This window comes from Kitasatospora sp. NPDC017646 (assembly GCF_044329365.1).
Taxonomy (GTDB): domain Bacteria; phylum Actinomycetota; class Actinomycetes; order Streptomycetales; family Streptomycetaceae; genus Kitasatospora.
Map to the genome: position 1 here is coordinate 1 of NZ_JBIRJC010000009.1, position 57070 is coordinate 57070.

The 57070-nt window shown below is 72.8% G+C and carries 50 protein-coding genes, 2 rRNA genes, 1 pseudogene and 2 riboswitches (1 of these 55 cut by a window edge); of the genes and pseudogenes, 32 read left to right on the forward strand and 21 right to left on the reverse strand.

The annotated features are described in order from the left end of the window. From ACH4J0_RS16145 to ACH4J0_RS16205, 13 genes are all read left to right on the forward strand, one after another. Nucleotides 1-93: ribosomal RNA gene (locus ACH4J0_RS16145) — 23S ribosomal RNA — on the forward strand; the annotation flags it as partial. 71 nt (nucleotides 94-164) lie between these two features. Continuing rightward, nucleotides 165-281 (forward strand): 5S ribosomal RNA (rrf, locus tag ACH4J0_RS16150). 99 nt (nucleotides 282-380) lie between these two features. Next, nucleotides 381-1001, forward strand: coding sequence for a CDP-alcohol phosphatidyltransferase family protein (locus ACH4J0_RS16155; protein WP_396240471.1), 621 nt, complete (start codon nucleotides 381-383; stop codon nucleotides 999-1001). A gap of 124 nt (nucleotides 1002-1125) precedes the next feature. After that, nucleotides 1126-3621, forward strand: a complete 2496-nt coding sequence (locus tag ACH4J0_RS16160; RefSeq protein ID WP_396240473.1) for a sugar phosphate nucleotidyltransferase — start codon at nucleotides 1126-1128, stop codon at nucleotides 3619-3621. A 174-nt stretch (nucleotides 3622-3795) separates the two neighbouring features. Continuing rightward, complete coding sequence (locus ACH4J0_RS16165) at nucleotides 3796-4878, forward strand: DUF881 domain-containing protein (protein ID WP_396240475.1); 1083 nt, start codon at nucleotides 3796-3798, stop codon at nucleotides 4876-4878. Continuing rightward, nucleotides 4875-5207: a small basic family protein gene (locus ACH4J0_RS16170; protein ID WP_030062488.1), complete on the forward strand. Its 333-nt coding sequence runs from the start codon at nucleotides 4875-4877 to the stop codon at nucleotides 5205-5207. The genes ACH4J0_RS16165 and ACH4J0_RS16170 overlap by 4 nt, the downstream gene beginning before the upstream one ends. Continuing rightward, the gene (locus ACH4J0_RS16175; protein WP_396240477.1) at nucleotides 5191-6297 is read left to right on the forward strand and encodes a DUF881 domain-containing protein; all 1107 of its coding nucleotides are present in this window, start codon (nucleotides 5191-5193) and stop codon (nucleotides 6295-6297) included. Before ACH4J0_RS16170 ends, ACH4J0_RS16175 begins: the two co-directional genes overlap by 17 nt. 226 nt (nucleotides 6298-6523) lie before the next feature. Then, nucleotides 6524-7402 (forward strand): FHA domain-containing protein, encoded by an 879-nt coding sequence (locus ACH4J0_RS16180; RefSeq protein WP_396240479.1) that lies wholly within the window; start codon nucleotides 6524-6526, stop codon nucleotides 7400-7402. A gap of 173 nt (nucleotides 7403-7575) precedes the next feature. Then, nucleotides 7576-8268: a MerR family transcriptional regulator gene (locus tag ACH4J0_RS16185; RefSeq protein WP_396240938.1), complete on the forward strand. Its 693-nt coding sequence runs from the start codon at nucleotides 7576-7578 to the stop codon at nucleotides 8266-8268. Between the two features lie 101 nt (nucleotides 8269-8369). After that, nucleotides 8370-8846: a bifunctional nuclease family protein gene (locus tag ACH4J0_RS16190; protein WP_030062493.1), complete on the forward strand. Its 477-nt coding sequence runs from the start codon at nucleotides 8370-8372 to the stop codon at nucleotides 8844-8846. 223 nt (nucleotides 8847-9069) lie between these two features. Beyond that, a complete protein-coding gene (locus ACH4J0_RS16195) occupies nucleotides 9070-9714 on the forward strand; it encodes a MerR family transcriptional regulator (protein WP_396240482.1) in 645 nt (214 codons plus the stop codon). Between the two features lie 99 nt (nucleotides 9715-9813). Next, nucleotides 9814-10536, forward strand: coding sequence for a vancomycin high temperature exclusion protein (locus tag ACH4J0_RS16200; protein ID WP_396240484.1), 723 nt, complete (start codon nucleotides 9814-9816; stop codon nucleotides 10534-10536). Nucleotides 10537-10598: 62 nt separating this feature from the next. Continuing rightward, a complete protein-coding gene (locus ACH4J0_RS16205) occupies nucleotides 10599-11984 on the forward strand; it encodes a DNA polymerase IV (RefSeq protein WP_396240486.1) in 1386 nt (461 codons plus the stop codon). A 161-nt stretch (nucleotides 11985-12145) separates the two neighbouring features. On the opposite strand, the gene ACH4J0_RS16210 is transcribed toward ACH4J0_RS16205, so the two are convergent. Together ACH4J0_RS16210 and ACH4J0_RS16215 are read right to left on the reverse strand one after the other, a co-directional pair. Beyond that, a complete protein-coding gene (locus tag ACH4J0_RS16210; protein WP_396240488.1) occupies nucleotides 12146-13633 on the reverse strand; it encodes an MFS transporter in 1488 nt (495 codons plus the stop codon). 196 nt (nucleotides 13634-13829) lie between these two features. Continuing rightward, on the reverse strand, nucleotides 13830-14861 hold the full coding sequence (locus ACH4J0_RS16215; RefSeq protein ID WP_396240490.1) for a PRC and DUF2382 domain-containing protein: 1032 nt from the start codon (nucleotides 14859-14861) through the stop codon (nucleotides 13830-13832). A gap of 223 nt (nucleotides 14862-15084) precedes the next feature. After that, nucleotides 15085-15188, forward strand: a riboswitch (glycine riboswitch). Between the two features lie 237 nt (nucleotides 15189-15425). Here ACH4J0_RS16215 and gcvP point away from each other — a divergent pair. Beyond that, nucleotides 15426-18326 (forward strand): aminomethyl-transferring glycine dehydrogenase, encoded by a 2901-nt coding sequence (gene gcvP, locus ACH4J0_RS16220; RefSeq protein ID WP_396240492.1) that lies wholly within the window; start codon nucleotides 15426-15428, stop codon nucleotides 18324-18326. Between the two features lie 183 nt (nucleotides 18327-18509). Here gcvP and ACH4J0_RS16225 read toward each other — a convergent pair whose 3' ends face one another. After that, on the reverse strand, nucleotides 18510-18701 hold the full coding sequence (locus tag ACH4J0_RS16225) for a DUF5999 family protein (RefSeq protein ID WP_030288352.1): 192 nt from the start codon (nucleotides 18699-18701) through the stop codon (nucleotides 18510-18512). Nucleotides 18702-19201: 500 nt separating this feature from the next. Next, nucleotides 19202-19780, reverse strand: coding sequence for a hypothetical protein (locus tag ACH4J0_RS16230; protein ID WP_396240495.1), 579 nt, complete (start codon nucleotides 19778-19780; stop codon nucleotides 19202-19204). A 376-nt stretch (nucleotides 19781-20156) separates the two neighbouring features. On the opposite strand from ACH4J0_RS16230, the gene ACH4J0_RS16235 reads away from it, so the two are divergent. Together ACH4J0_RS16235 and ACH4J0_RS16240 are read left to right on the forward strand one after the other, a co-directional pair. Further along, a complete protein-coding gene (locus ACH4J0_RS16235; protein ID WP_396240497.1) occupies nucleotides 20157-21662 on the forward strand; it encodes a glutamate--cysteine ligase in 1506 nt (501 codons plus the stop codon). Between the two features lie 76 nt (nucleotides 21663-21738). Beyond that, nucleotides 21739-22527: a CPBP family intramembrane glutamic endopeptidase gene (locus tag ACH4J0_RS16240; RefSeq protein ID WP_396240499.1), complete on the forward strand. Its 789-nt coding sequence runs from the start codon at nucleotides 21739-21741 to the stop codon at nucleotides 22525-22527. Here the strand turns inward: ACH4J0_RS16240 and ACH4J0_RS16245 are convergent. From ACH4J0_RS16245 to ACH4J0_RS16270, 6 genes are all read right to left on the reverse strand, one after another. Further along, entirely contained in the window at nucleotides 22505-23041 is a 537-nt protein-coding gene (locus ACH4J0_RS16245; RefSeq protein ID WP_396240501.1) for an HAD domain-containing protein, read from the reverse strand. The two genes, ACH4J0_RS16240 and ACH4J0_RS16245, sit on opposite strands and share 23 nt — an antisense overlap. Before the next feature lie 99 nt (nucleotides 23042-23140). Further along, on the reverse strand, nucleotides 23141-24415 hold the full coding sequence (locus tag ACH4J0_RS16250; protein ID WP_396240503.1) for an MFS transporter: 1275 nt from the start codon (nucleotides 24413-24415) through the stop codon (nucleotides 23141-23143). A 69-nt stretch (nucleotides 24416-24484) separates the two neighbouring features. Next, a complete protein-coding gene (locus tag ACH4J0_RS16255) occupies nucleotides 24485-25186 on the reverse strand; it encodes a dienelactone hydrolase family protein (protein WP_396240505.1) in 702 nt (233 codons plus the stop codon). Nucleotides 25187-25241: 55 nt separating this feature from the next. Then, a complete protein-coding gene (locus tag ACH4J0_RS16260; protein ID WP_396240507.1) occupies nucleotides 25242-26654 on the reverse strand; it encodes a sugar porter family MFS transporter in 1413 nt (470 codons plus the stop codon). 114 nt (nucleotides 26655-26768) lie between these two features. Next, on the reverse strand, nucleotides 26769-27473 hold the full coding sequence (locus ACH4J0_RS16265; protein WP_396240509.1) for an FMN-binding negative transcriptional regulator: 705 nt from the start codon (nucleotides 27471-27473) through the stop codon (nucleotides 26769-26771). A 13-nt stretch (nucleotides 27474-27486) separates the two neighbouring features. Beyond that, a complete protein-coding gene (locus ACH4J0_RS16270; RefSeq protein ID WP_396240511.1) occupies nucleotides 27487-28161 on the reverse strand; it encodes a pyridoxamine 5'-phosphate oxidase family protein in 675 nt (224 codons plus the stop codon). Between the two features lie 34 nt (nucleotides 28162-28195). Between ACH4J0_RS16270 and ACH4J0_RS16275 the strand changes: the two genes are divergently transcribed. Together ACH4J0_RS16275 and ACH4J0_RS16280 are read left to right on the forward strand one after the other, a co-directional pair. Further along, nucleotides 28196-29530, forward strand: a complete 1335-nt coding sequence (locus ACH4J0_RS16275; protein WP_396240514.1) for an aminotransferase class I/II-fold pyridoxal phosphate-dependent enzyme — start codon at nucleotides 28196-28198, stop codon at nucleotides 29528-29530. A 199-nt stretch (nucleotides 29531-29729) separates the two neighbouring features. Continuing rightward, nucleotides 29730-30932 (forward strand): GDSL-type esterase/lipase family protein, encoded by a 1203-nt coding sequence (locus ACH4J0_RS16280; protein ID WP_396240516.1) that lies wholly within the window; start codon nucleotides 29730-29732, stop codon nucleotides 30930-30932. A gap of 126 nt (nucleotides 30933-31058) precedes the next feature. Here the strand turns inward: ACH4J0_RS16280 and ACH4J0_RS16285 are convergent, their stop codons facing one another. Then, nucleotides 31059-32417: an NAD(P)/FAD-dependent oxidoreductase gene (locus ACH4J0_RS16285; RefSeq protein WP_396240518.1), complete on the reverse strand. Its 1359-nt coding sequence runs from the start codon at nucleotides 32415-32417 to the stop codon at nucleotides 31059-31061. A gap of 248 nt (nucleotides 32418-32665) precedes the next feature. Here ACH4J0_RS16285 and ACH4J0_RS16290 point away from each other — a divergent pair, with 248 nt between their 5' ends. The 3 genes from ACH4J0_RS16290 to ACH4J0_RS16300 all read left to right on the forward strand — a co-directional run bounded on the left by ACH4J0_RS16290 (nucleotide 32666) and on the right by ACH4J0_RS16300 (nucleotide 34420). Next, nucleotides 32666-33421 (forward strand): HipA family kinase, encoded by a 756-nt coding sequence (locus tag ACH4J0_RS16290; RefSeq protein ID WP_396240520.1) that lies wholly within the window; start codon nucleotides 32666-32668, stop codon nucleotides 33419-33421. Next, complete coding sequence (locus ACH4J0_RS16295; protein WP_396240522.1) at nucleotides 33418-33834, forward strand: DUF3037 domain-containing protein; 417 nt, start codon at nucleotides 33418-33420, stop codon at nucleotides 33832-33834. The genes ACH4J0_RS16290 and ACH4J0_RS16295 overlap by 4 nt, the downstream gene beginning before the upstream one ends. A 127-nt stretch (nucleotides 33835-33961) precedes the next feature. Beyond that, complete coding sequence (locus ACH4J0_RS16300) at nucleotides 33962-34420, forward strand: MarR family winged helix-turn-helix transcriptional regulator (RefSeq protein WP_396240524.1); 459 nt, start codon at nucleotides 33962-33964, stop codon at nucleotides 34418-34420. A gap of 20 nt (nucleotides 34421-34440) precedes the next feature. Here ACH4J0_RS16300 and ACH4J0_RS16305 read toward each other — a convergent pair whose 3' ends face one another. Beyond that, nucleotides 34441-35796 carry a HelD family protein gene (locus tag ACH4J0_RS16305; protein WP_396240526.1) on the reverse strand — a complete coding sequence of 452 codons (1356 nt, stop codon included), beginning with the start codon at nucleotides 35794-35796 and terminating at the stop codon, nucleotides 34441-34443. 71 nt (nucleotides 35797-35867) lie between these two features. Between ACH4J0_RS16305 and ACH4J0_RS16310 the strand changes: the two genes are divergently transcribed. Together ACH4J0_RS16310 and purB are read left to right on the forward strand one after the other, a co-directional pair. Beyond that, a complete protein-coding gene (locus ACH4J0_RS16310; protein ID WP_396240528.1) occupies nucleotides 35868-36569 on the forward strand; it encodes a hypothetical protein in 702 nt (233 codons plus the stop codon). A gap of 115 nt (nucleotides 36570-36684) precedes the next feature. Further along, entirely contained in the window at nucleotides 36685-38115 is a 1431-nt protein-coding gene (gene purB, locus ACH4J0_RS16315) for an adenylosuccinate lyase (RefSeq protein ID WP_396240530.1), read from the forward strand. A gap of 23 nt (nucleotides 38116-38138) precedes the next feature. On the opposite strand, the gene ACH4J0_RS16320 is transcribed toward purB, so the two are convergent. Next, a complete protein-coding gene (locus ACH4J0_RS16320) occupies nucleotides 38139-39677 on the reverse strand; it encodes an MFS transporter (RefSeq protein ID WP_396240532.1) in 1539 nt (512 codons plus the stop codon). 312 nt (nucleotides 39678-39989) lie between these two features. Beyond that, nucleotides 39990-40172: riboswitch (cyclic di-AMP (ydaO/yuaA leader) on the forward strand. A gap of 220 nt (nucleotides 40173-40392) precedes the next feature. Here ACH4J0_RS16320 and ACH4J0_RS16325 point away from each other — a divergent pair. Continuing rightward, nucleotides 40393-40758: pseudogene (locus ACH4J0_RS16325) on the forward strand (M23 family metallopeptidase); the annotation flags it as partial. A gap of 384 nt (nucleotides 40759-41142) precedes the next feature. Here the strand turns inward: ACH4J0_RS16325 and ACH4J0_RS16330 are convergent. From ACH4J0_RS16330 to ACH4J0_RS16345, 4 genes are all read right to left on the reverse strand, one after another. Then, nucleotides 41143-41880 carry a DUF2470 domain-containing protein gene (locus tag ACH4J0_RS16330; RefSeq protein WP_396240534.1) on the reverse strand — a complete coding sequence of 246 codons (738 nt, stop codon included), beginning with the start codon at nucleotides 41878-41880 and terminating at the stop codon, nucleotides 41143-41145. A 113-nt stretch (nucleotides 41881-41993) separates the two neighbouring features. Then, nucleotides 41994-42413, reverse strand: a complete 420-nt coding sequence (locus ACH4J0_RS16335) for a RidA family protein (RefSeq protein WP_396240537.1) — start codon at nucleotides 42411-42413, stop codon at nucleotides 41994-41996. A 29-nt stretch (nucleotides 42414-42442) separates the two neighbouring features. Next, entirely contained in the window at nucleotides 42443-43192 is a 750-nt protein-coding gene (locus ACH4J0_RS16340) for an IclR family transcriptional regulator (RefSeq protein ID WP_396240540.1), read from the reverse strand. Nucleotides 43193-43229: 37 nt separating this feature from the next. Further along, nucleotides 43230-44366, reverse strand: coding sequence for a sugar kinase (locus ACH4J0_RS16345; RefSeq protein ID WP_396240542.1), 1137 nt, complete (start codon nucleotides 44364-44366; stop codon nucleotides 43230-43232). A gap of 122 nt (nucleotides 44367-44488) precedes the next feature. Here ACH4J0_RS16345 and ACH4J0_RS16350 point away from each other — a divergent pair, with 122 nt between their 5' ends. The 5 genes from ACH4J0_RS16350 to ACH4J0_RS16370 all read left to right on the forward strand — a co-directional run bounded on the left by ACH4J0_RS16350 (nucleotide 44489) and on the right by ACH4J0_RS16370 (nucleotide 51145). Next, nucleotides 44489-45823 (forward strand): alanine racemase, encoded by a 1335-nt coding sequence (locus ACH4J0_RS16350; protein ID WP_396240544.1) that lies wholly within the window; start codon nucleotides 44489-44491, stop codon nucleotides 45821-45823. After that, entirely contained in the window at nucleotides 45823-47475 is a 1653-nt protein-coding gene (locus tag ACH4J0_RS16355; RefSeq protein ID WP_396240546.1) for an amidohydrolase family protein, read from the forward strand. The genes ACH4J0_RS16350 and ACH4J0_RS16355 overlap by 1 nt, the downstream gene beginning before the upstream one ends. Further along, a complete protein-coding gene (locus ACH4J0_RS16360; protein ID WP_396240548.1) occupies nucleotides 47472-48095 on the forward strand; it encodes a bifunctional 4-hydroxy-2-oxoglutarate aldolase/2-dehydro-3-deoxy-phosphogluconate aldolase in 624 nt (207 codons plus the stop codon). The genes ACH4J0_RS16355 and ACH4J0_RS16360 overlap by 4 nt, the downstream gene beginning before the upstream one ends. Nucleotides 48096-48301: 206 nt before the next feature. After that, entirely contained in the window at nucleotides 48302-49912 is a 1611-nt protein-coding gene (locus ACH4J0_RS16365) for an alpha-amylase family glycosyl hydrolase (protein WP_396240550.1), read from the forward strand. 180 nt (nucleotides 49913-50092) lie between these two features. Further along, nucleotides 50093-51145 carry a hypothetical protein gene (locus tag ACH4J0_RS16370; protein ID WP_396240552.1) on the forward strand — a complete coding sequence of 351 codons (1053 nt, stop codon included), beginning with the start codon at nucleotides 50093-50095 and terminating at the stop codon, nucleotides 51143-51145. Between the two features lie 169 nt (nucleotides 51146-51314). Here ACH4J0_RS16370 and ACH4J0_RS16375 read toward each other — a convergent pair whose 3' ends face one another. After that, entirely contained in the window at nucleotides 51315-52067 is a 753-nt protein-coding gene (locus tag ACH4J0_RS16375; RefSeq protein ID WP_396240554.1) for a (2Fe-2S)-binding protein, read from the reverse strand. 159 nt (nucleotides 52068-52226) lie between these two features. Then, nucleotides 52227-52787 carry a hypothetical protein gene (locus tag ACH4J0_RS16380; RefSeq protein WP_396240556.1) on the reverse strand — a complete coding sequence of 187 codons (561 nt, stop codon included), beginning with the start codon at nucleotides 52785-52787 and terminating at the stop codon, nucleotides 52227-52229. Nucleotides 52788-52937: 150 nt separating this feature from the next. Here ACH4J0_RS16380 and ACH4J0_RS16385 point away from each other — a divergent pair, with 150 nt between their 5' ends. Together ACH4J0_RS16385 and ACH4J0_RS16390 are read left to right on the forward strand one after the other, a co-directional pair. Beyond that, on the forward strand, nucleotides 52938-54128 hold the full coding sequence (locus tag ACH4J0_RS16385; protein WP_396240558.1) for a sensor histidine kinase: 1191 nt from the start codon (nucleotides 52938-52940) through the stop codon (nucleotides 54126-54128). A gap of 135 nt (nucleotides 54129-54263) precedes the next feature. After that, a complete protein-coding gene (locus tag ACH4J0_RS16390; RefSeq protein WP_396240560.1) occupies nucleotides 54264-54527 on the forward strand; it encodes a hypothetical protein in 264 nt (87 codons plus the stop codon). Here ACH4J0_RS16390 and ACH4J0_RS16395 read toward each other — a convergent pair. Beyond that, a complete protein-coding gene (locus ACH4J0_RS16395) occupies nucleotides 54524-55372 on the reverse strand; it encodes a fibronectin type III domain-containing protein (protein WP_396240562.1) in 849 nt (282 codons plus the stop codon). The genes ACH4J0_RS16390 and ACH4J0_RS16395 overlap by 4 nt on opposite strands. Before the next feature lie 89 nt (nucleotides 55373-55461). Between ACH4J0_RS16395 and ACH4J0_RS16400 the strand changes: the two genes are divergently transcribed. Then, nucleotides 55462-56133 (forward strand): response regulator, encoded by a 672-nt coding sequence (locus ACH4J0_RS16400; protein WP_396240564.1) that lies wholly within the window; start codon nucleotides 55462-55464, stop codon nucleotides 56131-56133. A gap of 403 nt (nucleotides 56134-56536) precedes the next feature. On the opposite strand, the gene ACH4J0_RS16405 is transcribed toward ACH4J0_RS16400, so the two are convergent. Then, nucleotides 56537-57070, reverse strand: partial view of a peptide-N4-asparagine amidase gene (locus ACH4J0_RS16405; protein ID WP_396240566.1) — the final stretch only. 1131 nt of this gene lie beyond the right edge of the window; 534 of the gene's 1665 nt are visible here — the last part of the coding sequence; its start codon lies off the right edge, out of view — the gene reads right to left on this strand; it ends in the stop codon at nucleotides 56537-56539.

The following is a 57070-nucleotide window of genomic DNA, read 5'->3' on the forward strand; positions in this document are numbered from 1 at the left end:
GGCTCCCAGTAGACGACTGGGTTGATAGGCCGGATATGGAAGCCCTGTGAGGGGTGGAGTTGACCGGTACTAATAGGCCGAGGGCTTGTCCTCAGTTGCTCGCGTCCACTGTGTTGTTCTGAAACAACGACCGCCCTGTCGGCGGGTCGACAGTTTCATAGTGTTTCGGTGGTCATAGCGTGAGGGAAACGCCCGGTTACATTCCGAACCCGGAAGCTAAGCCTCACAGCGCCGATGGTACTGCAGGGGGGACCCTGTGGGAGAGTAGGACGCCGCCGAACAATTCTTCGAGAGAAGCCCCCGCCGGGTGAACCGGACGGGGGCTTCTCTGTTGTAAGGTCAACAGGCATTGTCGTGACACAGGACAGGAGGGCCCCCGGGTGGAGGTCCAGGAGACGCGGGTCCAGACCGATCGCGTCCTCACCATCCCCAACCTGCTGAGCATGGGCCGGCTGGTCGGCGTTCCGCTCTTTCTCTGGCTCATCCTGTGGCCCGCATTCGGCGGGCCCAAGAACGACGGTTGGGCGCTGCTGATCCTCGCGCTCAGCGGGGTCAGTGACTACCTCGACGGAAAGCTTGCCAGGCGGTGGGGGCAGATCAGTCGGGTGGGGCAGCTGCTGGACCCTCTGGCCGACCGGCTCTATGTGCTGTCCACGCTGGTCGGATTGACGTGGCGTGAGTTCCTGCCATGGTGGGTGACGGCGATTCTGCTGGCCCGGGAAGTCTTTATCGCGTCACTGCTGCCCATGCTGAACCGGCACGGTTACGGGCCGTTGCAGACGAGCTTTCTTGGGAAGGCCGCGACTTTCAACCTGATGTACGCGTTTCCGCTTCTGCTGCTCGGCGGTATCGACAGCTGGATCGCGCGGCCGGCCGAGGTGGTGAGCTGGGCCTTCATCTGGTGGGGGACCACGCTGTACTGGTGGTCGGCGATTCTTTACGCGGTTCAGGCGCGGCAGATCATCAAGGGTGCCGCTGCGGGCTCGGCGTCCACAACCTGAGACGTGATCTGAGAGAAGTCCCACGCCGTCCCGGTGCGTCGGACGAGACCTTCCGGGTAGAGAACCCTCTGGAACGGTTTGATGGACCTGTTGGTCCACCACCGCGAAGGAGGACGCACCCGTAATGAAAGCCGTAGTCATGGCAGGGGGCGAGGGTACCCGACTCCGCCCGATGACCTCCAGCATGCCGAAGCCGCTGCTTCCGGTCGCCAATATGCCGATCATGGAGCACGTGCTTCGGCTGTTGAAGCGGCACGGCCTCTCGGACACCGTCGTCACCGTCCAGTTCCTGGCGTCTCTCGTCAAGAACTACTTCGGTGACGGTGAGGAACTGGGCATGCATCTCACCTATGCCCATGAAGAGACGCCACTCGGCACTGCGGGGAGTGTCAAGAACGCCGAAGACGCGCTCAAGGACGATTCCTTTCTGGTGATCTCCGGTGACGCGCTGACCGATTTCGATCTCTCTGAACTGATCGAGTTTCACCGTAGTAAGAACGCACTGGTCACGGTCTGTCTCACCAGGGTGCCGAACCCGCTGGAGTTCGGTATCACGATCACGGACGAGGAGGGGCGCGTCGAGCGTTTCCTGGAGAAGCCGACCTGGGGGCAGGTCTTCTCCGACACCGTGAACACGGGCATCTACGTGATGGAGCCCGAGGTCTTCGACTACGTCGCGGCGGGTGAGTCCGTCGACTGGTCGAGCGACGTCTTCCCCCAGCTCCTGAAGGAGGGCAAGCGGGTCTACGGATACGTCGCCGAGGGCTACTGGGAGGACGTGGGCACCCACGAGAGCTATGGCAAGGCCCAGGCGGACGTCCTGGAGGGCAAGGTCGACGTCGAGCTGGAGGGCTTCGAGATCTCGCCGGGCGTCTGGGTGGCCGAGGGCGCGGAGGTGGACCCGGAGGCCGTGCTCCGCGGGCCGCTGTACATCGGGGACTACGCCAAGGTCGAGGCCGGCGTCGAGATCCGTGAGCACACCGTGCTCGGCAGCAACGTGGTGGTCAAGCGCGGTGCGTTCCTGCACAAGGCGGTGGTGCACGACAACGTCTACATCGGCCCGCAGAGCAATCTGCGGGGCTGTGTGGTGGGCAAGAACACCGATGTGATGCGGGCCGCGCGGATCGAGGACGGCGCGGTGATCGGGGACGAGTGCCTGGTCGGCGAGGAGTCGATCATCGGCGCCAACGTCCGGGTCTACCCGTTCAAGACCATCGAGGCCGGCGCCGTGGTCAACACCTCGGTGATCTGGGAGTCGCGCGGCCAGGAACACCTCTTCGGTGTCCGGGGCGTCTCCGGCATCCTGAACGTCGAGATCACCCCGGAGCTGGCCGTCCGGCTGGCCGGTGCCTACGCCACGACGCTGAAGAAGGGCGCGACCGTCACCATTGCGCGTGACCACTCGCGTGGTGCGCGTGCGCTCAAACGGGCGATGATCTCGGCGCTGCAGACCTCCGCGATTGACGTCCGCGACCTGGAGAACGTGCCGATGCCGGTGGCCCGGCAGCACACCGCACGGGGGAGTGCCGGAGGGATCTTCCTGCGGACCACGCCGGGGGTGCCGGACTCGCTGGACGTCCTCTTCTTCGACGAGCGCGGGGCGGACCTGTCCCAGGCCGGGCAGCGCAAGCTCGACCGGGTCTACGCGCGCCAGGAGTACCGGAGGGCCTTCCCGGGTGAGATCGGGGACCTGACCTTCCCGTCCAGCGTGTTCGACTCCTACGCGGGCAACCTGCTTCGGACGGTCGACATCACCGGGGTCCGGGAGGCCGGGCTGAAGGTGGTGGTGGACACCGCCCACGGCAGTGCCGGGCTGGTCCTGCCCAGCATCCTCGGCCGGCTCGGGGTGGAAGCGCTCACCGTCTCCACCGGCCTGGACGAGGCGCGGCCGACCGAGGACGCGGAGACCCGGCGGGCCGGGCTGGCCAGGCTCGGCGAGCTGGTGGCCTCCTCGCGGGCGGCCTTCGGCGTCCGGTTCGACCCGGTCGGCGAGCGGGTCGCGTTCGTGGACGAGCTCGGCCGGGTGATCGACGACGACCGGGCGCTGCTGGTGCTGCTGGACCTGGTCGCGGCCGAGCGCCGCAGCGGTCAGGTGGCACTGCCGGTGACCACGACCCGGATCGCCGAGCAGGTCGCCGCCTACCACGGCACGCAGGTCATCTGGACCACGACGACGCCGGACGACCTCGCGAAGGCGGCCTCCGCCGAGGGCACGGTGTTCGGCGGGGACGGACGTGGCGGGTTCGTGGTGCCCGAGTTCAGCGGCGTGCTGGACGGTGCCGCGGCCTTCGTGCGACTGGTCGGCCTGGTGGCCCGGACCCAGCTCACGCTGAGCCAGATCGACGCGCGGATCCCGCAGGCGCACATCCGGCGCCGGGACATCGCGACGCCGTGGGCGGCGAAGGGCATGGTGATGCGCTCGGTGGTGGAGGCGGCCGGAAGCCGACGGCTGGACACCACGGACGGCGTGCGGGTGGTCGAGGCGGACGGGCGCTGGACGCTGGTCCTGCCGGACCCGGCCGAGGCGGTCACCCACCTGTGGGCCGAGGGCCCGGACGACGAGGCGACCGAGGCGCTGCTGGACGAGTGGGCGGCCGTGGTCGAGGGCGCGGGGCGGTGACGGCCTGAGCGGAGCAGCCCTCTGAACGGCGGGGCGTGCGGTGTGGTCCGCGCGCCCCGTTGTCCTTTTTCACATCATTCGGAACGGTCCATCACTTTCCGTCGATGTGTGCGGCGTGTGTGCAGTTCAGGGGCCGTGCACGGGCCCCTCGGCCGTCATGGGACGATGGTCCGCATGCCAGCGACGCCGACGCCGAGTGCCCCGAACGGACGGTACAACCGTCCGGACGCCTCGATGTCCCTGCTGACCAATGTGATGGACCACAGCCTGGACGAGGGCTACGCTGAGGCGGCCGCGGCCCGGGGCGGTGACCACGACAGCCGGATACCCCGGACCCTGAGGGGTCTGCTGACGCTGGGCGCCGGACTGGCGCTGGTCGGAGCGGTGGTGACGGTCGGCGCGGTGAACGCGCACAAGGCGGAGCCGACGCTGGCCAAGGAGCGGGACGCGCTGATCCACCGGATCAACGACAGCAACGGCTCGGCGGACCACCTCCAGAAGGAGGTCCAGGACCTGCGGCGCAAGGTCGACGACACCCAGCAGGCGCTCGCCTCCGGGGACGGCGGGGCGGCCGGTCTGACCGACCAGGTGGGGCTGGGAGAGGTCACCGGGCCCGGGGTGAAGCTGGTCCTGGAGGACGCCGTCGGCACCGGGAGCGGGGGCAACGTCGACCCGCGGGCCGGACAGGGCTTCTCGAACAGCGGCCGACTGCGCGACCGCGACCTTCAGCTGGTGGTGAACGGGCTGTGGGGCTCCGGCGCGGAGGCCGTCTCGATCAACGGGCAGCGGCTGACCGCGCTGTCGGCGATCCGCGCGGCGGGCGAGGCGGTGCTGGTGGACAACCGGCCGCTGGTGCCGCCGTACAACATCCAGGCGATCGGGGACGGGCCGAAGCTCCTCACCGCCTTCGAGAACGACATGGCCGGGCAGTACCTGCGGTTGCTGGTGGAGAAGTACGGCATCAGGTCGACGCTCTCCGCGCAGAAGAGCCTGACGCTGCCGGCGGCTGTGGGCGTGACGCTGCGGACCGCCCAGCCGGTCACCCCGGAGCCCTCGCCCATGGCGACGTCCTCGGCCACCTCGTCGGCCGCCTCCACGACCGGCCCGAGCGGGAGCCCGTCGGGTGGCCCGGGAACCTCGGAGAGTCCCGGAGCGTCCGTTTCACCGTCCGCGACCAGCGGCGGACCGACCGCGAAGCGGCGCCCGACCGGCGGATCCGCCAAGACCACCACAGGGACAGGAGCAGCTAGACCGTGATTGCCGTACTGGGTCTCGTGATCGGGGTGGTCGTCGGCCTCTTCGTCCAACCCGAGGTGCCCGACGCCGTCGTGCCCTACCTGCCGATCGCGGTGGTGGCGGCCCTGGACGCGGTGTTCGGCGGCGTCCGGGCGATGCTGGACGGGATCTTCAACGACAAGGTCTTCATCGTCTCGTTCCTGTCGAACGTGGTGGTCGCGGCGCTGATCGTCTTCCTGGGTGACCAGCTCGGCGTCGGCTCGCAGTTGTCCACGGGTGTGGTCGTCGTCCTCGGCATCCGCATCTTCTCCAACGCGGCCGCGATCCGGCGCCATGTCTTCCGGGCCTGAGCCGCGCCGCGAGGAGGCGGCGAAGGAGGAAGGGAAGAAGGCGGCGGTGCCGGTGGTCGATGAGACCGCGGCGAAGCCGGCCGAGGCGTCCGTTCCGGAGGAGTCGGAACAGCCGGAGCAGCCGGAGCAGCCGGGGGCGGCCGAGTCGGTCGAGGAGGCTGCTGGAGCCGCGGTTGAAGCCGAGGTCGAGGCGGAGCCGGAGGAGCCTGACGCTGAGGCTGAGCTTGAGGTCGCCTCGGAGGAGCCGGAGCCGCCGGTATCGCTCGTGAAGGCGGCTGAGCTCGAGCAGGAGCCGGCCGAGGCCGTGGAACCGCCGGAGCCCGCCGAGCCGGAGGCCGCCGAGGAGCGGCCCGGCGTGGACCGGAACGCCGGTCGGCGGCGGCTGCAGGCGGCACTGTGGCCGCCGCGGCTGTCGCGCGGGCAACTGGTGGTGGCCCTGCTGCTGTTCTCGCTCGGCCTGGCGCTGGCAATCCAGGTGCGTTCGACCAACGACCACCACAACCAGCTGCGCGGAGCCCGGCAGGAGGACCTGGTCCGGATCCTCGACGAACTGGACAGTCGTCAGCAGCGTCTCCAGCAGGAGAAGGCGGAGCTCGAGCAGTCCCTGGGCAAGTTGGAGAACAGCTCCAACCAGGCCAAGGAGGCCCAGGAGCAGACCAGGAAGAAGATGACGGAACTGGGCGTGCTGGCCGGTACGGTCAAAGCCACAGGCCCGGGCATCGTACTCACGGTCGACGATCCCCAAGGGCTGGTGAAGGCAGATATGCTGCTGGACACCTTGCAGGAACTTCGAGCGGCGGGGGCGGAGGCGATTCAGATCAACGATGTGCGCGTGGTGGTCAACACCTACTTCACCGACCTGTCGGGCGGTGGGGTGCAGATCGACGGGAAGAAGGTCTCGCCACCGTACCGGTTCACCGTCGTGGGGAACCCGCAGGATCTGACGCCCGCGCTGAACATCCCGGGAGGCGTCGTCCGTACCCTTGAGAGCCACCAGGCGCGGGCGACGATCACCGAGCAGCAGAAGGTGGTCGTCGACGCCCTCGTGGACTTGAAGTCGCCGCAGTACGCCAAGCCGGCTTCGAAGTGACGGGGCGCTCGGCGAACGGCCCGTCAAGGGCGGGCGGCACCCGGTGCGGGGCGCCGTCGTCGCGTGGGAGAGACTGGTTCGCACCAGTACGCTCCGTAGCACCAACCGCAGCAACAACCGTCGGAGTACCACTCCAGCGGGCCCGGGCAGCAACCGGGCCCGCAGCCTGTCCGAGGTTCTCACCCTGCCCCGCGGGCGGGTCTGTCACACGCAAGGGGATTCGCCCGTGAGTTTCTTCTCGAAGTTGTTCGGTCGCAACAAGGGCCGTGACGCCGCCGCCGTCGAGGCGCCGACCGCGCGGCACCGCCGGGCGGAGGACGAGCCCGCGGTGCCGGGCATGCGTACCGCTCCCGAGGCCGGGACCTACGCCGGACAGCAGCTGTACCGGGACGGCGCCGCCCAGTACGCCGGGAATCCGGCGGGCTACGGCGCGTCGGTTGACCCCTCCGGCGACCCGCGCATAGGTTTCCCGTCAGGACCCTCAAGCTCTGGTGGAGGGTTCGCACCGGACCCGTACGCCGGGCACAACCCGTCGGGTGTGCCGCGCCAGGAGGCTGTGAACATGGCTGGCCCCACTCCGTGCCCCAGGTGCGGCAACCAGAACCCGGCCGCGGCCCGCTTCTGTTCCAACTGCGGCACCGCGCTGCGAGGCGGCCTGCTGCCCGAGGGGGCGGCGGAGACCACGTCGACCATCTCGATCTCCGGCCTGGAGTCCTACGACCCCTCCGCCACGACGGGCACCGGTACCACTCCGGCCCTGTCGGCCGAGGTCCTGTCGGCGATCGACGCGCTGCCGCCGGGTTCGGCCCTGCTGATCGTCCAGCGCGGCCCGAACTCGGGCAGCCGGTTCCTGCTGGACTCGGACGTCACCACGGCGGGTCGTCACCCGCAGGGTGACATCTTCCTGGACGACGTCACTGTCTCCCGGCGCCACGTGGAGTTCCGCCGCACCACGGCCGGCTTCAGCGTCGCCGACGTGGGCAGCCTGAACGGCACCTACGTCAACCGGGAGCGGATCGATGAGGTGCCGCTGAACAACGGCGACGAGGTGCAGATCGGGAAGTACCGGCTGGTGTTCTTCGCCGGCCACAACCGGGGGTACTGAAACCAACATCGGCGGGAGCCCGAGTGAATACGAATACCCCTTCCTCTTCTCTCGGGGCGGCCAACCCTGCGTCATCCTCCGGTCCGCAGGCGGACCGGGGCGGGCGCGGGGTGGTCGCGGGTCCCAGACAGCCGGACCGGCCCGCCGGGCGGCGGCGCGGCGGTGACGAACTGCTGAGCATCGGCGCGGTGCTGGCCTTCCTGCGGGACGACTTCCCCGAAGTGACCATCTCCAAGATCCGTTTCCTGGAGGCGGAGGGGCTGGTCGAGCCGCAGCGCACCCCCTCGGGGTACCGCAAGTTCAGCCCGTCCGACGTCGAGCGGCTGGCGTACGTGCTGCGGATGCAGCGGGACCACTACCTGCCGCTGCGGGTGATCCGCGAACACCTGGACGCGATCGAGCGCGGAGAGGCCCCGCCCGCGCTGCCGCCCGCGGCCGACACCCGGCCCGGCCCGCTGGAGGAGGCCGACCGCGAAATGGTGGCCTCGGCCGACATCGCCTCCGGGGTCCGCCTGGGGCGGGCCGAGCTGCTGGCCGCGGCCGAGGCCGGTGAACAGGAGCTGGCCGAGTGGGAGTCGTACGGGCTGGTCGCGCCGGGCCCGGACGGCGGGTACGACGGGGAGGCGCTCCAGGTGGCCCGGCTGGTCGCCGAGCTCGGCCGGTACGGACTGGAACCGCGGCACCTGAGGGCCATGAAGGCGGCGGCGGACCGCGAGATCGCGCTGGTGGAGCAGGTGGTGGCGCCGCTGCGGCGGCACCGGAACCCGCAGACCCGGGCGCACGCGGAGGCCACCGCGCGGGAGCTGGCGACGCTGTCCGTACGGCTGCACGCCGCCATGGTCCAGGCCGGGCTGCGCACCCGTTGAAGGGCCCCCGGAGCGTCCGCGGCGCGACCGGTGCACCGCGCTGACCAGCGGCGTCGGCCCTGCGCTTTCATATCCGGGGTCGGAGCCATAGGGTTGCCTGTGTGAATGAGCTCGACGTCGTGGGTGTCCGAGTGGAGATGCCTTCCAACCAGCCGATCGTGCTGTTGCGGGAGGTCGGGGGAGATCGATACCTGCCGATCTGGATCGGCCCCGGCGAGGCGACCGCGATCGCCTTCGCCCAGCAGGGCATGACTCCGGTGCGCCCGCTGACGCACGACCTGTTCAAGGACGTCCTGGAAGCGCTCGGCCAGCAGCTCACCGAGGTCCGGATCACCGACCTGCGGGAGGGTGTGTTCTACGCCGAGCTGGTGTTCGCCGGCGGGGTCGAGGTGAGTGCCCGGCCGTCCGACGCGATAGCGCTGGCCCTGCGCACCGGCACGCCGATCTACGGGAGCGAGGAGGTGCTCGCCGAGGCGGGCATCGCGATCCCGGACGAGCAGGAGGACGAGGTCGAGAAGTTCCGCGAGTTCCTCGACCAGGTGTCGCCCGAGGACTTCGGCGGTGGCGGTCCGCAGTAGTGCGGACGGTTCGGTCAGCCTTTTAGCGCGCCGTTTTGCCAAAAACCGTCCATCTACCCACACTGGGGGCACGAAAAACCACTCTCCTGAGTGACGTGGTTTGTCTGACCCGGCGTGGCGATCGTTGACGGGTCATAGGGGACTGCCTACCGTCAGGAGTGGCTGTCCGGGTGGCCGATGCCCGCAGTCGGGTTGCCCGCAGCACGAGCGGACGGAGGTAGGCATGAGCAGCACCGGCGATGAGGCGGCCGTGGGAGGCCTGTGCGCCGTGCACATGCCGCGCACCGCTCGCACCGTATCGGACCTGCCCAGGATGAGCAGGTTCCCGGCCGTCCAGCCGGGCCAGCCCGCGATCGAGCGGCTGGCCCCGACGTCCGAACTGCTCGGTTTCCGCGGCCCGACGGCCTGTGCGGCGGCCGGCATCACCTACCGCCAGTTGGACTACTGGGCCCGCACCGGGCTCTTGGAACCCAGCGTCCGGACCGCGTACCCGGCGACCAGTCAGCGGCTCTACAGCTTCCGCGACGTCCTGCTGCTCAAGATCGTGAAGCGGCTGCTCGACGCGGGCGTCTCGCTGCAGAACATCCGGGTGGCCGTAGCCCATCTGCAGTCCGCCGAGCAGGCCGACCTGACCGGGCTGACGCTGATGTGTGACGGTGCGACGGTGTACGAGTGCACCACGCCGCAGCAGGTGGTCGATCTGCTGAAGGGTGGTCAGGGGGTGTTCGGCATCGCGGTGGGAGCGGTCTGGCAGGAGCTGGAGCTGACCCTCGGGCGGCTGCACGCGGAGCGGACCGACACCGGCGAGACGCTGGTGGGGAACGATCCGGCGGACGAGCTGGCGCAGCGGCGCAACCGGGCGGTCTGACCGAGCGGTCGTTTCGACGGGGCCGTGGCCCGGAACGGGGAACCGTTCCGGGCCACGGCCCCGTCGTGTTGCCTGGTGAAGCGATCAAGGGAGGGGCACGTGGAGGCTGGCACCGGGATATCGGAGTTGCTGCGGCGCCGGGCCGGGGGGCTGCGGGCGCGACTGCGGGAGCGCCGGACGCAGCGCAGGGTGTTCCAGGTGACGACGCTGCTGTGCTCGTTGGCGCTGGCGCCGAGTGCCTGGCTGTGGCTCGAGGCGGGGGACCGGGTGGGCACGGTGGAGAGCGCGCCGTCGGCGCCGGTGGCGGTGGTCTTCGGCGCCGGGCTGGACCAGGGCAGGCCGTCGCCGTACCTGGAGCACCGGCTGGTGGCGGCGCTGGACCTCTACCGGGAGGGCAAGGTGAAGGCGATCCTGGTGACCGGGGACAACGGGCGGACCGAGTACGACGAGCCGGACGCGATGTACCGGTACCTGACCGAGCACGGGGTCCCGGGGGACCGGGTGGTCCGGGACTACGCGGGCTTCGACACCTGGAACTCCTGCACCCGGGCGCACCGGATCTTCGGGGTGGACCGCGCGGTGCTGGTCAGCCAGGACTTCCACGTCCGGCGGGCGCTGGCGCTGTGCGAGGCGGCGGGGATCCGCTCGTACGCGGTCGGCGTGCCGGAGCCGCACGACACCACCTGGCTGTACGGCGGGCTGCGGGAGGTCGCCGGGGCGGGCAAGGCGGCCGTCAACGTCTGGCTGCGGCCGGATCCGGTGTTCCTCGGCCCCAAGGAGGACGGCATCCCGAAGGCGCTGGCGGAGGCCGCGAAGCAGTAGGGCGGGGCGGGGCGTCGGCCGGGTTCGTACGCACTGTCGGACCCGTGCGCGATGATCGGCGGGTGCGATCTCTGCCGAGCATCATCCACCTCGACATGGACGCCTTCTTCGCGGCGGTGGAGCAGGCGGCCAAGCCCAGCCTGCGCGGGAAGCCGGTGATCGTTGGCGGGCTGGGCGGGCGCGGGGTGGTCTCCACGGCCTCGTACGAGGCGCGGAGGTTCGGGGTGCACTCGGCGATGCCGATGGCGCAGGCGCGCCGGCTGTGCCCGAACGCGGCCTTCCTGACCGGGCGCTTCGAGGCGTACCGGCAGAACAGCGAGATCGTGATGGGGCTGCTGCGCGAGCTGTCGCCGTTGGTGCAGCCGCTGAGCCTGGACGAGGCCTTCGTCGACCTGGAGGCCGGTCCCTACGGCCCGGTGCTGGCGGAGGCGGACCACGAGACCGGGGAGCGGCTGGTGCTCGCCCTGGCGGAGGACCTGCGGGCGGACATCCAGCGGCGCACCGGGCTGACCGGCTCGGTCGGGGCGGCGGGCTCCAAGCTGATGGCGAAGATCGCCTCCGAGCAGGCCAAGCCGGACGGGCTGGTGCTGATCGAGCCGGGGCAGGAGCGGGCGGTGCTCGGCCCGATGCCGGTCCGGGCGCTGCCCGGGATCGGGCCGGCCACCGAGCAGGTGCTGCGGCGGGCCGGCCTGAGCACGGTGGCCGACCTGGCGGACGCGGGGGAGGCGGAGCTCGTCCAGCTGCTCGGGCGGGCGCACGGCGCCGGGATCTTCCAGATGTCGACAGGCCTGGACGAGCGGCCGGTGGTGGCCGACCAGGACGCCAAGTCGGTCTCGGTGGAGGACACCTACGAGGTGGACCTGGCCGACCGGGACCGGGTGCTGCGCGAGGTGGAGTCGCTGGCCGGCCGCTGCGTGCGGCGGCTGCGGGCGGCCGGGCGCTCGGGCCGGACGGTGGTGCTCAAGGTCCGGCGGTTCGACTTCTCGACGCTGACCCGCTCGGAGACCCTGGGCGGGCCGACCGACGACGAGGCGGTGATCACCTCGACGGCGCGGCGCCTCGCCGAGCAGGTGGACATCACCGGCGGGGTCCGGCTGCTGGGGGTGGGCGTGGCCCAACTGGCCGACTACACCCAGGAGGACCTGTTCGCGCAGGCGCTGCGGGAGGAGGCGGCGGAGCACGCCGAGGCGGCCGAGGCGGCGGTGGCCGAGGAGGAGCCGGAGGAACCGGTGGTGCGCCGCTGGATGCCGGGACAGGACGTCCACCACGCCGAGTTGGGGCCCGGCTGGGTGCAGGGCAGCGGGGTCGGGCGGGTGACCGTGCGGTTCGAGACGCCGTGGAGCGGGCCGGGGCGGGTGCGGACCTTCGCGGTGGACGATCCGGCGCTGGAGCCGGCCCGGCCGCTGCCGCTGCGGAAGGCCGAGGAACCCGGCGCGGAGGGGGTCTGAACGGGGGGAAGGGGAACGGAACGCGGAACGGCCCCACCCGGTGGAAGTACCGGGTGGGGCCGCATACCGTGCCGGACTCCGGACGGTCGTGATGCCCTCGCGACCGAGCGGAGACCGGGGCCCGCGCGTCCTGTCCCTGAGCGCGCGGGCCGGACGCCTCGTCAGGCGTCGGTCTTGGCCAGCTCGGGGCTGGAGTCCTGGCGGGCCGAGCCGCCGCCGACGGCGGCGGCCGGCTTGGTGCGGATCAGGAAGGGGACGGCGCCGGCGATGACGCAGACGACGGCCGTGGTCCAGAACGCGTGCTTGTAGGCGTCCAGGGTGGGCAGCAGCACCGGGAGCTTGATCGGGAACTTCATGGTGTCGCCGGTCAGGATGGCGGTCATCACGGCGGTGCCGATCGCGCCGCCGACGGTGCGCAGCACCGAGTTCATGCCGTTGGCGATGCCGCTCTGCTCGACCGGGACGGCGCCGTTGATGAAGGCCGGCATCGCGGCGAAGGCGAGGCCGATGCCGAGGCCGAAGATGGCGGAGGCGGTGTAGATGTCGCCCTCGTGGCTGTGTCGCAGGGCCAGGTAGGCCATCGCGACCGCGCCCAGGACGCCACCGAGGACGAGCGGCAGGCGCGGGCCGCGGCGGGCGATCAGCAGCGCGCCGACCGGGGCGGCCACCATCGAGCCGATGGCGGACGGCAGCAGCATCACACCGGCGTGCAGGACGGTCGCGGTGAAGCCGTAGTGGGCCAGCTTCTCCGGGGTCTGGGCGAAGTTGCTGATGACCATGAACGAGCCGTACATGCCGAAGCCGATGAGCAGGCCGGCCAGGTTGGTGAAGGCCACGGCCGGGCGGGACATCATCTTGAGGTCGACCAGCGGGTGCGAGACCTTGGTCTCGATGACGCCCCAGACCAGGGCCACCACGGCGGCGACGGCGAACAGGCCGAGGGTCTTGGTGGAGGTCCAGCCCCAGTGGTTGCCCTGGCTGACCGCGACCAGCAGGGCGGAGAGCCAGGCGGCCAGGGTGAGGGCACCGAGCGGGTCGGCGCCGCCCTCCTTGTCGGTCACCGGGTCGGTCGGGACGCGGAAGGCGACCAGGGCGACCGCGATCAGGCCGAAGATCAGGCCCATCCAGAAGATCGACTTGTAGTTCCAGTGCTCCAGCAGCAGGCCGGTGGCGACCAGGCCGAGGCCGGAGCCGACGCCCATCGAGGCGCTGATGGCGGCGACACCGCCGGTCACCTTCTGCTTGGGCAGCTCGTCGCGGACGATGCTGATCGCCAGCGGCATCACGCCACCGCCGGCGCCCTGGAGGACACGGGCGACGACCAGCCAGGTGAAGGAGTGGGTGCTGACCGCCAGGGCCGAACCGGCGACCAGTCCGGCCAGCGAGATCAGCAGCATGGGCTTGCGGCCCCGGAGGTCGCCGAAGCGGCCCAGCAGGGGAGTCAGCACGGCGGCGGACAGCAGGTTGGCGGTCATCAGCCAGGTGATGTTGGAGCCGGAGACGTCCAGTTCCTTGGCCAGCGACGGCAGGATCGGGACGACCGCGGTCTGCACCACGCTGAACGACAGCATCGCCAGGATGAGGGCCGGCAGGACCCGGGCGTTGCTCTGCTTCTCGGCCGCGGTGGTGGGCTGTGGTGCCTCACTCACGGTTGCTTCCTCCCGTACATAGTGAATGAACTGAAGTAACTCTGCCGGTAGATACTTCAGAGTGTCAAATATCGAGTGGTTAAGGTTTGGCAAAGCTGAAAGGTTTGCCTGCCCTCGGCCGGGACATGAGGGCGTGACAAGGGCCCCGGATCGGGGGGACCGGGGCCCTTGAGCAGCGTTGATGGAGGTGGCGCGGTCAGACCAGGGGGCGCCGGGCGGCGGGGCGGGAGCCGTCGGAGGCCGTGCTCATCTGGCCGTTCGTCGGGTGCGGCGCGGTGGCGGCAGGGGTGTCGCCGTGAACCTCGACGCTTTCGCGGCGGAGCTCGTCCCGGATCACCTCCTCCTCGGTATACCGCTCGATCACCAGGCGGACCCGCTCGATCGGGGACAGGTACTTGCGGACCACCGGCCGCTCCTCACGGAGCGTGACCTCCTCCACCGCTTCGGCGATCTCCTGCTCGGTGAGCGAGGCGCGTTCGGCGTCGCTGACCGGAATCCGCTCCACCCGGATCCGCTCGCGGACCACCGGGACGCGGCGCTCGACCTGCTCGCTGGTCACGTACTTGCGCAGCTTCGCGGTGCCCAGGATGTGCCACTCGGTGGTGATGTCCAGCCGCTCCGCGCGGCAGGTGATCTCGATCGGCTTGCTGGGCGCCGAGGCGTCGGCGGTGCCGGCCGTGGCCGCGGTCGGGAAGGCGCCGGACGGTTCGGCCTGCGGCCTGGGCTCGAAGGCGGCGGCGGGCGGTGCGGGGGTGCTGAGCGCTTGCGCGGGGGCCTCCGGGGCGGTGCTGGTGGTGGTGAACGTCGGGTCGGATTCCGGGGAGTGGAAGGCGAGCGGCGTGGCCGACCGGGTGCCGAAGTCGAGGTCGGGCTGGGCGGTCAGGTCGGGTTCTCCGGCGGCCGGGCGGCCGTCCAGCCGGATGTCGAGGCCGTAGTAGCGGTAGAGCTGGAGCTCCTGGGCGGGTGAGAGGTGCTGGCCCACGCCGAAATCCGGTGAGTCCTTGACCAGCGACTTGTCGTAGGGCACCCGGAGCTCCTCGCCGGAGAACTCGCTCGTGGTGAGTGGGACGAAGGCGTCCCGGCCGAAGATGCCGGTGCGGACGGCCGCCCACTCCGGCTGCCCGGTGGCGTCGTCCAGGTACACCTCGTCGACCGTGCCGATCTTGTCTCCGTTGCGGTCGACGGCTTTGTGGCCGATGAGGTCGCGGGGGTCGATCTCGGTCTGCACGCTTTCCTCCAGTGCGCTGCGCCTGCGGAAGTCCCACAGATCGGCGACCGGATTGCCCGTCCCGTCCGCCACTTCACACCAAAAGGCATGAATCGGACGCACGCGACCGGGGTGCGGCCGGACGGGTCGGCGGGGGGCCGTCCGGGGGACGCGCGTAGACCTCGAGTGACCAGACGCACCCGTGATCGGAAGGCCTCCCGCTGGTACCCTGGGCGGCGACCGCCGAGCCCGCTCGGGAGAGTCCCCGACAGTGAAAACCGCTGGTCGGGGCGCCGAAGGAGCAACTCCTCCCCGGAATCTCTCAGGCATCCGTACCGTGCGGGATAGGTCACTCTGGAAAGCAGGGCAGGACCGCCGGCGCGGGAGCCGGCGATCACCACCCTCACCGACGGTGCAAGCCGACGGAGCGCCACAGCGCGACGTGCGGGCGAAGCTCTCAGGTCCCGATGACAGAGGGGGAGGCCTTTCGGGTCCGCCCGCCCAGGCCGGTCCGCTGTCCGCAGCGGCGTTGGCCGGCCGGCGTGCGTACCCCCGCCGGTCCGTGACCAGGAGGCCTCGACCACCATGAACGCCCAGCCGAACGCGGGACGCCCCACCGGCGCCTCGACCCTCACCGAGCTTGAGCTGGCCAGCCCCTTCGAGAACCGCCACATCGGCCCCGACGCCGCCGCGCGGGAGAAGATGCTGGCGTCCGTCGGCTACGGCTCGCTGGACGAGCTCGCCGCCACGGCCGTTCCCGAGGCCATCCGTTCCATCACCGCCCTGGACCTGCCCGCGGGCCGCAGCGAGGCCCAGGTCCTCGCCGAGCTGCGCGAGCTGGCCGGCCGTAACCAGGTGCTCCAGCCGATGATCGGCCTGGGCTACTACGGCACCTTCACCCCGCCGGTGATCCTGCGCAACGTCATGGAGAACCCGGCCTGGTACACCGCCTACACCCCGTACCAGCCGGAGATCTCGCAGGGCCGCCTGGAGGCGCTGCTCAACTTCCAGACCCTGGTCTCCGACCTGACCGGCCTGCCCACCTCCGGCTCCTCGCTGCTGGACGAGGGCACCGCGGCCGCCGAGGCGATGGCGCTGGCCCGGCGCGTCACCAAGGTCAAGGGCGGCGTCTTCCTGGTCGACGCGGAGACCCTGCCGCAGACCGTCGCGGTGATCAACACCCGCGCCGTGCCGACCGGTGTCGAGGTCGTCGTCGCCGACCTGTCCGAGGGCATCCCGGCCGAGATCGCCGAGCGCGGCGTCTTCGGCGTGCTGCTGCAGTACCCGGGCGCCACCGGCGTGGTCCGTGACCTCGCCCCGGTCATCGAGCAGGCGCACGGGCTGGGCGCGATCGTCGCCGTCGCCGCCGACCTGCTGGCGCTGACCCTGCTCAAGTCCCCGGGCTCGCTGGGCGCCGACATCGCCTGCGGCACCTCGCAGCGCTTCGGCGTGCCGATGGGCTTCGGCGGCCCGCACGCCGGCTACCTGTCCGTGCGCGCCGAGTACGCCCGCTCGCTGCCCGGCCGCCTGGTCGGCGTCTCCGTCGACGCCGACGGCAACCGCGCCTATCGCCTGGCGCTGCAGACCCGCGAGCAGCACATCCGCCGCGAGAAGGCCACCAGCAACATCTGCACCGCCCAGGTGCTGCTGGCCGTGATGGCCTCGATGTACGCCGTCTACCACGGCCCGGACGGCCTGGCCGACATCGCCCGCCGCACCCACCGCTACGCCGCCGCCCTCGCCGAGGGCCTGCGGGCCGGCGGCGTCGAGCTGCTGCACGGCGAGTTCTTCGACACCGTCACCGCCGTCGTCCCGGGCCGCGCCGCCGAGATCGCCGCCGCCGCCCGCGCCAACGGCATCAACGTGTACCAGGACGGCGAGGACCGGATCTCGGTCTCCACCGACGAGACCACCACCCGCGAGCACCTGGCCGGTGTCTGGGCCGCGTTCGGCGTACCCGCGGTCGAGGTCGCCGAGGCCGCCGACACCCTGCCGACCGCTCTGCTGCGCGAGGACGAGTACCTGACCCACCCGGTCTTCCACAGCCACCGCTCGGAGACCGCCATGCTGCGCTACCTGCGCCGCCTGTCGGACCGGGACTACGCGCTGGACCGCGGCATGATCCCGCTGGGCTCCTGCACCATGAAGCTCAACGCCACCACCGAGATGGAGGCGGTGACCTGGCCGGAGTTCGGCCAGCTGCACCCCTTCGCGCCGGTCGACCAGGCCGCGGGCTTCCTGACCCTGATCCGTCACCTGGAGCAGCAGCTGGTGGAGGTCACCGGCTACGACGCGGTCTCGATCCAGCCGAACGCGGGCTCCCAGGGCGAGCTGGCCGGACTGCTGGCCGTCCGCGCCTACCACCACGCCAACGGCGACACCCAGCGCGACGTCTGCCTGATCCCGTCCTCGGCGCACGGCACCAACGCCGCCTCCGCGGTGATGGCAGGCATGCGCGTGGTCGTGGTGAAGACCCTGGTCGACGGCGACGTGGACGTCGAGGACCTGAAGGCCAAGATCGAGCAGCACCGCGACAACCTCTCGGTGCTGATGGTCACCTACCCGTCGACCCACGGCGTGTACGAGACCCAGATCACCGACATCTGCGCCCTGGTGCACGAGGCCGGCGGCCAGGTCTACGTGGACGGGGCCAACCTGAACGCCCTGGTCGGCCTGGCGAAGCCGGGCAAGTTCGGCGCGGACGTCTCGCACCTGAACCTGCACAAGACCTTCTGCATCCCGCACGGCGGCGGCGGCCCGGGCGTCGGCCCGGTCGCGGTGCGCGCCCACCTGGCGCCGTACCTGCCGAACCACCCGCTCCAGGAGGAGGCCGGCCCGGCCACCGGTGTCGGCCCGATCTCGGCCGCGCCGTGGGGTTCGGCGGCGATCCTGCCGATCTCCTGGGCGTACGTCCGGCTGATGGGTGGCGAGGGCCTCAAGCACGCGACCCAGGTCGCGGTGCTGAACGCCAACTACATCGCCAAGCGCCTGGCCCCGCACTTCCCGGTGCTCTACACCGGCCCGGGCGGGCTGGTCGCGCACGAGTGCATCATCGACCTGCGCCCGCTGACCAAGGAGACGGGCGTGACGGTGGACGACATCGCCAAGCGCCTGATCGACTACGGCTTCCACGCGCCGACGATGTCCTTCCCGGTGGCCGGCACGCTGATGATCGAGCCGACCGAGTCCGAGGACCTGCACGAGATCGACCGCTTCTGCGACGCGATGATCGAGATCCGCGGCGAGATCGACAAGGTCGGCTCGGGCGAGTGGGCGGCCGACGACAACCCGCTGCGCAACGCCCCGCACACCGCCGCCACGCTGGCCGGCGACTGGGCGCACGGCTACTCGCGGCAGGAGGCGGTCTTCCCGGCGGGCGTGAACCCGGCGGACAAGTACTGGCCGCCGGTGAGCCGGATCGACGGTGCGTACGGCGACCGCAACCTGGTCTGCTCCTGCCCGCCGCTGGACGAGTACGGCGTCTGATCCCGGTCGGACGGCAAGGGGGCAGGGGCCCCAGCGACGGGCACCTCCCAGCCGAAGGCTGGGAGGAACTCCGCCGGGGCCCTGCCCCCTTGCGTCGTGCTTCGTGTGGTCGGGTGGTGGCCGCCTCCGCCGGGTGGTCCCGGGCCGTACGGTTCCGGCCGTACGGGTGCGGGCCGCGTGGGCTCAGGCCGCGTGGGCGACGGGGCGGCGCGGGGCGATCACCCGGCCGTCGGGCAGCAGCTCTCCGGTGTCCTCGAACAGGACGACGCCGTTGCAGAGCAGGCTCCAGCCCTGCTCCGGGTGGCAGGCCACCGGCACGGCCGCTTCGCGGTCCTCGGACTCGGCCGTCGGGCACTCAGGACGGTGCTGGCACATACGCGTACCCTCGCTTCGCTCTGCGATCCTCCCCGTGGTGCGGTCCCCGGAGGTCGAGCCGTCCGGAGCCGCCGCGGTGGTCGGATCCTGTCCGCGCGCCGGCCAGGTGTGGACCGGCGCTCAAGTGGGTAGGACAGGTGGTCCTTCCACGCTGGTTCCCAGTGTCGGCATCCGTGGACGCGCGCGCAGGCATTTCGTGACACGCGCCACAACTCCCGGGCAGAGATCACCCGTTCAGGTGGGGGCCGGGGGAAAACACGCACCGCCGGGTCAGCCTGGGCATGGCCCGGTGGGGCCATGGCGGGTGGCCCGTCCGGGTGGGGGCCGTTCGGGTGAGGCCGTCCGGGGGCGTCGGAGTGCACGGCGAAGGGCCGCCGGGCAGGGTGCCCGGCGGCCGGTGCGGCTGGATGGTGCGTCGGTTCCTCGTCGGCTCCCCGCGGTTTCCGTCGGCTCGGTCGGTCCCTCGTCGGCTCGGTCGGTTCCGTCGGCCCCCGATCGGGTCAGGAGGAGCCGAGCAGCAGCGGCGGTGGTCCGGCGAGCGGGGCGCGGGCGAGGAGCGGGAGCAGCTCGGTGGCCGGGTAGGCGCGGTGAGCGGTGACGCCCAGCGGGGCCGGGGCCAGCGGGATCAGCAGGTCGGCGGACGGGTCGGCGTCGGGGCTGTGCAACCAGAGCGCGGTGGCGTACTGGCCGGGGAAGGTGAGCAGCCGCGGCTGGCGGCGGGAGCGGGAGCCCTGGGCGAGCTGCCAGGCCTCGCGCAGCGCCCGGACGGTGGAGGAGAGATACGGGCCGGCGGTGAAGTGGGAGAAGGTGTGGCCCTCCGCGCTCTGCACCACCTCGGCGGCGGCGGCCACCTCCGGGCCGTCCTTGATCAGGAAGCGCCAGCCTGTCCGGCGGGCGGCGGGCAGTTCGGGGTGGGGGCCGTCCAGGACGTGCACCGCGAGCGGGTGCGCGGGGAGCAGTGGACCGGTCGGATGACGGAGCGCTGCGGCGGCGGGCTGGCGCAGCGCGGTCTCCGAGTCGAGCGCGCCCAGGACCGCACGCAGGGCGCTCGGTGGGGGCTGGGGGGTCTGCAGGGTCATGGCGGGGTCCGCCTCTCCAAACGAGATCGGCGTGCGAGTGCGGCATACCGGCGCGGCGCGGTGCGTCTTCGGTGACGGGACCCCGCCTTGTCCGGTTGTGCAGGATCGCGGCGCCGGCGCGGTCGCCGCCCTCGACGGGGGCTGCGGGGCGGGAACGGACCGGCCGGAGCGCAGTGCGAACTCAGCGAACTCATCGAACAAATGCGCAGGGTGATCTGTTTATCACAGGCTGTGGCGCCGAGCAAGTCTGCAGATGGTCTGAATTTCCGTCAGTTGCCTTGCATTGCAAGCCAGTACGCGCTTTCGGGTATCGATCTTCGAGGTGGGCATGATGCTGGCACGGTCGACCGGCCGGGTGTCTCAGGAGGAGGGGACCGTGGGCGAGAAGGTCGTGGCGACTCGGGCGGATCTGGCGGACCGGCAGCAGTACCGGCTCAAGCTCCAGGCCTGCCTGGACGCGCTCGGGCGGATGCTGCGCGAGGACCGTTTCGACCGGCCGCGGGCGGTGATGGGCCTGGAGATCGAGCTCAACCTGGCCGACGAGCAGGGCCTGCCGGTGATGCGCAACGCCCAGGTGCTGAGCGCGATCGGCTCCAGCGACTTCCAGACCGAGTTGGGCCGGTTCAACATCGAGGTGAACATCGTGCCGCACCGGCTGTGCGGGCACGTCTTCGAGGAACTGCGCGAGGAGATCGACACCGGACTGCGCTACGCCGACCGGCAGGCGGCCGAGGCCGGGGCCCGGATCGTCATGGTGGGCATCCTGCCGACCCTGGAGCACGACCACACCGGGCTCGACGCGATGAGCCACAACCAGCGGTACAGCCTGCTCAGCGACCAGATCCTGGCCGCCCGGGGGGAGGACATCGCGCTGGACATCGAGGGCGTCGAACACCTCCAGCTGGAGTCCATCACCATGGTGGCCGAGGCCGCCGCGACCTCGTTGCAGCTGCACCTCCAGGTGACGCCGGAACGATTCTCCTCGGTGTGGAACGCCGCCCAGGCGATCTGCGGGCCGCAGCTCGCGCTCGGCGCCAACTCCCCGTTCCTGTTCGGGCGGGAGCTGTGGCGGGAGACCCGTCCGGTGCTCTTCCAGCAGGCCTGTGACACCCGTTCGGCGGAGCTGAAGGCCCAGGGCGTGCGCCCGATCACCTGGTTCGGCGAGCGCTGGGTGGACTCGGCGTACGACCTGTTCGAGGAGAACCTGCGCTACTTCCCGGCACTGCTGCCGATCTGCGACGACGAGGACCCGCTGAAGGTGCTGGCCTCCGGCGGCGCGCCCAGGCTCGCCGAGATGCGGCTGCACAACGGCACCATCTACCGCTGGAACCGCCCGGTGTACGACGTCGCGGGCGGGGTCGCGCACCTGCGGGTGGAGAACCGCGCGCTGCCGGCCGGGCCGACGGTGGCCGACACCCTGGCCAACGCCGCCTTCTACTACGGCCTGGTGCGGGTGCTCGCCGAGCAGCCCCGGCCGGTCTGGACCCGGCTGCCGTTCGAGCGGGCGGACGAGAACTTCCGGCAGGGCGCCCGGTACGGCATCGACGCGGTGTTCCAGTGGCCCCGCCCCGGCAGGGCCGGCCGCGGCGGCGGCCTGCAGACGGTGTCGGCCGTCGACCTGGTCCTCAACGAGCTGCTGCCGATGGCCCACCAGGGGTTGGACGAGTGGGGCGTGGAGCCCGCCGACCGGGACCGCTACCTGGGGATCATCGAGCAGCGCTGCCTGCGCCGCACCAACGGCGCCGCCTGGCAGAGCGCGACCTTCCACCGGCTGCGCGAGCAGTACGGGATGGACCGCCCGGCCGCGCTCGCCGCGATGACCAGGCGCTACGCCGAGCACATGCGCGGCGGCGAGCCGGTGCACACCTGGCCGGTCGGGTAACGGGGCCGTTGTGTCAGGATGATCGCTCCGGTCGTCGGCCGACCGCCGGAGCGATCGTCCGTTCGATGGAGCACCCGTGACAACCCGCCCGACCGTGCCGGAGACCGCGGAGCCCACCCGACGGCTGCTCGGCCTGGAACTGCTGATCGTCCTCGGGCTCTCCCTCGGGGCCAGCGGGATCAGCGCGCTGATCAGCTTCGCGGGCTCGCTCACCGAACCGCTCCAGCTCGGTCAGCAGGTCGCCACGCTGAACGGCTCGCGGGCGCCCGGGCGGCCGTGGCTGGACCTGGTGTGGCAGCTGTACTACGTCGGGCGCGGGCTGATGCCGGTGGTGCTGGTCGGCTACCTGCTGGTGCGCGAGGGCGTCACGCTGCGGGTGCTGGGCTTCGACCTGCGGGAGAAGCTGCGGGACCTGGGCCGGGGTGCGGGCGTCGCGGCGGCGATCGGTGGCTCCGGGCTGGCGTTGTACCTGGCCTCGCAGGCAGCCGGGTACAACCTGACGGTGGCGCCCTCGGGGCTGCCGGACGTGTGGTGGCGGGTGCCGGTGCTGGTGCTGTCGGCCTGGCAGAACGCGATCCTGGAGGAGGTCGTCGTCCTCGGCTACCTGCTGCGCCGGCTGGGGCAGCAGGGCTGGTCCTGGCCGGCCGCGGTGGCGGCCAGCTCGGTGCTGCGCGGCTCGTACCACCTGTACCAGGGCGTCGGCGGGCTGGTCGGCAACATGGTGATGGGGGCGGTGTTCTGCCTGCTGTACCGGCGCTGGGGGCGGGTGATGCCGCTGGTGGCGGCGCACGCGCTGATCGACACGGTGGCCTTCGTCGGGTACGCGCTGCTCGCCGGGCACGTCAGCTGGCTGCCGACCCCCTGACCCGCGAGCCCGGCAGCGAATGGCTGCGCGGCGGCCGGGCCAGCAGGCGCTCGACGTGCCGGCGCTCCAGGCCCTGGCCGGGGTCGATCGGCAGCAGCAGCCGGTCGCGGCGCCAGAGGGAGCGGCGGACCAGCCGGGAGGGGATGACGTCGTCCACCCAGGCGAACGGGCGGCCCCCGGCGTAGCGCAGCAGCGGGGCCCACTTGGCGGCGGAGAACAGTTCCATCAGTGGGACGCGCGGATCGCCGGGCTGGGGGACGTACCCGGTGAAGCGGACATGGGGGAGCGGGTCCAGGCCGATCGCCGGGGCGATGTGGGTGTTGGCGTGCTCCTCCCAGGTGGTGGCCCAGACCAGCTCGTACGTGTCGGCGAGTTCGCGGAGCCAGGCGCCGTGCTTGGCGGCGAGCAGGACGGCGTAGCCGAGCAGGGTGTGGGAGTCGAACCCGGCGTCCGGGTGCGGACAGACCGGGTTCAGCACCCCGTCGACGTCCAGGAACAACAGTGGCTTAGGCACCGGTGGGCCCCCAGGTGGATGGTGTTTCCTGCCTGGTCGGACGAACCACGCGTACCGGTGGTTGCTCGTCGGCGGGCGCACGCGGGGCGCACAGGGCGCTCACGGCGCGGGCGCGGGCTCGACGGCGGGCACCGGTGCATCCGGGGTGCTTCGCCGTGGGTCGCGGCGGGAGAGCCGGCGGACCTGCGGGTCGACCAGGACGACGGCGCTGAGCACCAGGCACAGCGCGGCGCAGGCCCAGAGCGCGCCGGACAGGCCGAGCGCGACGGCCGCCGGGCCGGCCAGCGCGGTGCCGACCGGGGCCAGCGAGTAGGAACCGAGCTCGTCGTACGCGGTGACCCGGGAGAACATCTCCTCCGGTATCTCCTGCTGGAGCGCGACCATCCAGTTGACGGCGAAGACGGTGACGCCGACCCCGGAGAGGAACATCGCGGCGACCAGCAGCGGCAGCGGGGCTCCGAGGGCCAGGGCGAGGGCGGGGACGCCGAACAGGAACACGCCCCAGTTGCCGACCAGCAGGATCCGGCGTGGCCGCCAGCGCGCCATCAGCAGGCCGGTGAGCACCAGGCCGACCCCGTAGGCGGACATCGCCAGGCCCCAGGCGCCCGCGCCGCCGAGCCGCTCGGCGGCCACGGCCGGCCCGTACACAGACTCGACCGCGTTGATGCAGGCGACCAGGACGGCGAACTGCGACACGACCACCCAGAGCCAGCGGCGGGAGGAGAACTCCCGCCAGCCCTCGCGCAGGTCGCGCAGCATGCTGCCGCCGGAGGGGGCGGGCGCGGACTCGGGCTCCAGGAAGAAGCGCAGGGCGGCGGCGACCAGGAAGCACAGGGCGTCCAGGGCGAGCACCCAGCCGGGGCCGAAGGCGGCGGTGAGCCCTCCGCCGAGTGCGGCGCCGCCGATCTGGGAGGCGTTCTGGCCCATCCGGAAGACCGAGAACGCCCGGTTGGCGTGTTCCTGGGGGACGGCCTGCATGATCATGCCGCCGGCGGCCGGGGCGTAGAGGGCGTATCCGGCGCCGCCGGCGGCGGAGAGCACCAGCAGCTGCCACAGCCGGACGTTCCCGGCCAGGACCAGGACGGCCAGGACGGCCTGGGCGACGGCGCTGAACAGGTTGGCGGCGACCATGATGCGGTGGCGCGGCAGCCGGTCGGCGAGGGCGCCGCCGACCACCAGGAGCAGGACGGTGGGCAGCAGCCGGGCGGCGGTGACGTAGCCGACCTCGGCGGTGGTGCCGCCGTTGCCGAGGACGGCGAAGGCGGTGGCGATGGGGGCACCGGCGTTGCCGAGGCCGCTGACCACCGTGGCGGCGGTCTGGATGCGGAAGTTGCGGCTCGCCCAGGCGAGGCGGCGGGGGTGTGGGGTCGGCACCCAGCGACTATCGCCGGAGCTCGTACGGGTGTCACCTGGATTTCGGGCCGGTTCGGGCCGGTCGTGGCGTCAGCCCAAGTGGCCCCGGAGGAAGGCGAGGGTGCGCTGCCAGGCGATCCGGGCCTGGAGCGGGTCGTAGGTGCCGAGCGGGTTCCCGTCGTTCATGAAGGCGTGCCCCGCCGGGTAGAAGTGGATCTCGGGGCGGACGTCGGTGGCCTCGCCGATCCGGATCGCGGCCTCGTCCACGGCGTCCATCGGGTTCGCGCGGTCGAGTTCGCCGAAGTGGCCGAGGACGTGGGCGGTCAGGCCGCGGTAGTCGAAGTCCGGGTCGGGCGGGAGGCCGTAGAACGGGACCACGGCGGCGACCCGGTCGCCGGCCCGGGCGGCCAGCACCAGGGCGAAGCCGCCGCCCATGCAGAAGCCGACCGCGCCGACCGCGTCGCCGACCACGCCGTCCAGCCCGAGCAGGAAGTCGACCGCGCCGGAGAGGTCCTCGACGGCCTGCCCCACGGGGAGTTCGCGCTTGAGCCGGGCGGCCTCGGCGCTGTCGTGGGTGGTGGCGCCACCGAAGAGGTCGGGGGCGAGGACGGTGAACCCCTCGGCGGCGAAGCGGTCGGCCATGTCGGCGATGTGGGAAGTGAGCCCCCACCATTCCTGCACGACCACCAGGCCGGGGCCGCCCCCCTGCGGAGGGCGGGCCAGGTACCCGTGCGCGGTGCGGCCGTTGCTCGGGAAGCTGACGTTCTGCCGGGAGCCGCCCTGGTCAGGCATGGCTTCCTCTCGGTGGGTCGGGCCGCGTGCGGCGTGGGTGTGCGGGGGCGCTCGCTCAGCCCATCTCCTCCAGGGCGCGGCCCTTGGTCTCCCTGATGCAGAAGGCCACGAACGGGATGGAGAGCAGCGCGAAGGCCGCGTAGATGACGTACGTGGCGGAGAGGTTCCAGTCGGCGAGGTCCGGGAAGCTGACGGTGATCGCCCAGTTGGCGATCCACTGGGCCGAGGCGGCGACCGACAGGGCGAGCGCGCGGATCCGGTTGGGGAACATCTCGCCGAGCAGCACCCAGACCACCACGCCCCAGGAGAAGGCGAAGCAGAGCACGAACACGTGCGCGGCGATCAGGGCGACGGTGGCGTGGGTGTTGTCGAGGGTGGCGGTGTCGCCGGTGCCGTTGCGGTAGGAGAACGCCCAGGCGGCGGTGCCCAGCGCGAGCGCCATGCCGGCGGAGCCGGCCAGGGCCAGCGGCTTGCGGCCGATCCGGTCCACCAGGACCATCGCGATCACCGTGCCGATCACGTTGATGATCGAGGTGGAGAGGCTGATCAGCAGCGAGTTGGACTCGTTGATGCCGACCGACTGCCAGAGGAAGGACGAGTAGTAGAAGATCACGTTGATACCGACGAACTGCTGGAACACCGAGGCGCCGATGCCGACCCAGACGATCGGCAGCAGGCCGAAGCGTCCACCGCGCAGGTCCTTGAGCCGGGGCTTGTGGGTGGACGCCAGCACCGCGCGGATCTCCGCCACCCGGGCGTCCAGGTCGACGTCCTCGCCCTCGACCTCGACCAGCACCTTGCGGGCCTGCGCCTCGCGGTGGTCGGCGATCAGGTAGCGCGGCGACTCCGGGATGGCCAGCGCCATCAGGCCGTACACCAGGGCCGGGATGGTCTCGACGCCGAGCATCCACTGCCAGGCCTGGATGCCGCCGAGGTGACCGGTGGACTCGCCGCCGGCGGCCTGGTTGAGCGCCCAGTTGGCGAGCTGGGAGACGGTGATGCCGAGCACGATCGCCATCTGCTGGAAGGACGCGAGCCGACCGCGGTAGGCGGTGGGGGCGACCTCGGCGATGTACGTGGGGGCGATCACCGAGGCGATGCCGATCGCGATGCCGCCGACCACGCGCCAGGAGGCGAGTGCCTCGATGTTCGGCGGGAACATCGAGCCGATGCCGCTGGCCGCGAACAGGACGGCGGCCAGCAGCATCGTGCGGACCCGGCCGAAGTGGTCGGCCAGCCGGCCGGCGACCACCGCGCCGAGGGCCGAGCCCAGCAGCGCGATGGCCACCACGAAGGCGGTGGTGCCGTTGCCCACTCCGAAGTGCTTCTGGATGCCGGTCACCGCGCCGTTGATCACGGCGCTGTCGTAACCGAACAGGAAGCCGCCCATGGCGGCGGCCGCCGAGATGAAGATGACGTGCCCGAGGTGGGCCTCGCCGGACGCCCGTTGACTGTGGACTGTGGACACGCGCGCTCCCCGAGGTGGACGGGCCCGTTCTGACGGCTGGGCAGGACTCGTCTCACATTCGAGCAGCGCGACGGTCGACCTGCCCGTGCTGAGGGCCGATCGGGTGACACCGGGTCAGCCGGTGGCGCGCGCCCGGGGCGTGCGCCGGGCGCCGACCGCACCGGAGGCGCCCCCCGTCCCCCCGCTGCGCCGCTCGTGGCGGCGCAGCAGCTGGGTGCGGGCGGCGGCGTCCTGGTCGCGTCCTTGCCGTGGGGCGGCGGCGCGGTCGGCGAGCCGCTCGGCGATCGCGTACTGGGCCTCGGGCGGCTTCTTGTCGTCGTACTTGAACTTGGCGCGCACCTCGCGGACGGTCAGGCGGAGCCCGCGCAGGCCGGGCAGCAGCCGGCCGAGCTCGTTGGCGCCGGGGACCACCCGGAAGTCCGGGGTCTCCGGCTGGAAGTGCGCCAGCTGGCGGTTGAGGATCTCCGCCTTGCCCTCGGCGGACTCGACCACCTCGGCGGTGCAGTGGAAGTGCACCGAGGCGTAGTAGCTGGTGGGCGTGCCGGGTTCACCGCGCCAGTGCCCGGGGGCGAAGGCGTAACCGTCGGTGACCGCCAGAGTGACGTTGGGGTCAGTCCGGACCGCGGCCAGCAGCGGGTTGGGCGCGGCGAGGTGGAGCAGGATCTCGCCGCGCCCGGCGTCCAGCAGGAAGTGCGTGGGGACGAGCACCGGGCCCTCGTCGGGGCCGCCGTTGGCGGCGAGCAGGCCGAAGTCGCGGCCCTCGGCCAGCCAGGCGCGCCACTCGTCCTCGTCGCCGCGGTCCCAGGACCTGATCAGCATCGGTCGGCCTTCCTCAGCGGGGGAAACGGCGCATGTGTGCGGGGAGCGGGACGTTCTCGTCGTACGGCTCCGGGGTGCCGTGCACGGTGGTGACCGGGACGATGCCGGACCAGTGCGGCAGGTCGGCGTCGGCCGGGTCGTCGTTGGCGCCGTCCGAGCGGGTCTTTGCCGAGACCTCGTCCAGCTCCAGCCGGACCACGGCGGTGGCGGCGAGTTCCTTGGGGCTGGCCGGGCGGATCTCGCCGGAGCGGCCGGGGACGACCTGGTCGACCAGGGCGGCCAGTGCGACGTCCAGCTCCTCGGGGTCGGTGACCTGGTACGCGGTGCCGTGGGCGACCACCGAGCGGAAGTTCACCGAGTGGTTGAACGCGGACTTGGTCAGCACCAGGGCGTCGACGTGGGTGACGGTGACGCAGACCTGCATGCCGTGCTCGTCGGAGGCGCCGCGCATCGGGCGGCTGCCGGTGGAGCCGTGGAGGTAGAGCCGGCTGCCGACCCGGGCGAAGACCGTCGGCAGGACGACGGGGGCGCCGTCGGCGACGAAGCCGAGGTGGCAGACGTAGGCCTCGTCGAGGATGGCGTGGATCGCCTCCTTCTCCCAGGTGGCGCGGTCCTTGTAGCGGGTGGGGGTGGTGCGCGCGGTCCGGGAGTAGTGGGCGCCACCGGCGTTCGTCGGCGTGGTCGACATGACAACCTCTATGTACTAGTGCATAATATGCTTTGTGCTAGGAGACTATCCGCTGAAAGGGCGACGCGCCAGCGAAATCGCGGCCCACATCGAACAGGGCGTGAGCCGGGGGCAGCTCGCCCCCGGAGCCGCGCTGCCCCCGCTGCGCGACCTCGCCGCCGAACTCGGCGTCAACCCCAACACCGTGGCCGCCGCCTACCGGCTGCTGCGCGACCGCGGCGTGATCGAGACGGCCGGCCGCAAGGGCAGTCGGATCCTCCCCAGGCCCGCCCTCACCCCCCGCGACCAGATCCGCGTCCCCGTCCCAGCGCGAGCCCGGGACCTGTCCACCGGCAACCCCGACCCCGCCCTGCTGCCCGATCTCGGACCGCCCCTCGCGGCCGCCGCCGAGGCCGTCCGGGCCGAGCCCGTGCTGTACGGGCACCCGCGCATCGACGCCGGACTGCTCGAACTCGCCCGCGCCTCCTTCGAGGCCGACGGGCTGCACGGTCCGATCGCCGTCGCCTCCGGAGCGCTGGACACCATCGAGCGCGCCCTCGGGGCCTGGCTGCGCCCCGGCGACGCGGTGGCGGTCGAGGACCCGGGCTGGGGCAGCCTGCTCGACCTGCTGCCCGCGATGGGCCTGCGGCCCGAGCCGGTCCGGCTGGACGACGAGGGGCTGCTGCCGGACTCGCTGGCCCTGGCGCTGGCCGGGGGCGCCCGCGCGGTCGTGGTGACCAGCCGGGCGCAGAACCCGACCGGTGCGGTGCTCACCGCCCGACGGGCCGCGGCGCTGCGGGCCGTCCTGGCCGGACACCCGGGAGTGCTGCTGATCGAGGACGACCACGGGCACGGCATGGTCGACCAGCCGTACCACCCGCTGGTCGGCGCCGGGTCGCGGCACTGGGCGGTGGTGCGCTCGGCCGCCAAGGCGTACGGGCCGGACCTGCGGGTGTCGGTGATGGTCGGCGACGAGGAGACGGTCGGGCGGGTGGCCGGACGGCTGCGGCTGGGCGCGGGCTGGGTCAGCCACCTGCTGCAGCGCACCGTCGCCGAGCTGTGGCGCGCCGACGCGGTGCCCGCCGCGAGCGTGGCCGCCGTCTACCGGGCGCGGCGGGACGCGCTGTTGGGCGAGCTGGCCGCGCGCGGGATCGAGGCGCACGGGAAGAGCGGGCTGAACGTCTGGGTGCCGGTGCCGGACGAGACCTCGGCGCTGGCGGCGCTGGTGCAGCGGGGGTGGGTGGCGGCGCCCGGGGCGCGGTACCGGATCCAGTCGCCGCCCGGGCTGCGGTTCACCACCGCGCGACTGGACGCCGACGACGCACGGCGGTTGGCGGAGGACCTGGCGGAGGTGCTGGGCTCGGGCGGGGGTGGCTCCCGGCTGGTGTGAGCGGGGCGGACCCTGGGGTGGCTCGGGGCGGGGCCTGGTCCGAACCCGTCGGTAACAAATGCGGAAAGCCGGTGCAGACGCCTAGCGGTGGCGGGCGCGGCCATGTCATCTTCCTTGCGCCACCGGCCGGCGGCTCACCCTCACCTATGCGTCTTCCCGTCCCCATCCCGCGGGGAGACCGAGCCGCAGGAGTTCCGCCGTGCCCGAAAACAGTTCGAGCATCACCCGCAGTACCCCTCGACTCGGCCGCAGGCTGCTCACCGCAGCCTTCGCCCTGCCGCTGACCGTGGCCGGGCTGGCCGCCGCCGCGCCCGCCTCGGCGGCGCCCGCCGTCGCTTCCGCCGCTCCGTCCGGTCCCACGGCGAGCGTCTCGCTCGGCGACAGCTACATCTCCGGCGAGGCCGGGCGGTGGATGGGAAACGCCGCCGGCACCGACGGCAACCACAACGGCACCGACCGGGCTTGGAACGGGAGTTCGGCCGACCCGTCGCTGGTCTACGGGCCCACGGCAACGAGCGGTTGCGACCGCTCCGACGTCGCCGAGGTGCTCGGCGCGTCGACCGTCGCCCAGAAGAGCATCAACCTGGCCTGCTCAGGCGCCGTCACCGCGAACGTCTTCCGCGCCGCCGACGGCGGGCAGTCGCTCAAGGGCGAGGCCCCGCAGGCCGACCAGCTCGCCACCGTGGCGCGGCAGAACGACGTCAAGCTGATCACGCTGTCGATCGGCGGCAACGACCTCGGCTTCTCCGGGATCATCTCCGACTGCGTGCAGGACTACCTGATCTGGGACTCCTACTGCCACGACTCGGCGCAGTCCCAGATCGACTCCCAGATGCCGGCGGCGATGGCCGGGGTCGGCAAGGCGATCGACGAGATCCGCGCGGTGATGTCCGGCGCCGGCTACGCGCAGTCCGACTACCGGCTGGTCCTGCAGTCCTACCCGTCGCCGATCCCGCGCAGTGCCGAGATGCGCTACCCCGAGAGCGGCTGGAGCCGGTCCGACACCGGCGGCTGTCCGTTCTGGAACGCGGACGCCGACTGGGCGCGCGACTCGATGGTGCCGCAGATCTCCAAGGCGCTGGCCGGAGTCGCCGCGTCGAAGGGGGCGCAGTTCCTGGACCTGTCCGACATGCTGCAGGGGCGCGAGGTCTGCTCCACGGCCACCCAGCAGCCGACCGCGGGCTCCGGCCCGTCCGCGACCACCAGCGAGTGGGCTCGGTTCCTGGACGGCGGGTTCAACTCCACCCAGGGCGTGCTGCAGGAGTCGATGCACCCCGACTACTACGGGCAGTTGGCGCTCGGGCGCTGCCTGACCCTGCTGTGGGGGCGGAGCAGCGGTGACTACGCCTGCCGGAACACGGCGGGGCAGGACGCGAGCGGGATGTACCTGGCCGCGCGTTGACGGACGGGCGTTGACGGACGCGGGTTGACGACTGCGCGTTGACGGCCGCGCGTTGACGGACGTACGTGCGTCGGCGCCCCGCCGCGGTGTTCCTCTGCGGCGGGGCGCCGAAATGCCGTGCTCCGCTCAGCCCTTCGCCAGCAGGGACTGGGCGTGGGCACGTACCTGATCCCTCGTCAGGTAGGCGTCGGTGTACTCGAAGTCCTGAAGACGGGCGGGCTGACGGGCCAGGAAGCCGATGCGGACGAAGTCGTCCCCGGCGGTCGCGTTCATCAGCCAGTTGGCGCCCACCCGGAGCTTGGCCACATTGGTGCGCATCGCCATCAGGTGGTAGCCGCGGGCCACCAACTGGGCGGGCAGGCCACGTAGTTCGACGCCGATCGGCTTGGAGACCGCGTCCTTGCCGCCGAGGTCGACCACCAGTCCGAGGTCCTTGTGGTAGTACGGCTCCAGGGGCTGGTTGCGGAGCGAGGCGATCACGTTGTCGGCCACCGCGCGGCCCTGGCGGGCCGAGTGCTGGGCGGTGGGCGGGCAGACCGCGCCGTCGCCCTTGGCCAGGTCCGGGACGGCGGCCGCGTCACCGAGCGCGAACACGCCCTCGAACTGGGGCACCCGCATCTCCGCCGTCACCGCGAGCCGGCCGCGGACGGTCTCCGCGTCCAGGGTGCCGATCAGCGGGCTCGCGGCCACGCCGGCGGTCCAGATCAGGGTGCGGCAGGGGAGCACCCGGCCGTCGGTGAACTTGACCGTCTCGGCGCCCACCTCGGCCACCGAGACGCCGAGCGACACCTCGATGCCGCGCTCCCGCAACACCTCCAGGGCGGCGGTGCCCAGCGGGTCGCCGAGTTCCGGCATCAGCTTGGGAGCGATGTCGATCAGGTGCCACTTGATCTGGCGGACGTCCAGGCGCGGGTAGCGGCGGGCGGCGGCGGTGGTGAGGCGCTGGAGGCAGGCGGCCGTCTCGGTGCCCGCGTAGCCGCCGCCGACCACCACGAACTGAAGCCGGGACTCGCGCTCCCGCTGATCCAGGGTGGCCGAGGCGAGGTCGAGTTGGGCGATCACGTGGTCGCGGACGTAGGCCGCCTCGGCGAGCGTCTTCATGCCGCGGGCGTAGTCGGTGAGGCCGGGGATGTCGAAGGTGCGGGTGACGCTGCCGGGGGCGAGTACCAGGAAGTCGTACTTCTGGGCGACCACCTCGTCTGTGACCTTGCGGACCACGCACACCCTGGAGGACGGGTCCACGCCGATGGCGCCGCCGGGCACGATGTGGGTGCGGCGCAGGCTCCGGCGCAGGGACACGGCCACGGACTGCGGGGAGAGGACGCCGGCGGCGACGTGGGGGAGGAGAGGGAGGTAGAGCTGGTAGCTGAACGGCGTGACCAGCGAGATCTCGGCCTCCGACGGCGAGAGCTTGCGTTCGAGGCGGCGGGCGCACTCCAGGCCTGCGAAGCCGCCGCCCACGATCAGGATCCGAGGTCGTTCCATCGCTCATCCCTTTGTCATGCGGGTCGTACCGGATTGTCCCCATTACTGTCCGCCACACTCGCACGGAGCAGCGGGGGCTGCCACTGGGGCGGGGCGGAAGGGATGAGGGGGAGGAGTGGGGGTGGAGGGGCGGATGGTGCGGGGTTCGGATGGCGGGGGCTGCCGCCGGGCGGGCGGACGGGCTTCGGGGGACGGGCGGGAGCGGGTGCGGGGCGGGGGAGGCGGTCGGCACCGATAAGCTGTCAGACGTGCTCCCCGAGGTGACGGCGGTCCGGTACGTGACCCCACTGCGAGAAGGCGGCTCGATGCCGGGCCTGGTCGAGGCCGACGACCGGCGGCTGTACGCGCTGAAATGGGTCGGCGCGGCGCAGGGCCGGAAGGCGTTGGTCGCGGAGGTGCTGGCCGGGGAGCTGGGGCGGCGGCTCGGGCTGCCGGTGCCGGAGCTGGTGACGATCGACCTGGACCCGGTGCTCGCGCGCAGTGAGCCGGACCACCAGATCCAGGACCAGATGCGGGCCAGCGGGGGCACCAATCTCGGGATGGCCTTCGTCAGCGGCGCACTCAACTTCGACCCGCTCTGCTTCGAGGTGGACCCCGAACTCGCCGGGCAGGTGCTCTGGTTCGACGCGCTGATCGGCAACGTCGACCGGTCCTGGCGCAATCCCAACCTGCTGGTGGCGACCGGCGGGCTGCGGCTGATCGACCACGGCGCGAGCCTGATCTTCCACCACAACTGGGCCGGCGCCGCCGGCTGGGTGCGCCGCCCGTACGACGCGTCCGACCACGCGCTGCTGCGCGCCCAGCCGGACCTGGCGGCGGCGGACAAGGCACTGGCGCCGCTCGCGGAGGCGGCGGTGGAGGGGGCCGTGGCGCAGATCCCCGAGGTGTGGCTGGTGGACGAGTTCGGTTTCGACTCGCCCGAGGACGTGCGCGCCGCGTACCGCGCCCAGTTGACCGAGCGACTGGCCGGTCCGCGTGACTGGCTGCCGGAGGTGCCCGCATGACCGAGCCGTTGTCGGCCGCGCTGCCGGCCGTCGTCGAGCTGCACGACTACGAGTACGCCGTGATCCGGGCGGTGCCGCGGGTCGAGCGGGGCGAGTGCGTCAACGTCGGGGTGCTGCTGTACTGCCGGCAGAGCACGCACCTGGCGGCGCGCACCCATCTGGACCAGGCCCGCCTGCTGGCGCTGGACCCGGTGGCGGACGTGCAGGGGGTGCGCCGGGCGCTGCAGGGGATCGAGGCGGTCTGCCTGGGCGGGCCGCAGGCCGGTCCGGCGGCCTCGGACAGCCCTGGGCAGCGGTTCCGCTGGCTCACCGCGCCGCGCAGCGCGATCGTCCAGCCGGGGCCCGTGCACACCGGGCTGACGGCGGACCCGGACGCCGAGCTGCGGCGGCTGTTCGACCAGCTGGTGCTCTGACCGTTCTCCGGTCGCGTCCCGCACCTGTTCCGGGCGTGCCCCGGACGGTGGAAGTGTGAGGTGGCTCGCGGACGGTTGCCGTGGTCAAAGCTTGAGTTACTGAAGCACTCGGTCGTACGCTGGCCCCATGGGTTCGATCTCGACGACGACCGTACCGACCAACGCCGAACTGATGGAGGCGTTGGCCGCCGTCGGCGCCGCGTACTTCCAGGACTTCGCGGCGGCCGCGGCCCGGCACGGGCTGTCCTCCTCGCAGGCCAAGGCGCTGGGCGCGGTGCAGGAGCCGGTGCCGATGCGGGCGCTGGCCGGGCGGCTGGGCTGCGACGCGTCGAACGTGACCGGGATCGTGGACCGGCTGGAGTCGCTGGGCCTGGCCAACCGGGAGGCGGCCGCCGGTGACCGCCGGGTGAAGATCGTGGTGATCACGGCCGAGGGCCGGGACATCCTGAGCCGCATCCGCAGCGAGATGGCCCGCACCCACCAGGCCTTCGAGGCGATGACCGACGAGCAGCGGATCGCCCTGCACTCGATCTGCGGGCAGGTGCTGCCGGTGCTGGCGGGTCGGACGGGCAGCGCGCAGCCGTAGCGGCCGGCCGCCCTGGGCCGTCAGAGCGCCCCGGCGAGTTCCGGTGGCAGCGGTCGGCGGTGCAGCAGGGTGAGCGTGCGGGTGGCGCGGGTGAGCGCGACGTACAGGTCCCGCGGGGCCAGTGCGGCGGGCTCCACCACCACGACGTTGTCGAACTCCAGGCCCTTGGCCGCCGTGACCGTCAGCGCGCCCAGTGCCGGTGCCGCCACGTCCGGCGCGATCACGCCCAAGGTGCCGGCGGACACGGGCAGTTCGGCCAGTGCGGCGGCGAAGTCGCCGTCCGGCACCGGGACGGCGCGCGGCGGTACGGTGCCCGGGCGGACGGACTCGGGCGGCTGCTGTCCGGGGTCGGCGGTGCGCAGCACGGCGGCGGCCAGGGCCATGATCGGTTCCGGTGTCCGGTAGTTCACGGTGAGCCGCTCCTCGCGCCAGCGGCCGGGTAGGTGCGGGTCCAGCATCTGCGCCCAACTGCGGGCGCCGGCGGGCGATCCGGTCTGGGCGAGGTCGCCGACGACGGTGAGCGAGTTGGTCGGGATGCGCCGCAGGACGGTGCGCCAGGCCATCGCGGAGAGCTCCTGCGCCTCGTCCACCACGACGTGGCCGTACGCCCAGGTGCGGTCGGCGCCGGCGCGTTCGGCGGTGGAGCGGTACGGGCCGTCGTCGCGGAACCGCCCGGCCAGTGCGGCGGCGTCCAGCAGGGCGTCGTCGGTCTGGCCGGTGATGGTCAACACACCATGGGCGAAGGCGAGTTCGTCCGGGTCATCGGTCTCGACCCGGTCCACCGCGCGGAGGTCGCCGAGGAGTTCGGCGGCCTCGTCCAGCAACGGGACGTCCTCGACCGTCCAGGGCGAGCCGGGCGGGCGGAGCAGGGCGGCCGCGTGCTCGGGGGCGCTGTCGGCGAGCAACTCCCCGTCGGTCAGCAGTCGTTCGACGAGCCGCTGCGGGGTGAGGGCGGGCCAGAGCGGGTCGAGTGCGGCGCGGACGTCCTCCCGGGCCCACAGCTCGCGCGGGGCGTAGTGCGCCTCCTCCTCGTCGTACGGCCGACCCAGGGAGAGGGCCTGGGCGATGGCCAGGGCGTCCAGCAGGGTGCGCAGGTAGTGGGTGCGGGCCCGGTTGTGCGGCGTCCGCAGGCCGCGGGCGGCGTCCAGGGCCTGGGCGCAGGCGCGGGCGGAGACGCGCAGCCCGTCGCCCAGGTCGATGCCCCCGGTGGGCGCCGACTGGTGGGCGGCGACGGCGCGTCGGAGTACCTCGACCATCCACGGCCCGCCCTTGGCGACGGCCGTGGCGGGGGCGTCGGCGCGGGTCGCGGCGACGTCGGGAAAGAGCTCGCCGACCGTGCGCAGCACCACCTCGGTCTCGCCGAGCGCGGGCAGCACCTCCTCGATGTAGCGCAGGAAGCCCGGGGGGGACCGATGACCAGCACGCCGCGGCGCTCCAGCGCGGTCCGGTGGGTGAACAGCAGGTAGGCGGCCCGGTGCAGGGCGGCCAGGGTCTTGCCCGTCCCGGGCCCGCCCTGGACGACCAGCGCGCCGGGCAGGGGGGAGCGGATCACCCGGTCCTGCTCGGCCTGGATGGTGGCGACGGCGGTGCCCATCCGGCCGGTGCGCTCGCGGGCGAGCGCGGCGAGCAGGGCGGCCTCGCCGACCAGGCCTCGGCGGCCGGCCTCGTCCAGCCCGGCGAGGTCGAGCGCCTCGTCGTCCAGGCCGGTGACGGTGCGGCCCTCGGTGTGCAGGTGGCGACGGCGCATCACGGCGCCAGGGTGGGCGGGGGTCGCGGTGTAGAACGGACGGGCGGCGGGGGTGCGCCAGTCGAGCAGCAGCGGTTCGTACGCCTCGTCGGACAGGCCGGTGCGGCCGATGTAGCGGACGGTGCCGTCGCGTTCGTCGAGGCGGCCGAAGCAGAGGCCGCGTTCCGCCGCGTCGAGCCGGGCGGCGTGCCGGGCGGCCTCGCGGGCGCGGACCTCGCGCTCCAGCCGGGTCTGGTGGGTGCCGCCGGCGGCCGCGCCGTGGTGGGCGCCGTCGCAGGTGCGGTGGGCGAGCTCCCGGGCGGCGTCCAGGTGGGCGTAGAGCCGGTCGAGGTTGGCCTGTTCGGTGCGCAGGGCTTCGGAGAGGGCGGGGTCCGCAGGTTCCGCTGGAGTTCTGTTCATTGATGTGGTATCCTTGCGGCGAGGAGTTTGTAGAGTGTATTCAGGTCTGCGTCGAAACGGCTCAGCCTACCCCATCCGCCGACGTTCGGCGTGACCTCGGCTGTTAGGCTTGCGAAGCGTGAGCGCGAAGCCCCAGATCCCCAATGTCCTGGCCTCCCGGTACGCCTCGGCGACCCTGGCCCAGCTGTGGTCCCCCGAGCACAAGGTGGTCCTCGAGCGCCACCTGTGGCTCGCCGTCCTGAAGGCCCAGCAGGACCTCGGTGTCGAGGTGCCCGCGACCGCCGTCGCCGACTACGAGCGGGTGATCGACCAGGTCGACCTCGGCTCGATCGCCGCCCGTGAGCGGATCACCCGCCACGATGTGAAGGCCCGGATCGAGGAGTTCAGCGAACTCGCCGGCCACGAGCAGATCCACAAGGGCATGACCTCCCGGGATCTGACCGAGAACGTCGAGCAGCTGCAGATCCGCCAGTCCCTGGAGCACGTCCGGGACCGTACGGTCGCCGTCCTGGTGCGCCTCGCCAGCCTGTCCGCCCAGCACTCCGAGCTGGTCATGGCCGGCCGCTCGCACAACGTGGCCGCGCAGGCCACCACCCTGGGCAAGCGCTTCGCGTCGATCACCGACGAGCTGCTGGTGGCCTTCCGCCGCCTGGAGGAGCTGATCGCGCGCTACCCGCTGCGCGGGATCAAGGGCCCGGTCGGCACCGCGCAGGACATGCTGGACCTGCTCGGCGGCGACACCGAGAAGCTGGCCGAGCTGGAGCGCCGGGTCGCCGCGCACCTCGGCTTCGACAACGTTCTGACCAGCGTCGGTCAGGTCTACCCGCGCTCGCTGGACTTCGAGGTGCTCACCGCCCTCGTCCAGCTGGCCGCCGCGCCGTCCAGCCTGGCCAAGACCATCCGCCTGATGGCCGGCCACGAGCTGGTGACGGAGGGCTTCAAGGAGGGCCAGGTCGGCTCCTCCGCGATGCCGCACAAGATGAACACCCGCTCCTGCGAGCGCGTCAACGGCCTGGCCGTCATCCTGCGCGGTTACGCCTCGATGACCGGCGAGCTGGCCGGCGACCAGTGGAACGAGGGTGACGTCTCCTGCTCGGTGGTGCGCCGGGTCGCACTGCCGGACGCCTTCTTCGCCTTCGACGGCCTGCTGGAGACCTTCCTGACCGTCCTGGACGAGTTCGGCGCCTTCCCGGCCGTGATCGAGGCCGAGCTGGACCGCTACCTGCCGTTCCTGGCCACCACCAAGGTGCTGATGGGTGCGGTGCGCGCGGGCGTCGGCCGGGAGACCGGCCACGAGGTCATCAAGGAGCACGCCGTCGCCTCCGCGCTGGCGATGCGCGCGGGTGCCCGGGAGAACGAGCTGCTGGACCGCCTTGCCGCGGACGAGCGGATCCCGCTGGACCGGGCCGCGCTGGACGCGCTGCTGGCCGACAAGCTGTCCTTCACCGGTGCGGCCGGGGCGCAGGTCGCCGAGATCGTCCGTCAGGTGGAGGCCGTCGCGGCGGCCTACCCCGAGGCGGCCAAGTACGCGCCGGCCGACATCCTCTAGTACGGCCGTCTCCTGACGGAGCCTCAGTTCTCCGACGAGGGCCCAGCCGCCGTTCCGGTGGCGGGGCCCTCCGGCGTGCGGGAGTGCCCGGGGTCGAACGGCGGGGTGGTGGTGGAGCACGGCCAGTCGCAGCTCGGCTCGGCCACCGGCTGCTCCTCGGGGGCGAGCACGTTGCCCCGGACGGTGACGGAGGCGATCAGTCCGCCGCAGACCAGCAGGCCGGCACAGATCAGCATCGCGGTGTGGAAGGCGGAGTCCACCGAGGACGGCACCCGGTAGGCGTCGCCGCTCAGCCCGGCCATCGCCGGTAGGGCGGCCACCGCGAGCAGGCCGGCCGCCCGGGCGGCGGCGTTGTTGACACCGCTCGCGATGCCCGCGTGCCGCACCTCGACGGCGGCCAGCACGGTCGCGGTCAGCGGCGCGACCAGCAGCGTCATCCCAGAGCCCATCACCGCGACCGCGGGCAGTACGTCCACCCAGTAGGAGGAGCCGGGGCCGATGCGCAGCATCAGCAGCACCCCGGCGGCGCACAGCAGCGGGCCGACGGTGAGCGGGACGCGCGGGCCGATCCGCTTGCCCAGGCGCCCGGCGCGCGCGGACAGGGTCAGCATCAGCAGCGTGATCGGCACCAGGGCGAAGCCGGAGAGCAGCGGCGAGAAGCCGGAGACGATCTGCAACTGCACCACCAGCAGGAAGAACACCCCGCTGAACGCCGCGTAGACGCACAGCGTGACCAGGTTCACGGCGGTGAACAGTCGGGAGGAGAACAGCCCGAGCGGCAGCATCGGATCGGGCGCCCGCCGCTCGACGGCCACGAAGGCGGCGGCGAGCAGCAGGCCGAGCGCGCCGCTGACCCAGACGGCGGGGGACAGGCCCTCCCCGGCGGCGGTGAGCGCGTAGGTGATCGCGCCGAGGGCGAGCGCGGCCAGCAGGGCGCCGGGCACGTCGAAGCGGCCGACGGCGGACTCGTCCCGGCTCTCCGGGACGTATCGGGAGGTGACGGCGATCACCGCGGCGGCCAGCGGCAGGTTCAGCAGGAAGATCCAGCGCCAGCCGGGCCCGTCCACCAGCCAGCCGCCGAGGAAGGGGCCGACGGCCGCCGACACCCCGCCCAGACCGGACCACAGGCCGACCGCGGCCGAGCGGTCGTCCGGGTGGAAGACGGCCTGCAGCATGGCGAGCGAGCCCGGGGTGAGCAGCGCGCCGCCGATGCCCTGGACGGCGCGGGCGGCGATCAGTACGTGGATGGTCGGGGCGGCGGCGCAGGCCGCGGAGGCGGCGGCGAACCAGACCACGCCGATCAGGAAGACCTTGCGCCGCCCGTAGCGGTCGCCGAGAGCGCCGCCGAGCAGGATCAGGCCCGCCAGGGTGAGCAGATAGGCGTTCAGGGTCCATTGCAGGGAGGCGAGGGAGGCGCCGAGGTCGGTGCCGATCCGGGGCAGGGCGACGTTCACCACGGTGCCGTCGAGCATCGCCATGCTGGAGCCGAGCACCGTCGCGAGCAGTACCCAGCGTCCCTGTGCGGTGCTCAGGCGCAGGGAGCCGGCTTCAGAGGTGGCCACGGGCCGATCCTGCGCCCGGTGGGGCGTACGTGACAAGGGTCACTGGGCGGTGTGTCGGTCGGCAACGGTGCGTGGGCGGACCGTCGCACTGGGGTGCGGTGGTCGGCGCAGGGTCGTGGATCAGTGGCGGCGAGTGAATGGATTGTGCACGTACTGTACAGCGGATCATTCGAAGGGTCACCGCGCCGGGAGACACGGTTGCTCGTTCAAGAGATCGACATTGCTTAGCCCGAACGGATGAGTTTTAGTTCAGCGACCGACCGGCCAGCCCGGACGGATCCGCCGGGTGGAACGCCGAGTCCTGCCGCTGCCCGGTGGCTCGCACTGAACTCTGTACGGCAGGAGCGGGGGACCCACAGGTAAGTCGCCGGACCGGAGTTCGCGCTTTTCAGGGCGCGGACGTCCAGGACCGGCTAGGGGTGAAGCCGCGCATGCGGCCGGGCAACTCCAGCCCGAACCCGACAGCTCACCTCGCAGGCGTCGGAGAGGAAATCCCATGCCTGCACAGGCTCGTCGTTTCGTCCTGCCCCGTGTCGCCCTGCCCCGTGCCGCCCGCACCGGCATCGCCACCGCCGTTGCCGGCGCCTCCTTCGTCCTGCCGCTGGTGACCGCGATGAGTGGTCAGGCCGCCGCCGCACCGGTCGCCAAGGTCGTCACCGCCGCTCCCGCCGCCGCCGGCTACGTCGCTCCGCTGGCCAAGCCGGTGCTGGGCGAGGCCTACGGTGTGGCCGGTTCGATGTGGGCCTCCGGGCACCACACCGGCCAGGACTTCATCTGCTCCACCGGCACCCCGGTGCGCGCGGTCGCCAACGGCGTCGTGGTGCAGGCCGGCAAGGGCGGTGCCTACGGCAACCAGGTCGAGATCAAGCTGGCGGACGGCAAGTACGCGCAGTACGCGCACCTGTCCGTGATCGGAGTGAAGGTCGGCCAGAGCGTCACCGCCGGCAAGCAGCTCGGCCTCTCCGGCGCCACCGGCAACGTGACCGGCCCGCACCTGCACTTCGAGGTGCGCACCGGTCCGAACTACGGCTCGGACATCAACCCGGTCAGCTACCTGCGGGCGCACGGCGTCGCGCTCTGACCCACCGGGGTTCCAGGAACCACCGCTGTCGTGGGGCGAATCGATCCTCCGGGATGGTCATGTCGGGTGACCGCTCGACCGGATGATCGCCGCGACAGTGGACACGGGCGCGGGACACGCCCACGGCCGGCCCGGCTTCACGGGACATCCCCTGGAGCCGGGCCGGCCCTCGTCGTTCTCCGGTCCGGCGCGGCGTGCGGCGCTTCGAACATGGCGTCAACTCGACTGTTCGGTGCGATGGGATGCGCTTCTACCGGGTGGTGGGTCGGCGGGGTGGTGACGGCGCCGGTGCCGCGACGCCGGCGGCCGGAGCTGTACGTGCGGATGGGGCGGACCGTGCCGGAGGACGCGGCGGAGCGTGACCGGGGCGGGCCTCGTACGCCGCTAGGGCAGGATCCGCCGGACGCCCCGGCCCCGGTGGACCGGCAGGCCGTGCTGGGCGGCGGTGAGCAGCTCGTGCATCCGGTGGCCGAAGTCCTCGGTGTCGCGGGCGGGTTCGGGGAAGACCAGGCGGACGTCGCGGTGGCCGTGCGAGTGGTCCAGGCGCAGCACCAGGCCGTGGCGGTCAAGGGCGAGCGGGCGGACGGCCGGGTGGTGGGTGAGCAGGGCCGGGTCGAGCAGGCCGGCGAGCAGGTCGAGGGCGTCGGCGTGGTCGTCGGCCAGGTGGGTGAGCAGCGCGGCCTCGTGGCGGGCCAGCGGGTCCGGGGTGGCGAGGGCGAGGTCGGCGGCGGTGAGCGCGTCGGTGCCGTACGGGGTGGCGAGGACGGCGTGGCCGACGTCCACCCGCAGGTGGACGCTCGGGCCGTCGTCGGCGAGGTGGGCCAGGTGCAGCCGGCCGGCCAGGGTCAGTCGGGCGCGGACGCGGTCGCGGACGGCGGCGGGGGAGACGTCGGTGACGTCGAGCACGACGGCCAGCCCGTCGGTGGTGCCGGCGGCGGCCGCGGTGAGCGGGGCGTCCATCGGGGCGCGCAGACGCAGCCGGGGACCGTGTACCGAGACCGGGGTGTCCAGGTCGTGGTGCTCGCCGAGGGCGCGGACGGTGAGTGAGGAGGTCGCGCTGAGCAGGTTGTGGACCCGGTCGGCGGTGGTGGGCTCGGGCACTTCGGCGTCGGACGAGTTCATGGACCAACCTCCCGATGCTTAGGTGAGCCTAACCTAATATCCCGCTGGGGTCGTGGCAAGCGCGAGGGCCCGGGCGCCGTGGTGGCGCCGGGCCCTCGGGCGCTGGTGGCGGATCAGGCGACGACGGCCTGGGCGTCGATCTCCACCAGCATGGGCTCCTGGGGGAGTTCGACGAAGACGGTGGTGCGGCAGGGTTTCACGCCGCCCGGCTCGATGTTCTCCTCGATGAACTCGGCGTAGACCTCGTTCATCAGCGGGAAGTCGGCGCGCTTGGTGAGGTAGACGCGGAACATCACCACGTCCTCGATGGTGGCGCCGCCGGCCTCGACGATGGCCTTGACGTTCTCCAGGGTGCGGCGGGTCTGGGCCTTCACGTCGCCGTGGTGGAGGTACTCGCCGGTCGCCGGGTCCTGCGGGCCCTGGCCGGAGACTTGGAGGATGGGGCCCTTGCGGACGCCCTGGGAGAACATCCAGGCGGGGGCGGGGGCGCCGTCGGTGCGGATCTCGGCCTTGTCGGAGGGCGCGGGGGGCATGGGGCTCCTTGCGGATCGGTGACGGTGTGTCAGTTAGCGTCGGGGAGGCCGCAGTCGGCCGAGACCGCGCGGGCGGTGGCGAGCAGCTGGGGGAGGAGGTCCAGCACCTGCTCGTACGGGAGGACGACGTCGGGGACGGAGATGGAGGCGGCGGCGACGACCCGTCCGCTGGCGTCCCGGATCGGGGCGGCGACGCAGTTGATGAAGGCCTCGTGCTCGGCGTGGTCCTGCGCCCACCCCTGGGCGGCGACCTTCTCCAACTCGGCGAGCAGCGCCTCGGGCGTGGTGAGGGTGCGCTCGGTGTGGGGGGTGAAGTCGATCCCGGTCACCACCCGGCGGCGCTCGGGCAACGGGAGGTCGGCCAGCAGCACCTTGGAGACGGCGGCGCTGTGCAGGGCGGCGCGCAGGCCGATCCGCGAGTACATCCTGACCGGGTGGCGGGAGTCGAACTTGTCGATGTAGACCACCTCGCCGCCCTCGTAGGCCGCGAGGTGCACGGTCTGGCCGGTGGCGGAGTTCAGCTCGGCGAGGTGCGGGGCGGCGATCCGGCGGATGCCGCGCTGCTCCAGGGCGAGGCCGGAGAGGGCGAACAGGCCCGCACCGAGGTGGTAGCGGTAGGCCGCGTCGCGGTAGACGAACCGTTCCTCCTCCAGGCTCTGGAGCAGCCGGAGCACGGTCGTCTTGTGAACGCCGAGGACCTCGGCCAGCTGGTCGAGGGAGCGCTCGCCCTCGCCCAGCTGGGCGAGGATGCGCAGGGCGCGGGTGACGGTCTGGCTCATCGGGCTCGGGCTCCGGTCGGGTCGCAGCGGTTCGTGCTCATCGTGCCCGGGCCCGATCGGCCGCCGTCCCGGGCCGGTGTCCGGCCTGCGCCGTGAGGCGGGCCCGGCCGGCGGGCAGGGCCGGGGAGGTGATGCCCTCGGTGGTGACCCGGGTGGCGGCCCAGTCGGCCGGGGAGGCGTCGAGCAGCGCGGCCACCACCGGGGCGGGCGGCAGCTCGGCCTGGTCGCCGTGGGCGGTCAGCGCGCAGGCCGCGCCCAGGTGGCCGAGCCGCAGGCGTCTGCGCTGGTCCAGGCCGCGGACGGTGCCGGCCAGGTACCCGGCGGCGAAGGCGTCGCCCGCGCCGGTGGCCTCCACCACCTCCACGGCCAGGGCCGGCTCGGCGACCGCGGTGCCGTCCCGCTCCAGTGCGGTGACCACCCGGGCGGCGTCCTTGACCACCACGGTGGGGGGCGAGGGGAAGCGGCGGCGCAGCGCGGCGGGCTCGTCGGTGCCGAAGGCGGCCTGGGCCTCGTCGGCGCCGAGCAGCAGCAGGTCGGCGGCGTCCAGCAGCGGGGGCAACACGGCCGGATCGCGGTCCTGCCAGAGCGCGGGGCGCCAGTTGAGGTCGAAGCTGACCAGCCGGTCCGGGCGGCGGTCGGTGAGCAGGGCGCGCAGCAGGGCCAGGCAGTCGTTGGAGAGTGCGGCGGTGATGCCGGACAGGTGCAGCAGGCGGGCGCCGGTCAGCAGGGCGGCGGCGGCCGGATCGGCGAGCAGGGCGGGGGAGAGCGCGGCGGCCGCGGAGCCGCGCCGGTGGTAGTGCAGGCGGCTGCGGCCGGGGCCGAGGTCGTGCCGGTGGCCGGTGGTGCCGCCGACCTCCTTGAGGTAGAGGCCGGTCGGGCGGTGCGGGTCGACGGTGACGCCGGAGACGTCCACGCCGCGGGCGGCGACCTCGGCGAGCAGTCGGCGGCCGAAGCCGTCGTCACCGACCCGGCTGATCCAGGCGGTCGGCACGCCGAGGGCGGCCAGCGTCCCGGCCACGTTGGACTCCGCGCCGCCGACCGACAGCCGGAAGTTCTCCACGGACTCCAGCGGGCCCGGGCGGTCGGGCAGCAGGACGGCCATCGACTCGCCCACGCACACGGCCGTCGGGGGAGGACCGGGGCGGTCGGGCCCCGGAGTGTCCTGTCGCGGCATCTGCTGGGCTCCTCGTGGCAGTCGCTTCCGTTGACCGTGATCCGGCGCCGATGCTAGAACCGTGCTGCCAGCATGTGCAACCCTCGTTGCGCATGTTGCAATCTGGCGAATGGAGGAAGACGGTGGAGCAGACCTTCGCAGGCGGCGGCCCGGTGGGCGGCAGTGCTTTCGCGATCAGTGCGGACGGCCCGGGGATCGCCGAAGGGGCGGTGGCGGCCCTGGCCGAGGAGACCCTCGACTGGCGGTTCAAGGCCGCCCCGCCGGAGAGTTGGGGGCACACCGTCCGCGACTGGCTCGCCACCGGGCCCACCCTCTCCTCGCTCGGTACTCCGCTGCTCACCCTGGACGGCGCCGCGCTCGACCACAACATCCGCACCATGGCCGACTGGTGCGCCAAGGCGGGCGTCGCCCTCGCCCCGCACGGCAAGACCACCATGGCGCCCGAGCTCTGGCAGGCCCAACTCGCCGCCGGTAGCCACGGCATCACCCTCGCCAACCTGCCCCAGGTGCGGGTCGCCCGCGCCTTCGGCGTCCAGCGGATCCTGCTCGCCAACACCCTGCTCGACCCGGCAGGACTCGCCTGGATCGCCGCCGAACTGGCCGCCGATCCCGGTTTCGCCTTCCTCTGCTGGACCGACTCCGCCGAGGGCGTACGGCTGATGGACGAGGCGCTGCGCGCCGCCGGGGCCGAACGGCCGGTCGAGGTGCTGGTCGAACTCGGCGGCCCGGGCGGGCGGACCGGCGCGCGCGGCGTGGACGCGGCCGTCGAGGTCGCCGCCGCCGTGCTGCGCGCCCCCACCCTGCGGCTGGCCGGCGTCGGCGGCTACGAGGGCGCCCTGGCGCACGATGCCACGGCCGAGGGACTGGCCACCGTACGCGGCTACCTGAAGGCGCTCGGCGAGCTGCACGGCCGTCTCGCCGGGGCCTACCCGGGCGGTGTGGCGCCGGTCGTCTCGGCCGGTGGCAGTGCCTACTTCGATCTGGTGGTCGAGGAGTTGGCCGCCCTGCCGGAGGCCCTCGTCGTGCTGCGCTCGGGCGCGTACATCGCCCACGACGACGGCTTCTACCGGGGCATCTCGCCGCTGGCCCGGGGTGGCGGCGACACCCCGTTCCGCGGCGCGCTGCACGGCTGGGCCCGGGTGGCATCCCGGCCGGAGCCGCAACTGGCGCTGCTGGACGCGGGCAAGCGTGACCTGCCCTTCGACGACGGCCTGCCCGAGCCGCAACGAGTGCGCGGGGGAGCGGAGTTGACGCGTTCGGCGGCGCGGATCACCGCACTCAACGACCAGCACGCCTTCCTCCGTGACGCGGGGGACCTCGCCCCCATCGGCGCGGTGCTGCGGCTCGGCGTCTCGCACCCGTGCACGGCCTTCGACAAGTGGACGGCCATCCCGGTGCTGGATTCGGCGGACGCGGCCGAGCCGAAGGTCACCGGGTTGGTGAGGACGTTCTTCTGATGGCGGAGGCGGAGAGAGCCGAGGTCTCCAAGGAGGCGACCGTCTTCAAGGGAGCGACGGTCGTCGACGGAACCGGCGCCGAGCGCTACCGCGCCCACGTACGGATCGCCGACGGGCTGATCACCGAGATCGTCGGGATCGGCGAGGGCGGTCCCGGCCTGGACGGATCGTCGACGGTGGACGCCGACGGGCTGGTGCTCGCCCCCGGCTTCATCGACATGCACGCCCACTCCGACCTCGCCCTGCTGCTCGAACCCCAGCACCCGGCCAAGGTCACCCAGGGCGTCATCTGCGAGGTCCTCGGCCAGGACGGCCTGTCCTACGCCCCGGTGGACGAAACCACCCTGCCCGCACTGCGCCGCCAACTGGCGGGCTGGAACGGCGATCCGGCGGACTTCGACTGGGACTGGCGCGACGTCGCCGGCTATCTGGACCGGATCGACCGCGCCCGGCCCGCCGTCAACGCCTGCTACCTGGTCCCGCACGGCTCGCTGCGGATGCTCGCCATGGGCTGGCAGAACCGCGCGCCCACCCCGGCCGAACTCGACCGGATGCGGCAGGTGTTGGCGCAGTGCCTGCTGGACGGCGCGGTCGGCATGTCCAGCGGCCTCAGCTACACCCCCGGGATGTACGCGGAGACCGACGAGCTGGTCGCGCTGTGCACCGTGGTCGCGGCCCACGGAGGTTTCCACGCGCCGCACCAACGCTCCTACGGGAGAGGGGCGTTGGAGGGCTACGCGGAGATGGTGGAGATCGCCCGGCGGTCCGGCTGCGCGCTGCACCTGACTCACGCCACGATGAACTTCGGCGTCAACCGGGGCCGGGCCGGAGAACTGCTGGAGCTGGTCGACCGGGCGCTCGCCGACGGCATCGACCTCACCCTGGACAGCTACCCCTACCTGCCGGGTTCCACCACCCTGGCCGCACTGCTGCCGAGTTGGGCCACCGAGGGCGGGCCGGGCCCGACCCTGGCCCGGCTCGCCGACCCGGCGGACCGCGAGCGGATCCGGTCCGCGATGGAGGAGCGGGGCAGCGACGGCTGCCACGGCGTGGTCGCCGACTGGACGACGATCCAGATCTCCGGTGTCCGCTCGGAGCGGCTCGCCTGGGCGGTCGGCCGGACCGTCGCCGAACTCGCGGCCGAGCAGGGGCGCGGAGGGACGGAGGCCTTCCTCGACCTGCTGCGCCAGGACGAGCTGGGCACCACCGTCCTCCAGCACGTCGGGCACGAGGAGAACGTCCGGGCGGTCATGCGCCACCCGGCGCACACCGTCGGCAGCGACGGGCTGCTGGTCGGCGCCCGGCCGCATCCGCGGGCCTGGGGTACCTTCGCGCGCTACCTCGGCCACTACAGCCGGGAGTTGGGCGTGCTCCCCCTGGAGGAGACGGTCGCCCGGATGACCGGTCGGCCCGCCGCCCGGCTGGGACTGGACCGGCGCGGCCGGATCGCTCCCGGCTTCCACGCCGACGTGGTGCTCCTCGATCCCGAACGGGTCCGGGACGCCGCCACCTTCGCCCAACCCCGGCTGCCCGCCGAGGGGATCGAGTACGTGTACGTCAACGGCACCGCCGTCGTCCGGCAGGGCCGCACCACCGGCGCGCGGCCCGGACGTGCCCTGCGTCGCACCGACCGAGGGACTGTGGCCCGATGAACGATCTTTCCGAGCTGCGGGACGACCCGGTGATCGCGGTGGTCCGCGCGCCCAGGATCCCGGACGCCGCCGCGCTGTGCGCCGCACTCGCCGAGGGTGGCATCGGTTTCACCGAATTCACCTACACCACAGCGGATGTGACGGATCATCTCGCACTGGCGTCCCGGGCCGGCTGGCGGGTCGGGGTCGGAACGGTGCTCAGCGCCGAGCAGGCCGAGCGGGGGATCGACGCCGGCGCGTCCTTCCTGGTCACCCCCGGCTGCCGGCCCGAGGTCGCCGAGGCCGGGCGGGCCCGTGGGGTGCCGGTGGTGCTGGGGGCGCTCACGCCGACCGAGGTGGCCAGGGCGGTCGACCTGGGCGCCGCGGCCGTCAAGATCTTCCCGGCGCGGTCGTTCGGCCCCGGCTACTTCAAGGACCTGCGCGGCCCCTACCCGGACGTGCCGCTGGTGGCCTCCGGCGGGGTGAACGCGGGCAACGCGGCCGAGTTCCTGGCGCAGGGGGCGCTCGCGGTGTGCGCGGGGACGGACGTGGTGCCACCGGCGGCGGTCGAGGCGGGGGACTGGGCGGAGATCACCCGGCGGGCCCGGGCGTTCACCCGGGCCTGCGCGGCGGGGGCGTAGCGGGACGGGGTGGTGGGTGAGCGCGGCGACAGGAGTCGTTCCGTGAAGGTGTGAGGAGGGCTGTCGGGAAGGCCCCGATTGGGCGAGAATCGTTGGCGCCCCGCTCAGTCCCGCTCAGTCCGGCACAATCCGGCTCAGCCAGGCTGAGCCCGGTCCCTCGGCTCTCGGCCCGCGCGGCCCCCGGCCCCGGTAGGAGGATCCACCCCATGACCTCGACCCGCCCCGGCCCCGACTGGCTGGCCGACGCCGTCCTTTACCAGATCTACCCGCAGAGCTTCGCGGACTCCGACGGCGACGGCATCGGCGACTTCGCCGGCATCAACGAGCACCTCGACCACCTCTCCTGGCTCGGCGTGGACACCGTCTGGCTCAACCCCTGCTTCGCCTCGCCCTTCCGCGACGCCGGATACGACGTCACCGACTACCTCACTCCCGCCCCGCGCTACGGCCGCACCGAGGACCTGGTCGCGCTGGTCGAGGCCGCCCGGCGCAAGGGCATCCGGATCCTGCTCGACCTGGTCGCCGGGCACACCTCCGACCGCCACCCCTGGTTCCTGGCCTCCGCCGAGGACCCGGCCGACCACCGCTACATCTGGTCCGACCGGCAGGTGGACGGCTTCGTCGCCTCGCCCGGGAGCCGCTCGGGCTGGTACCGGCCGAACTTCTTCGACTGTCAGCCAGCCCTCAACTTCGGCTATGCAAGCGGAAGTTCCGAGGAGCCCTGGCGCCAGCCGGTGGATGCCGAGGGCCCGCGCGCCAACCGGGCGGCGCTGCGCGGGATCATGGCGCACTGGCTGGGCCTCGGCGTGGCCGGCTTCCGGGTGGACATGGCGTACTCGCTGGTCAAGGACGACCCGGGCCGGGTCGAGACCGCCAAACTCTGGACCGAACTGCGCGACTGGCTGGACCGCGCCCACCCGGAGGCGGCGCTGCTCGCCGAGTGGGGCGAGCCGGCCGCCTCCGTCGCGGCCGGGTTCCACGCCGACTTCTTCCTGCACTTCGGCGGGGACGACCACGGCCTTGCGCTGCGCTCCCTGTGGAACAACGGCGGCGGCACGGTGGAGGAGTTCTGGCAGCAGGGCCCGTGCTACTTCGAGGTCGAGGGGCGCGGCACCCCGCAGACCTTCCTGGACGCCTGGCGCTCCGCCGCCGAACTCACCGAGGGCAACGGGCACATCGTCCTGCCCACCGCCAACCACGACTTCTCCCGGCTCGCCACCGGTCCCCGCTCCGGCGAGCAACTCGCCCCCGCCTTCGCCTTCCTTCTCACCTGGCCGACCCTGCCCGCCGTGTACTACGGCGACGAGATCGGCATGCGCTACCTGCCCGGGCTGCCGGACGTCGAGGGAAGCGTGCTAGGACCGCGCTACAACCGGGCGGGCTCCCGGACCCCGATGCAGTGGACGCCGGGCGCCTCGGCCGGGTTCTCCGCCGCGGCGCCGGACCGGTTCTACCTGCCGCTGGATCCGGACCCGCGGCGCCCGGACGTGCTCTCCCAGCGTGCGGACCCGACGTCCCTGCTGCACACCGTCCGGCGGCTGATCGCGCTGCGCCGCGCCCATCCGGGGCTGGGGACGTCCGGCGGGGTGGAGGTGCGGCACGTCGGGTACCCGCTGGTGTACATCCGGTCCGGGCGGTACCTGGTGGCGGTGAACCCGCGCCGGGAGCCCGGGGCGGTCCGGGTGGAGGACGGTCCCGGCGGTCTCGGCAGTCTCGGCGGTCGTAGGGTGCGGCCGCTGGAGGTGCAGGGCGTGCGGGTGGTGGACGGCGAGCTGCGGGCGGACGGCTTCTCGTACGGCGTGTTCGAGCTGGGCTGAGCGGTGGTCCCCGCCGGCGCCGGAGGTCCGGCGGGCGCCGGACACCCGAGGAGCGGGCCCGCGTTCCGATCGACGGCAGATGGTTGTAAGCTACATCCATAGATGGTTGCATTTATCACCCGCATTGGTTGTATTTGCCACCTTGATCGGAAGAGATTGCCGGAGGACGGTACGAACGCCATGAGCACACCCCAGACCACCGCCGCAGCGCCCACCCTGGGGCACTCGCTCAAGCACCTCGCCGTCCACCTGCTCACCCCGCTGCTGATGTGCCTCGGCATGGCCCTCGCCTACCAGGGCGCCTTCCACCAGCCGGAGCCCCATCACCTCAAGGTCGCCGTGGTCGGATCCGGACCCCAGGCGCACGGCCTGGCCCAGGCGATCCAGGGCAAGGCCGGCGACGCGCTGGACGTCCGCACCGTCGGCGACCGCGCCGCCGCCGAGCAGCAGCTGCGCGACCGCGACCTGGTCGGCGCCTTCGTGCCCGACGCGAGGAGCCCCGAGCTGATCGTGGCCAAGGGGAACTCGGACACCTCGGTGGTGGCCGCCACGGCGGTGTTCACCAACGTCACCGACAAGCAGGGCGTCCCGCTGCACGTCACCGACCTCACCATCCTTGCCGAGGGCGACCCGACCGGCCAGGGCCTGTTCTTCCTGCTGGTCGCGCTGAGCATCGGCTCCTACGCCAGCGTCGCGGCGATCGGCGCCGCCGGTGCCGGGCTGAGCCTGCGGATCCGGGCGCTGGTCGGCGTGGCGGTCTCCCTGGTGGTCAGCGTGATCGGGATCGTCACCGCCGGGCCGGTCTTCCACGTCGTCGACCACGACTACGCCGCGATCTGGGCGCTCGGTTGGCTCTACTCCGCGGGCATCGTCCTGATCGGCATCGGCCTGCACAGCTTCCTGAAGAAGTGGACCACGCTCGCGCTGATGGTGCTGTTCGTGATGCTCAACTTCACCTCCTCCGGCGGCATCTACCGGCCCGAGCTGCAGAACGGCTTCTTCGGGGCCCTGCACGGCTTCTGGACCGGCGCCGGCTATCTGGAGGGCGCGCGCAGCATCATGTACTTCGACGGGGGTGCCGGCCTCGGCGGTCACGTGCTGACCCTGGCGGTCTGGCTGCTGCTGGGCGGAGCGGCCCTGGTGGCGGCGGCGGTGTACGAGGGCCGCGGGCGCCGTCCGGTGGAGGCGCCGGCGGACCCCGAGGAGGAGATGGAGGAGGCGGTCGCGGTCTGAGGACCGTCCGACCGCAGGACCTCGAAGGCTTCACCCGGCGCCACGGGCATCGCGTCGGGTGGGGATCGGCGGCCCGCGCCCGGCCTTGGACAAGCCGGGCGCGGGCCCGTTCGCTGTTCGTGCCGGGGTTGCGGGTCGGGGCCGGGGATCCTGTGGTTCTCCGGATCTGCTAGTCGTTCCGCCGCGGCCGGGCCGGGGGCCGGGTGAAGCAGCAGTCGCCGCAGAGCCCCGCGCCCGGGCCGATCCGGTAGTAGAGGCAACAGCTCGTCCGCCGGAACACCGCCCCGTGCGGGCCGGTGAGCAGGGAGCCGGAGCCCGCCAGCGGCGGACGGTCCAGGAGTTGTGCGACCAACTCCAGGACCCGACCCGGTGCGTGAGCTTCCAGCACCCGGAGCGTGCCGGCCAGCGCGGAGGCGGCGTTGCCGCGCAGCAGGCGCGCCGAGAGCGGCACGGCGGCGCGCACCGCTGCGGCCAGGGGCTCCAACCGGCCGACCAGGACGGCCTGGTGGAGCCGATCGACGAGCCCTGCGGAGTCGGGGCGGACGGGCTCCGGCGGCGTCCAGAGGTCGATCGGCCCCTGGTCCGGGATCCGCGCCCAGGCGTGCTCCAGCGTCGGGACCGTCCCCAGCAGGACGGCCGACCCGAGGCCCACCGACCAGAAGCGGGCGGCCAGTCCGAGGTGCAGGACCGAGGCGGCGACCCGCAGTTCGGCGGTGCCCAGGCGCTGCGCCACCACCCGGATCCGGGCCGCGAGCGGAGCGTCCGGGCCGGTGCCGTACAGCTCGGGCAGCGGGCGGTAGTCGGGTGGCGGGGTGCCGGTGGCCGAGGTGTCGAGGGCGAAGTACGGGCCGATGGCGGCGAGTCGGGCGTAGTCGGGGCGCTGGGGCGATGGGGTCGGCGGCGGTGTGGACGCGGGGTTCAACGGCCCTCCCCTGTGCGGTCGTTGGACCCCGCGCCGGCTTCGGTCGGCCCGGGGGTGGTCGGGCGGTCGGGGAGCATCGGGGCCTCCAGGGGCCGGGTGATCGGGCGGGTGGTGACGCTCCGGCCGGCCGGGCTCCGGAAAGCCCTGGTCAGGCGGTGGTCAGCCGCGCACGGTGAAGTCGTCACCGGTCGTGCGGATGAACGGTACCGTGCCCTGGCAGTCCGAGACCGGTTCGCCGAAGAAGCCCCAGACCCAGCCGACCCGGTCCCCGTGGCGGCCGTGGTCCTCCACCGAGAGCGCCACCTTCTGGCCGACCACCGGCTTGCCCGGGAACCACGGCGCCTCGCCCTCGGTGACCACACCGGTGGCGACGGCCTCCCGGCCGCCGACGGCCAGGCAGGTGATGTCGCCCTCGAAGTCGGCGACCAGCCGGCCGTCGGTGTGCACGTGGCGGACGTGGAAGTGGCCGCGGGTGGTCTCCGAGGGCTTGAGGGGGTCGGCGCGGGCGTCGATCGTGAGCCGGACCGGGTCGCCCGCGAAGGTGCCGAACCTGGAGTCGAGGATGGTGTCCCCGGTTCCGCGCAGGCTCACCGACGCGTCGGCGGCAGCGACCGGTCGCCCTGAAGGGGCCGGCTCGGCGGCGGAGGCCGGGGCTGCGGTGGCCGCCGTCGCCGCCAACAGGCAGAGTACGGTCGCGGCGACGGCGAGGCGACGGTTCATGAAGGTTCGTCCTCCGGTGCGGGGCTCGTTCCGACGGCATCGAGTCTGGCTCGAGCGGGCCGGGCGAACCTCCCGCTGAGGAGGGAAGTTGACTCCTTCGCGGGGAGGAGCCCCGCCTCCCCCGGGAGAGCTGCCCGTAGGCTCGGCGGTGTGCGTACCGACCCCATGACCCGCCCGGACCGGTCCCGATCCCGGCGTTGGCCCGCCGTCACCGCCACCCTCCTGCCACTCGCGCCCGTCGCGCTCGCGCACCCGGGGGACCACGCCGCGGCCCTGCTGCTCGCCCTGACGGCCGCGATCGCCGCCGTGGTGTCCCTGCTGCCCTGGCCGCTCGGCAGGGTCACGCTCACGACCGCGGCCGGCGCGGTCGCCGGAGCCTCGCTGTTGGTCGACCTGTGCTACCCGGGGCCCTACCGGCTGCCCGCGTTCTGGGCGCCGTTCGAATGGCTCGGGTTGCTCGGCGTCCTGTTCCGGGCCGTCCGCAGGCTGCCCGACCGCTGGGTCGGGCCGATCGGTGGACTGGTCGCCCTAGCGGCGGTGGTGCTGCCGCTGCGGTTCGCCCTCCGGACGCCCCAGGGCGGCGCGGCCGGGCCGGTGGGCGGCGTGCTGTTCTGCCTGCTGCCGGTGCTCGGGGTCGCCGGGGCGAGCCTGTACCTGCGCGTCCTCGACGCCCGTCGGGAACGGGCCGTCGCCCGGGCCAGGCGCGAGCAGCGGCTCGAAGTCGCCCGCGGACTGCACGACTTCGTCGCCCACGAGATCACCGGCATCGTGCTGGAGGTCCAGGCCGGCCAGCTCCCGGGGCAGGACGCGGAGGAGACCGCCGCGCTGCTGCGCCGGCTGGAGGAGGCGGGGCTGCGCGCGCTCGACTCGATGGACGAGATGGTCGGCGCGCTGCGGGAGGACCAGGGGGCGGCCGGAACCACCCGCCGCCTCGGCCTGGCCGACCTGCCGGAGCTGGTGGCCCGCTTCGGCACGAAGGGTGGCCCGCGCGCCACCGTCGACCTCGCCCCGGAGGCGGTCGGACTGCTCGCCGCCGAGGCCCAGGCCACCGCGTACGCCGTCGTCCTGGAGGCACTGACCAACGTCCGTCGTCACGCCCCGCAGGCCACGGAGGTGACGGTCCGGGTGGCCCCCGAGCCGGACGGCCGCGGGGTACGGGTGACCGTCGGCGACACCGGCGGGCCGGCCGCCCGCAGGCCCCGGCTGCGCCGCCGACCCGGCGCGGGCGGTACCGGCCTGGCCGGGCTGGCCGCCCGTGCCACCGCCCACGGCGGCACCCTGACCTCGGGCCCGCTCGGCCCGTCGGGCTGGCAGGTGTGCTGCACCCTGCCAGGGCGGTAGCGACGACCTGCATCCCGGGCTTCCGCCCGAATGGGCGGAACGCTGGCCGGTGCCGCGCGGGTGCCGTGGGCCGTTGCCGGGCGAGGGGAGACCGGGTGGTGCTGGGTCCTGTTCGGCGGGTTCCTCAGGACGGCCGTGCTGCCCCTGGCCGTACCGCGCGAGCCGGTGTTCCGGCGCGCCTGCCTCGGCGTCGGGCGGCTGCGGTTCGCGATCGAGGCCCTGCGCTCGATCCCGTACCTCCTGATCCCCCTGCCGGTGCTCGTCTTCGCCTTCCCGTCCGGCGTCATGCTGCTGCTCACGGGCCGGCGGAACCGCGGGGCGGTGGGAACGGTGGTTGCCGCGCTGCTCGCGGCGGGCCCCATCGGACTCCTCGCCCACGGCGGGTGGACGCGCCCCTAGACACGCCGGCCGGGGGTGCACGTCGGCTGCCCCGGACGCGGGCGCGGGCGCGGGTCAGCGCCCCGGGCCTCCGCCGCGGGTGCCGCGTGGACGGGTGACTCGAACCAGTCGGACCAGGTGCGGACCCGGTCGGTGGAGAGGTTGGCGTAGCAGAGGTCGCCGTTGAGGAGGTGGAACAGCGGGGCGATCCGTTCGACTCCGGCGGTGGTGTCGCCCGCGGCGGGGCTGCCGAGGTTGTCGTTGGCGTAGCCGCCGGTGGTCTGCTTGCCGAGGGTGGGGGTGCCCTGGTCGCCGAAGCTGGTGAAGGTGAAGGCGGCCCGGCCGCGCGGGGCGGTGCGGACGGTGCCGAGCTCGGGGGTCGCGCCGTCGTGGGCGGCGGCGTAGACGTAGTCCGTGTCGGGTCGCAGGCCGGTGATCCGGGCGTGGTGCACCTGCACCTCGGTGCCGGAGCCGGCGTCCCGGTAGGTGCGGCTTTCGGCCTGCTCGGTCCTTCCGAAGCCGCCGTGCGAGGTCCCGTAGCTCACGCGCGGGTTGGAGACGGAGGCGGTGGTGTGCCAGGAGACCACGACCTCGCGCGAGGCGTCCGAGCCGAACTGCAGGTGTAGTCCGCCGACCCGCGGGGCGCCGGTGCGGTTCGGCCGCTCCCACAGCGGCGGGGAGGCGACGGCGGGGGTGGCCGCGACGCCGGAGAGGGAGACGGCGCCGCCGAGGCTCAGGGCCCCGGCCAGGAGACCGCGCCGGCTGACGGAGGACCTGGCGGAGGAACCGGCGGGGTGACTGGCCGGGGGACCGGCGAGGGGACTGGCGAGGGGGCCGGCAGGGGGAAGTCCACTGGAAGCGTTCATGGCGGCAGCCTCACCGGGCGGAGGTGAACCGCGCCGGACCGGCCGCGTGAACTTTCCCGCCCGCCGGGTGGTGCGGCAGACTGCCGGGCGTGACGAGTGCGAACGGTGGGTGTCCGGAGCCGATCCGGGTGTTGATCGCGGACGACCAGGACGCCGTGCGGCGCAGCGTGCGGCGGATCCTGGAGGCGCAGCCGGACATCGAGGTGGTGGGCGAGGCCGTCGACGGGCTGGCCGCGCTGGAGCTGGCGGCTGAACTGCGGCCGGACGTCGCACTGGTGGACATCCGGATGCCGAGGATGGACGGGCTGGAGGTGACCAGACGCCTGTCCGGCTCGGTGCGGGTGGTGGTGCTGACCACCTTCGACCTGGACGAGTACGTCTACCCGGCGTTGCAGCACGGCGCGTCCGGGTTCCTGCTGAAGCGGTCCGGCCCGTCGTTGCTGGCCGAGGCGGTGCGGGCGGCGGCGGACGGCGAGAGCCTGATCAGCCCGTCGGTCACGGTGCGGCTGCTGAAGCACGTGACGGCGCCGCGCCGGCCCGCGCGGTCGGTCGCGCCGGTGGTGGCGCTGACCGAACGGGAAGTGGAGATCGCCGCTCATGTCGCGGCGGGCCGGACCAATGCCGACATCGCGGCCGAACTGTTCATCTCCGCGGGGACGGTGAAGACCCACGTGGCCAGCATCCAGCGCAAGCTGGGCGTGTCGAACCGGGTCGGGATCGCCGTGCACGCCTGGGAGATGGGATACCCGGTGACGCAGTAGCGGTCACGGGCATCGGTCGCGCGGGCCGGTTGTGCGGGCCGGTCACGCGGACGGACGGCGTCCACGGAGCCGAGGGGACGCTCCGTGGACGCGCGGAACCTGCGAGGTTGGGGTGGCCTCCGGACGTGATGTCCTCCGGCCGGTAGTTCGATCGTCGACCGAGGTAGTACCAGCGGCAGACCCTGATCCGTCTCGACCTGTCGCCACTGCCTCCTGCGGTCGAACTGCCTTCAGCTACCTCGCAGGTCCATCTCCCATGATGCGCCTCCCGTGACGTGTGCACCAGGGGTTAACGGTTCGAATTCGGGCAAATTTCGCAAGTCGGTCCGGTGTGCTCGAGCCTCACGGCTTTCGCTCCACTTCCGGCTTCGAGCGCGGCGCGACTTTCGTCCTCGGCCACCGCTTACGGCTTCGGCCACCCGTCCACGAAGTTCAGTGTCCGGTGGTACGGCCCGTCCGGCCCGGTGCTGCGGTAGTCCTCGCTGCTGCTGCCGGTGCGGACGGTGCGGTCGCCGTCGTGGCGCTGGGCGGTTGGTCGCAGGGTGTGGTCGACGGTGGAGCGCTCGGTGACGTGGTTGCCGGTCGCGGTGGTGGCCTCACGGTGGTAGCCGAGGTCCATCGCGGTGTTCTGGTCGGTGTTCCCGGCCGCGTCGTGGGTCACCTTGTAGGTGACGTCGAGCGGTTCGCCCTCGTGCACGGTGGTGGTGCGGTGCGGTCCGCCGCCCCAGGTGGCGGTCGTGCGGGTGAGGTCGGTGCCGTCGTGCAACGTCACGTCGTTGCCGCTGTCGCGCAGTTGCTGGGCGGAGCTGAACGCGAGGTCGTCGCGGACCTCGGTGGTGATCCGGCCGTGCGAGGTCTGCACCCACCCGCGGGCGAGGTCGTGCCGGGCTGCGGTGACGGTCCAGTCGCCGCTGCCGCCGCCGTGGTCGGTGAGGTC

Excerpts from the sequence above, each read along its gene's own strand:
- ACH4J0_RS16380 (WP_396240556.1), bottom strand. The coding sequence starts at position 52,787 with ATGAACCGTCGCCTCGCCGTCGCCGCGACCGTACTCTGCCTGTTGGCG.
- ACH4J0_RS16345 (WP_396240542.1), bottom strand. The coding sequence starts at position 44,366 with ATGCCGCGACAGGACACTCCGGGGCCCGACCGCCCCGGTCCTCCCCCG.
- ACH4J0_RS16360 (WP_396240548.1), top strand. The coding sequence starts at position 47,472 with ATGAACGATCTTTCCGAGCTGCGGGACGACCCGGTGATCGCGGTGGTC.
- ACH4J0_RS16340 (WP_396240540.1), bottom strand. The coding sequence starts at position 43,192 with ATGAGCCAGACCGTCACCCGCGCCCTGCGCATCCTCGCCCAGCTGGGC.
- ACH4J0_RS16295 (WP_396240522.1), top strand. The coding sequence starts at position 33,418 with ATGACCGAGCCGTTGTCGGCCGCGCTGCCGGCCGTCGTCGAGCTGCAC.
- ACH4J0_RS16355 (WP_396240546.1), top strand. The coding sequence starts at position 45,823 with ATGGCGGAGGCGGAGAGAGCCGAGGTCTCCAAGGAGGCGACCGTCTTC.
- ACH4J0_RS16285 (WP_396240518.1), bottom strand. The coding sequence starts at position 32,417 with ATGGAACGACCTCGGATCCTGATCGTGGGCGGCGGCTTCGCAGGCCTG.
- ACH4J0_RS16195 (WP_396240482.1), top strand. The coding sequence starts at position 9,070 with ATGAGCAGCACCGGCGATGAGGCGGCCGTGGGAGGCCTGTGCGCCGTG.
- ACH4J0_RS16270 (WP_396240511.1), bottom strand. The coding sequence starts at position 28,161 with ATGTCGACCACGCCGACGAACGCCGGTGGCGCCCACTACTCCCGGACC.
- ACH4J0_RS16225 (WP_030288352.1), bottom strand. The coding sequence starts at position 18,701 with ATGTGCCAGCACCGTCCTGAGTGCCCGACGGCCGAGTCCGAGGACCGC.
- ACH4J0_RS16395 (WP_396240562.1), bottom strand. The coding sequence starts at position 55,372 with ATGAACGCTTCCAGTGGACTTCCCCCTGCCGGCCCCCTCGCCAGTCCC.
- ACH4J0_RS16165 (WP_396240475.1), top strand. The coding sequence starts at position 3,796 with ATGCCAGCGACGCCGACGCCGAGTGCCCCGAACGGACGGTACAACCGT.
- gcvP (WP_396240492.1), top strand. The coding sequence starts at position 15,426 with ATGAACGCCCAGCCGAACGCGGGACGCCCCACCGGCGCCTCGACCCTC.
- ACH4J0_RS16335 (WP_396240537.1), bottom strand. The coding sequence starts at position 42,413 with ATGCCCCCCGCGCCCTCCGACAAGGCCGAGATCCGCACCGACGGCGCC.
- ACH4J0_RS16330 (WP_396240534.1), bottom strand. The coding sequence starts at position 41,880 with ATGAACTCGTCCGACGCCGAAGTGCCCGAGCCCACCACCGCCGACCGG.
- ACH4J0_RS16255 (WP_396240505.1), bottom strand. The coding sequence starts at position 25,186 with ATGCCTGACCAGGGCGGCTCCCGGCAGAACGTCAGCTTCCCGAGCAAC.
- ACH4J0_RS16160 (WP_396240473.1), top strand. The coding sequence starts at position 1,126 with ATGAAAGCCGTAGTCATGGCAGGGGGCGAGGGTACCCGACTCCGCCCG.
- ACH4J0_RS16300 (WP_396240524.1), top strand. The coding sequence starts at position 33,962 with ATGGGTTCGATCTCGACGACGACCGTACCGACCAACGCCGAACTGATG.
- ACH4J0_RS16370 (WP_396240552.1), top strand. The coding sequence starts at position 50,093 with ATGAGCACACCCCAGACCACCGCCGCAGCGCCCACCCTGGGGCACTCG.
- ACH4J0_RS16365 (WP_396240550.1), top strand. The coding sequence starts at position 48,302 with ATGACCTCGACCCGCCCCGGCCCCGACTGGCTGGCCGACGCCGTCCTT.
- ACH4J0_RS16230 (WP_396240495.1), bottom strand. The coding sequence starts at position 19,780 with ATGACCCTGCAGACCCCCCAGCCCCCACCGAGCGCCCTGCGTGCGGTC.
- ACH4J0_RS16265 (WP_396240509.1), bottom strand. The coding sequence starts at position 27,473 with ATGCTGATCAGGTCCTGGGACCGCGGCGACGAGGACGAGTGGCGCGCC.
- ACH4J0_RS16175 (WP_396240477.1), top strand. The coding sequence starts at position 5,191 with ATGTCTTCCGGGCCTGAGCCGCGCCGCGAGGAGGCGGCGAAGGAGGAA.